Consider the following 56003-nt stretch of genomic DNA (forward strand, 5'->3'; position numbering starts at 1 on the left):
TTGCCTGGCGGCTTTAGCGCGGTGGTCCCACCTGACCCCATGCCGAACTCAGAAGTGAAACGCCGTAGCGCCGATGGTAGTGTGGGGTCTCCCCATGCGAGAGTAGGGAACTGCCAGGCATCAAATTCGTTCCTTTTCCCCTGACAAGGAAATTAGCAGGAACAGACGGCTATCAGCCAGTTGCTGACAGCTGTGAAAGAATCGGTGGAGCGGTAGTTCAGTTGGTTAGAATACCTGCCTGTCACGCAGGGGGTCGCGGGTTCGAGCCCCGTCCGTTCCGCCACCCTATTAGGGGCGTAGTTCAATTGGTAGAGCACCGGTCTCCAAAACCGGGTGTTGGGGGTTCGAGTCCCTCCGCCCCTGCCAGAAAACGATCCTTTGCTTCGGCAAAGGATTTTTTTTGCTTTTAAAAAGGCAAAAAAGAAAAACCAGCTAAATCTAACTGGCCTCTGATCTTCCCTGCTTACTTCTCTGCTTTCAAGTTCAGCTGTTTTGCCTGACCAGAATCGGGAATTTAAGCAACTGACGGATATGTGCCTGCTGATCGCTATTTTGCAACCAGACAGCATAGAGCGGACGAACGGCGATGGGCGTATCCGGAATCATCATCAACTCACTGTAAACACTCTGCCAGAAGTCCGGCAGGAATGCGCACGCTCCGGTGGTATGCAGCAGTTCACGGGTGACATGCGCCGACGTAGTCGTCAGTACGGGCACATCATCAGCCCCGGAGAGGTAGCTCTGATGCTGATGAAAATCTGCCCCCCATTCCAGCTTAATATAATCATACTTTTCGCGCTTCTCGCTCTGCCGGGCGCAGAACAGCGCCAGTGAAATATGACCAATCTGCTGACTGGTTAATTCATCCATCTTAGGCGCTTCAGTGGTGATCAGCAGATCCAGCTGGCGCTCATGAAGCTGCTTAACCAGCAGGTGTCGCTGTGCCACGCGGGCTTCTAAATGCAGGCTCTCCCGATTCTCATAGAGCGTCTGTAGCCATGGCGTCAGATAAGCTTCCCATAGGGATGCACTGGCACCTATCGAAAGCTCATGGTGCTGCTGAGTGTGAGAAACCTCCTTCTTCGCCATCATCCAGGTGCTCATCAGGCTTTCAGCATAGGGGAGCAGTCGCTCTCCGGCCGCCGTCAGACGTATGTTATTGCGATGCCGTGTAAAAAGGTTAACGCCCAGCTGATTTTCTAACTGACGGATGCGAAAACTGACAGCAGATTGCGTGAGGTAAAGTGCTTCTGCAGCACGTCCGAAATGGCGTGTTCTGCTCACTTCCAGGAAAGTTTTCAGTAATTCCGTATCCACAGCCTTCTCCCAAAAAATGTTTGTCGTATAGATTTAAATGTTTTGTTTTACACTCTGTCAAGCCTATCTAATACTCCGCGCCATTAACAGCACGGCATTAGAAAATCAGGAGCGTGTAACATGGCGGAAAGCTTCTCAACAGAGAATCGTTTCTTTGATAACAAACATTACCCGCGTGGTTTCTCACGCCACGGTGACTTTACTATTAAAGAAGCTCAGCTTCTTGAACGCCACGGTTTTGCCTTTAATGAGCTGGATTTATCAAAGCGTGAGCCTGCAACCGAAGAAGAACGTTTGTTTATTGAAGTGTGTCGTGGCGTGCGTGAGCCGCAAACGGAAGCTGAACGTGTATGGTCTAAGTATATGACCCGCATTAAGCGTCCTAAACGTTTTCATACGCTGTCTGGCGGAAAACCGCAGATGGACACCGTTGAAGACTTCACCGACAGCGACGATTAACAGAGAAGGGGCGAAAGCCCCTTTTTTATTGCAGGCTGTTATGCAGATGAATCATTAATCGATCAATCGTGCGATAGCTGACCGCTTCCTGCAAATGATGCCTGGTGATGTCTGCTTCCCCTGCCAGATCGGCCACCGTGCGCGCCACTTTCAAAATCCGCTGCCATGCCCGTACAGATAACCCCAGTTTATCCAGCACGGACTCCAGCCACTCCGCATCTTTTTTAGCCGGCTGACACCAGCGCATAATCTCTGCATTGTTTAAATGCGCATTAATTTTGCCTGCACGGGCCAGTTGAATGTGTCGCGCGTCGACCACCCGACTACGGACCTGCTCAGACGCTTCTGCCTGGGGGCGTTGACCACTGAGCATGCCACTGGGGAGTAGCGGCACCTCCAGCGAAAGATCAAAACGATCAAGAAAAGGGCCGGATAGCTTACTGAGATAACGCAGCACCTGCTGCGGTGAGCAGCGGTTATGCTGTCCCTGATAATGTCCGGTTGGACTTGGATTCATCGCAGCAATCAGCTGAAACCGTGCGGGGTAGGTGACTTTTGCCCGGGCACGTGAAATAGCGATGACGCCCGACTCCAATGGCTCGCGCAGGGAGTCCAGCACCTTGCGATCAAATTCCGGTAATTCATCCAGAAACAGTACGCCGTTATGCGCCAGTGAGATCTCACCAGGCCGTGGCAGTGATCCGCCACCAATCAAAGCATAGAGAGAGGCACTGTGGTGAGGTGATCTGAAAGGCCGGGTGCGCCACTGTCGGGACAGGGTATTGCTGTTCACCAGACTGGCGATTGCCGCACACTCCAGTGCTTCCTGATCGCTTAAGGAGGGCATGATGCCGGGCAGTCGGGTTGCAAGCATGGTTTTACCGGTGCCAGGTGGCCCGATCAGCAACAGGTTGTGTCCGCCAGCTGCAGTAATCTCCAGTGCTCTGCGCCCCTGTTCCTGACCAATGATATCTGCGAGATCGTCAGCAGGCGCGTCGCCCTGTTGCTCAGGGTATTGTGCTGTCGGTAATGTGAGTTCATTGCGCAGAAAGGCACACACTTCGCTGAGGTGAGAGGCGACCAGCGACGTACCCTGACGGATGAGTCCGGCATCACACTGATTCTCAGCAGAGAGAACCAGCTGCCGTCCAGCCTGCATGGCTACCATGGCCGCTGGAATCGCGCCCTGTACACCGCACAGTGCGCCGTCGAGTGCCAGCTCACCCAGAAACTCATAGTGCGTCAGCTTGTCGGCAGGAAGCTGCTCAGAGGCGACCAGAATGGCGATGGCCATAGGTAAGTCATACCGCCCACCCTCTTTAGGTAAATCCGCGGGTGCCAGATTGATGGTGAGGCGCTTTGCCGGAAAGGTAAAACCGCTGTTGATAATGGCGCTGCGTACGCGCTCACGTGCCTCTTTCACCGTAGTTTCAGGCAGACCCACCAGTGATAATGCAGGCAACCCGTTACTGATGTGTGCCTCAATGGTCACCAGCGGGGCTTCCACTCCCAGTGCTGCCCGGGTCAGAACTTTTGACAATGACATACTCGCTCCTTGTTGCCGCCAGTCTGGTGATAGCGTCAAAGGAAAGCGAGGAGATGATCAGTACTGTTCGGGCCATCGCACAATCCATCACTGGTTTTTTCATGACGTCTTAAAATGTTGTACGACTGCGCGCAAATTCACCAAAACATTATTACGTCAGTAAAGTGATGAATAATTATCATCATGTAATTATTTCTTTTATTACAAATTGATAGGTCGCGATTTAGCGCAGCGCGCTAAAAAAACTCTGTAAAAAAAGTTGTGTCATGCCCCCTGACTATGATAACTCTGTAGGTATTACTTCGAACAAGCGAAAGAATTGAACAACACATGAAAGCCCTTCTACAAGTGATTAGCCTGGTCGTGATTAGCGTGGTGGTGGTTATTAACCTACCGTGCGGGGCAACGCTTGGAGAAAGAAAGGCTTAAAAATCAAGCCTCGAATCCGAAAAAACCCCCGCACCGAAAGGTCCGGGGGTTTTTTTTCGACCAGAGGAAATATCAGTAAATCCACAAGGAACAAACAATGAACAGTAGCATAAAATTCTGTTGTTCCGGTCAGGACACAGGAGAATAGCGATGACAGGTGCACAGTGGGTAGTTCAGGCTTTACGCGCGCAGGGTGTGGATACCGTATTCGGTTACCCAGGCGGCGCAATCATGCCGGTATACGACGCGCTCTACGATGGCGGCGTGGAACACCTACTGTGTCGTCACGAGCAGGGCGCTGTAATGGCGGCGATCGGTTATGCGCGCTCAACCGGCAAAACCGGCGTCTGTATCGCCACCTCTGGCCCTGGCGCAACTAACCTGATCACCGGTCTGGCAGATGCCATGATGGATTCGGTTCCGGTGGTTGCCGTAACGGGTCAGGTCTCTTCCGCTTTTATTGGTACCGACGCCTTTCAGGAAATCGACGTGCTGGGCTTATCGCTGGCCTGCACTAAACACAGCTTCCTGGTCGAATCGCTGGATGAGCTGCCCGCCATCATGGCAGAAGCCTTTGCGCTGGCGCAGTCGGGCCGTCCGGGTCCGGTATTGGTTGATATCCCGAAGGATATTCAGATTGCGCAGGGAGAACCCGCCCCACATCTGGTTCCGGTAGAAGAGGGAAATGCGCTGCCGCACCAGGCGATTCAGGAAGCACGCGCACTGATGGCGCAGGCCAGAAAACCAATGCTCTATGTTGGTGGAGGCGTTGGCCTGGCACAGGCTGTTCCGGCACTGCGCGCGCTGGCAGAAGAGACCGGCATCCCGGCAGTGGCCACCTTAAAGGGGCTGGGCAGTGTAGACCCCCACAGCGAGGTTTATCTCGGCATGCTGGGGATGCACGGTACTAAAGCCGCCAACCTGGCGGTGCAGAGTTGTGACTTACTGATTGCGGTCGGTGCCCGTTTCGATGACCGCGTGACCGGCAAGCTGGACACCTTTGCTCCCCATGCCAGCGTAATTCATCTCGATATCGATCCCGCTGAGTTAAACAAATTACGTCGTGCACACGTCTCTCTGCAGGGTGATCTCAACGAACTGCTGCCCGCCCTGAGTCAGCCTCTGCATATCAACGCCTGGCGTGATGAGATGAAAGCGCTTAAGGCCAGTCACCCATGGCGCTACGACCATCCGGGCGAAGCGATCTATGCACCGCTGTTGCTCAAGCAGCTTTCCGATCGCAAACCGGCCAATACCGTAGTGACCACCGACGTCGGTCAGCATCAGATGTGGACGGCGCAGCACATGGCATTCAGCGCGCCGGAGAACTTCATCACCTCCAGCGGCTTAGGCACCATGGGCTTTGGTTTACCCGCCGCCATCGGTGCGCAGGTTGCACGCCCGGAAGATACGGTTATCTGTGTCTCGGGCGATGGCTCCATCATGATGAACATCCAGGAGCTGGGCACCATCAAGCGCGGCAAGCTGCCGGTCAAAATCGTGCTGCTGGATAACCAGCGTCTGGGCATGGTGCGTCAGTGGCAGCAGCTGTTTTTCGATGGCCGCTACAGTGAAACCAATCTGTCCGACAACCCCGACTTCCTCACGCTGGCCAGCGCTTTCAATATTCCCGGCCAGCGCATTACCCGTAAAGATCAGGTCGACGCCGCCCTTGATGCTCTGCTGAACAGCGAAGGTCCTTACTTCCTGCATGTTGCAATTGATGAGCATGAAAACGTCTGGCCACTGGTACCGCCGGGTGCCAGCAATGCAAACATGATGGAGAAAACTGTATGAACCAGCATCAATTGTCTATCGAAGCCCGTTTCCGCCCTGAAATATTGGAGCGCATTTTACGCGTAGTGCGTCACCGCGGTTTTCAGGTCTGTTCGATGAACATGGCCTCAGTCGCCAACGCAGAAAACATTAATATTGAAATGACCGTTGCCAGTCAGCGCTCCGTCGATTTACTGTCTTCGCAGTTAAGCAAATTGATCGACGTTGCATGCGTTCAGATTCAACAACAGACAACACAACAAATCCGCGCTTAGCCGCGAGAGGGAATAACAATGAGCACGAAGAAAGCAGACTTTATTTGGTTCAATGGCGAGATGGTTAAGTGGGAAGAGGCGAAGGTCAGCGTCATGTCCCACGCGTTGCACTACGGTACGTCGGTATTTGAAGGCGTGCGCTGCTACGACTCTCACAAAGGACCGGTTGTGTTCCGCCATCGCGAACACATGCAACGTCTGCACGACTCCGCCAAAATCTACCGTTTCCCGATTAAAAGCAGCGTTGATGAGCTGATGGAAGCGTGCCGCGAAGTCATCCGCGTGAACAAACTGAAAAGTGCTTATATCCGTCCGCTGGCCTTTGTCGGCGATGTGGGCCTGGGCGTGAACCCGCCAGATGGCTTCACTACCGACGTGATCATTGCGGCGTTCCCGTGGGGCGCATACCTGGGCGCTGAAGCCCTGGAGAACGGCATCGATGCCATGGTCTCCTCATGGAACCGCGTAGCACCGAATACCCTGCCAACCGCCGCTAAAGCGGGCGGTAACTACCTCTCCTCACTGCTGGTGGGCAGCGAAGCCCGTCGTCACGGCTATCAGGAAGGGATTGCGCTGGATACCAATGGCCTGATCTCAGAAGGTGCAGGCGAAAACCTGTTTGAAGTCAAAGATGGCGTGCTCTTTACCCCGCCATTTACCTCTTCAGCACTGCCGGGCATCACCCGCGATGCCATCATCACGCTGGCGCGTGATATGGGCATTGAAGTGCGTGAACAGACCCTGTCGCGTGAATCTCTCTATCTGGCTGACGAAGTCTTTATGTCTGGCACTGCGGCAGAAATTACACCGGTGCGCAGCGTTGACCGCATTCAGGTTGGCGAAGGCAAACGTGGCCCGGTAACCAAACGCATTCAGGAGGCCTTCTTTGGCCTGTTCACCGGCGAAACCGAAGACAAATGGGGCTGGTTAGATCCGGTTAACCCATAATCAGATACAGCGCGGGCGTCATCTGACGTCCGCGAGCTTATTCTTACTGGAGTAAATAGAGTATGCCTAAGTACCGTTCCGCCACTACCACCCACGGCCGCAATATGGCTGGTGCCCGTGCCTTATGGCGCGCGACTGGAATGACCGACGACGATTTCGGCAAGCCGATTATCGCTGTGGTTAACTCATTCACCCAATTTGTGCCGGGCCACGTTCACCTGCGTGATCTGGGTAAACTTGTCGCCGAGCAGATCGAAGCGGCAGGCGGTGTGGCCAAAGAGTTCAACACCATTGCGGTGGATGACGGTATTGCCATGGGTCATGGCGGCATGCTGTATTCACTGCCGTCGCGTGAGCTGATTGCTGACTCGGTCGAGTACATGGTTAACGCCCACTGTGCCGATGCCATGGTCTGCATCTCTAACTGCGACAAAATCACCCCGGGTATGCTGATGGCGTCATTGCGCCTCAATATTCCGGTGATCTTCGTTTCAGGCGGACCGATGGAAGCGGGTAAAACCAAGCTTTCTGACCAGATCATCAAGCTGGATCTGGTAGATGCGATGATTCAGGGTGCCAACCCAAACGTCAGCGATGCCGACAGCGAGCAGATCGAACGCTCTGCCTGTCCGACCTGCGGCTCCTGCTCCGGTATGTTCACCGCCAACTCGATGAACTGCCTGACTGAAGCACTCGGTCTGTCGCAGCCAGGCAACGGTTCACTGCTGGCTACGCACGCCGATCGCAAAGAGCTGTTCATCAATGCCGGTAAGCGCATCGTAAGCCTGACTAAGCGCTATTACGAGCAGGATGATGTCAACATGCTGCCGCGTAACATCGCGAACAAGGCCGCTTTTGAGAACGCCATGATGCTGGATATCGCCATGGGTGGGTCCACCAACACCGTGCTCCACCTGCTGGCGGCGGCACAGGAAGGCGATATCGACTTTAATATCTCCGACATCGATCGCCTGTCACGCAAAGTGCCTCAGCTGTGTAAAGTGGCGCCAAGTACCCCGAAATACCACATGGAAGATGTGCATCGCGCGGGTGGCGTCTTCGCTATTCTCGGCGAGCTGGATCGTGCCGGCCTGTTCGACAGCAGCGCCCGTAATATCCTGCAGCAAACCATGCGGGAAACGCTGGATCAGTACGACATCATGCTGACCAAAGATCAGGCGGTAAAAGATATGTTCCGCGCGGGCCCGGCGGGTATTCGTACCACTCAGGCGTTCTCACAGAACTGCCGCTGGGACACGCTGGATGATGACCGTGCCGAAGGCTGTATCCGTACCCGTGAAAACGCTTACTCGCAGGATGGCGGTCTGGCCGTGCTCTACGGCAACATCGCGGAAGATGGCTGTATCGTAAAAACCGCAGGCGTAGACAAAGAGATCCTGACCTTCACCGGTCCGGCGAAAGTCTATGAAAGCCAGGATGACGCCGTTGAAGCGATTCTGGGCGGCAAAGTCGTCGCGGGCGATGTGGTCGTCATTCGTTACGAAGGACCAAAAGGCGGGCCGGGCATGCAGGAGATGCTCTATCCGACCACTTATCTGAAATCGATGGGGCTGGGCAAAAGCTGTGCGCTGATCACCGATGGTCGTTTCTCTGGCGGTACGTCGGGCCTCTCGATCGGTCACGCCTCACCTGAAGCAGCCAACGGCGGCACCATTGCGCTGGTCAAAGATGGCGACACCATCGAAATCGATATCCCTAACCGCGGTATCAAACTCGCCGTACCGGATAACGAACTGCACGCCCGCCGTGAAGAGCAGCAGGCACGTGGCGATGCGGCGTATACGCCGGTCAATCGTCAGCGTGAAGTCTCCTTTGCGCTGCGTGCCTACGCATTACTCGCGACCAGTGCTGACAAAGGCGCCGTCCGCGATAAGAGCAAGCTGGGAGGCTAACAATGGCCGAGTCTCAACCGCTACCCGAGGCGCCTTGTGGCGCCGAGTATTTGCGCGCAGTGTTGCGTTCACCGGTGTATGAAGTGGCACAGGTGACGCCGCTGCAGGTTATGGAAAAAATCTCATCGCGTCTCGGCAACACCATTCTGGTGAAGCGGGAAGATCGCCAGCCGGTGCACAGTTTCAAGGTGCGCGGTGCCTACGCGATGATTGCCGGTCTGAACGAAGAGCAGAAAGCGCGCGGCGTGGTGACGGCGTCAGCCGGCAACCATGCGCAGGGCGTGGCGCTCTCCGCCACTAAGCTGGGCATCAAATCACTGATTGTGATGCCGCTGGCGACGGCAGACATCAAGGTTGATGCGGTGCGCGCATTTGGCGGTGAGGCTTTCCTGTTCGGGGCCAACTTTGACGAGGCGAAAGCCAAAGCGATAGAACTCTCAGAACAGCGCGGCTACACCTTCGTGCCGCCGTTTGACCATCCGGCCGTCATTGCCGGACAGGGCACGCTGGCGATGGAGCTGTTGCAGCAGGATGCGCATCTCGACCGGGTCTTTGTCCCGGTTGGCGGTGGCGGTCTGGCAGCCGGCGTCGCGGTGCTGATCAAGCAGCTGATGCCGCAAATCAAAGTGATTGCGGTGGAGTCAGAAGATTCAGCCTGCCTGAAAGCAGCGCTGGAAGCGGGTCATCCGGTCGATCTGCCGCGCGTCGGGCTGTTTGCCGAAGGGGTGGCGGTGAAACGGATTGGCAGCGAAACCTTCCGGCTCTGTCAGGAATACATCGATGACATCATCACCGTCGACAGCGATGCGATTTGTGCCGCGATGAAAGATCTGTTTGAAGATGTCCGTGCGGTGGCGGAGCCCTCTGGCGCGCTGGCGCTGGCGGGCATGAAAAAGTATATCCAGCAGCACGGGATCAAAGGCGAGCGGCTGGCGCATGTGTTGTCCGGGGCCAACGTCAATTTTCACGGCCTGCGCTATGTTTCTGAGCGCTGCGAGCTGGGCGAACAGCGTGAAGCGCTGCTGGCCGTAACGATCCCGGAACAGCAGGGCAGTTTCCTGCGTTTCTGCCAGACCCTGGGTGGACGGTCGATTACCGAGTTCAACTACCGCTACGCCGATGCGGACAAAGCCTGCATCTTTGTTGGCGTACGACTGACGCGTGGCGTGGAAGAGCGCAGCGAGATCATCAGCGAGCTCACTAGTGGCGGTTATCAGGTGGTCGATCTCTCGGATGATGAGATGGCGAAACTGCACGTGCGTTATATGGTGGGCGGACGTCCTTCCAAACCACTGCGTGAGCGCCTCTTCAGCTTTGAATTCCCGGAGGCACCTGGCGCGTTGCTGAAGTTCCTGCAAACGCTGGGCACCCACTGGAATATCTCGCTGTTTCATTACCGCAGCCATGGCACCGATTATGGCCGTGTGTTGGCGGCTTTTGAACTCGGCAGCGATGAGCCACGCTTCGAAGAGCATCTCACCGATCTGGGTTACGACTTTCATGACGAAAGCCAGAACCCTGCATTCCGCTTCTTCCTGTCAGGCAACTGATTACAGCTGGCTCCAGAAAGCACTGATCAGCGGCTCTCCGAGCCGCTTTTTTTGCACGCAGATGCCGAGTTCGAACGGTGCAACCGAGTCAATATTCTCCAGTAACAGCACGCGGTTACGCACCGGATCCGGGCTGTTTTCCAGCACCACATCCGGCAAAAGTGCAATACCGCAGCCCAGCGCCACCATCGAAACAATCGCCTCATGACCCGAGACCGTGGCGTAAATCACCGGGTTCGGGATGCGCTGGCGGCGGAACCAGAGATCGATACGCCGTCGTGCCGGTCCCTGCACCGGCAGGATAAACGGAATTTTTGACCAGTCGGGCTGCGGCTGCGTTGCCTGGGTACGAACGGCACAGGGCAATGCAGGCGCGATCAGCACCAGCGGGATCAGCCCCAGTGGCATAAAATCAATGCTGGCGGGCAGCGTTTCAGGACGGCCGGCAATGGCCAGATCGGCATCGCCGGAGTGCACTTTTTCCACCGCATCCGCGGCATCGCCGGTATCCAGTTTGATTTCGACCTGCGGATGTTCAGCGCGAAAGCGGTCGAGGATGGGCGGCAGATGACTGTAGGCCGCTGTCACTGAGCAGAACAGGCGCAGCTCGCCGCTGAGCGACGGGCCGTTAAGATCCATCACATGGCGCAGTTGCTGATACTGCAACAGTGTCTGCTGGGCAAACTGGCGCAGGCGTTCGCCCGCTTCTGTCAGCGTCACGGTGCGGTTATCGCGCAGAAACAGCGCATGGCCGACATCTTCTTCAAGCCGCTGGATCTGGCGTGACAGCGTGGAAGGGCTGACGTGCATAGCACGCGCAGTGCGCCCGAAGTGGCAGCTTTCTGCCAGATGAAGAAACAGTTTCAGATCCCGTAAATCCATGTGCGCGTCGCCTCTGGGTGGTGTTGCATTTATTGCAATGTGACGTTGTTAATATATCAATTTAAGCAACAGAATTCCTGTCATATGATGGGGTCATTCGCGGCGCTGCATGACACGCCGTTCCTGAACAAAAAAAGCAAACACAACCTTACCGGAGTACCCATGGCTAACTATTTCAACACATTGAACCTGCGCAACCAGCTGGCGCAATTAGGCAAGTGCCGTTTCATGGCGCGCGATGAATTTGCGGATGGTGCCAGTTTCCTGAAAGGCAAAAAAGTCGTTATCGTTGGCTGTGGTGCGCAGGGCCTGAATCAGGGTCTGAACATGCGTGATTCCGGTCTGGATGTGGCCTATGCACTGCGTGCTGAAGCAATTGCGGAAAAACGCCCTTCATGGCGTAAAGCGACCGATAACGGTTTCAAAGTGGGCACCTACGAAGAACTGATCCCGCAGGCTGACCTGGTGGTTAACCTGACGCCAGACAAGCAGCACTCCGCTGTAGTTCAGGCTGTTCAGCCGCTGATGAAAGATGGCGCTGCGCTGGGCTACTCGCACGGTTTCAACATCGTTGAAGTGGGCGAAAGCATCCGTAAAGACATCACCGTGGTGATGGTGGCACCGAAGTGTCCGGGTACAGAAGTCCGTGAAGAGTACAAACGTGGCTTTGGTGTACCGACGCTGATCGCGGTCCATCCGGAAAACGATCCAAAAGGCGAAGGCATGGCGATTGCCAAAGCCTGGGCAGCAGCAACTGGCGGCGATCGTGCTGGCGTGCTGGAGTCCTCTTTCGTTGCAGAAGTGAAATCGGACCTGATGGGTGAACAGACTATCCTGTGCGGCATGTTGCAGGCTGGTTCACTGCTCTGCTTCGACAAGCTGGTGGCTGAAGGCACTGACCCGGCTTACGCAGAAAAACTGATCCAGTTCGGCTGGGAAACCATCACCGAATCACTGAAGTTTGGCGGCATCACACTGATGATGGATCGCCTCTCTAATCCAGCCAAACTGCGCGCTTATGCGCTGTCAGAGCAGCTGAAAACCATCATGGCACCGCTGTTCCAGAAACACATGGATGACATCATCTCCGGCGAATTCTCTTCCGGCATGATGGCGGACTGGGCCAACGATGATAAAAACCTGCTGACCTGGCGTGAAGAGACCGGCCAGACCGCGTTCGAAACCGCTTCACAGTATGAAGGCAAAATCGAAGAGCAGGAGTACTACGACAAAGGTGTGGTGATGGTTGCGATGGTTAAAGCGGGCGTTGAGCTGGCGTTTGAAACCATGGTGGACGCCGGCATCATTGAAGAGTCTGCCTACTACGAATCACTGCATGAGCTGCCGCTGATCGCGAACACCATCGCCCGTAAGCGCCTGTATGAAATGAACGTGGTGATCTCCGATACCGCCGAATATGGTAACTACCTGTTCTCCTTCGCCGCGGTGCCGCTGCTGAAAGAGTTCATGACCACGCTGCAGCCAGGCGATCTGGGTAAAGCGGTTGAAGGCACGCAGGTTGATAACGCGCAGCTGCGTGACGTTAACGAAGCGGTTCGCCAGCACCCGATTGAAACCGTTGGCCGCAAGCTGCGTGGCTACATGACCGACATGAAGCGTATCGCTGTCGCGGGCTAATTACCGTCATCACAGTTTTCAGCAAAACAAACCCCGGCTTGCCGGGGTTTTTTGTGGGTGAACAACGGCTGGACGGTTCTCTGTATAACTCTGCCTTCACTGCTATCTGACCGTGCATGCCCAGGGAGCACGGTCAGATCGGAAAGACGCAAAACCCGCCATCCATGGCATGCTCGGCCCGCGCCGTCCATGGCGCGGGACGCTTTCCTCTTCTGACCGTGTTCCCTGTGCCCTTAAGCTTCTTCATTGCTGCCAATATCACTACGCCTTTAAACGCCATTGAGCATTTACGAACAGACAACTAATCCACTTAAAGTGATGGGAGCATACGCCTGTAGCAAAGCATCGCGTGCCATGGACAAAAACGCCGGGAGCCTTTTTGAACAACGCAAAGCGTTGGCCCGTTTACGGGCGCACCTCAGGAATGAGGTGCGCAATCGCACGCGCTGAGCCCGCCATGGATGGCATCTTTTGCGTCTTTGCGAAAGGCGTATGCTCCCTGAGCCTGCCCTTATAACATCAAGGCGATGGTTTAGTCCTTAATGCCGATGTGCTTCCCTGAGCTGCCCTTTATTCACTAAACCCAACCCATAAAAAAAACCCGGCAGTCGCCGGGTTTTCACTGACCTTCATCCAGCCGGATTAAACGTCATACAGCGTCTGATGACGCGTCTCTTTACAGGCGAGCAATGCAATCAGCGTCAGTACGGCCATCGATGCCAGATAAAGCCCTACCGCCTGCAAACCATAATGCGCATTCAGCCAGGTCGCGATATAAGGCGCAACAGAGGCACCCAGAATCGATGAGAGGTTATAAGAGAACGATGCGCCGGTATAACGCACTTCCGTCGGAAACAGCTCCGGCAGCAGGGCGCCCATCGGACCAAAGGTCAGGCCCATAATGCTCAGACCCAGCAACAGAAACGCCATCACCAGCGCCTGCGATCCGGAACCAAGCATCGCCGGGAACAGGAACGAAAACGCGATAATCATCAGCGTAATGGTAATCATCGTTTTGCGGCGACCAAAACGGTCAGCCAGCAAACCGGCAATCGGCACCATCACTCCAAAGCCAATCACCGCCAGCATCAGCATCCACAGCATACTGTTACGCGGAATACCCAGACCGGCCGGTGCTGCCGTGGTGCCGTAGCTCATCGAATAGACGGTCATGATATAGAACAGCGTATAGGTCGCCAGCATGATAAAGGTGCCGAGAATGGTGGCGGTCAGATGTTTGCTCAGCAGCGCCGCAATGGGCACCCGAACCTGCTTCTTCTCTTTCTGAACTTTGGCAAACACCGGACTCTCATGCAGCGAAACGCGCACATACAGGCCAATCAGCACCAGCACGGCGGAGAGAATAAACGGCACGCGCCAGCCCCACTGCATAAACTGCTCGTCGGTCAACAGCCACGAAAGCAGCAGAAAAGTGCCGTTAGCGAAGAAAAAGCCAATCGGTGCACCCAACTGAGGGAAGGAGCCGTAAAGCGCACGTTTCTTCGCCGGGGCATTTTCCGTCGCCAGCAGCGCCGCGCCACCCCATTCACCACCCAGTCCCAGTCCCTGACCAAAACGCGCCAGCGCCAGCAGCAGCGGAGCCATCACGCCGATGGTTTCATAGCCGGGCAGCAGACCAATCACCACGGTAGAGATCCCCATGGTCAGCAGCGAGGCAACCAGCGTGGCTTTGCGACCCACGCGATCGCCAAAGTGACCAAACACGGCGGAGCCAATCGGACGCGCGATAAAGGCGATAGCAAAGGTGGCCAGCGACTGTAGCGTCGCGACCGTGGCATCACCCTGCGGGAAGAAAATGTGCGGGAAAACAATCACCGCAGCAGTGGCATAAATATAAAAGTCGAAGAACTCGATGGCCGTTCCGACCAGCGAGGCAATCACCACTTTACTGCGTGAGTTAACCGGCGTGGGATCCTGCTGTTTGTCGAGCGTGTCTGTGAGGGAGGCTTGCATAACTGTTTCTTATTTGTAAATACAGACAAAGAATCTTACGCATCTGCCAGAGCGCATTCAATGAAGAAAACCCTCGCCGCGTCTGGCTTCAGCGGGCAAAAAGAGGATAATTTTTGAGGTGCGACGAATGTCGGGTGATACCGGGGTAATCCGGACGATATCTGGCGGGATACTCTACGAAAGGGCTAAATAAAAGTGACCTCTCAGCTATTCATCCTGTTATCTGGTTAAAAAATAGCCGAGAGGTAATATTTTCCGCTGTTGTTAACGGATTACGATGATTTGTGTCGTGACGCGCTGCCCGCTTCAGGCATTTGTGGGTCGTCTTTATATTTGGCAGTGGCGATCCATGCCGCACAGAACAGCGTCAGACGGGCGAAGAAGTAGAAAAACGCCATCAGGCCGAGCACGGAACCAAAGGCCGCACCGGAAGGCGAGGTCGCCAGCTTCGGCAGCGTCAGCGTCATCACAAACTTGATCACCTCAAAACCGATTGCCGCCAGCAGAGTGCCGCGGAACAGCGCTTTCTTACGCGGCTTATGACGCGGCAGGATCCAGAAAATCCACAGGAACAGCAGATAGTTAGCCATAACGGAAATCGAGGTGGCGATAATGGTCAGGGCAGGTCGTAACCAGTCGATGCCATCCAGCCCCAGTGCGCTGACGATCATGGCCTGCGCCGAACCGGCTACCGAGGTCAGCGACAGCGTAATCACCAGCGCCAGCATCAGACCGGTCAGCGACAGGAAATCGCGGATATAACGCTTCCAGAACTTCTCTTTGTCATCCGGTTTGCGTTCCCACACGTCGCGCGACTGGGCACGAATCGCTTCGCGCAGGTTACCCATCCAGTTAAGACCGGAGTAGAGCGCCAGCAGTAAACCGGTAATACCCACGGTGGCACGCTGCTGAATGGCGGTATTTACCGTATTCTTCAGCGTGGTGGCCAGCGTCGGGTCGCTGATGCTGCTGACAATTTTGTTGATGATATCGGTCAGCAGATCCGGGTTCGATGCCAGCACAAAACCCACGGCGGCAAACGACACCATCAGAATGGGGATCAGCGATAAAAACGAGAAATAGGTAATGGCCGCGCCAAACTGGCTGCCGAGCCGATCATTAAAGCGGTCAAGGGCGCGAATAAAATGCGCCACTGCCGGGATCGCCTGAAACCAGGCGGCAAAACGCGACACGCGCACTATCGAATGATCAACCGTCTCGTTGCCGGTTTTAATATCGATAAGTGGTTTTTGCGGCTGCGTATCCTGCGGGTTTTCCTGCTTGTCTGTCATAGACCTTCACTGTCCTGTTTATCATTAAAATCAAAGTATAGCCGCTCAGGTGACGTACTCCTGTAACACCTGACTCAGCCACTCCATAAAAACCCGCACGCGACGCGCCACATTGCGCCGGTGCGGATAGAGCAGGTGGATCGGCATCGGTCTGGCGGGAAAGCGATGCAGCACTTCTACCAGCTCGCCTCTTTCCAGTAATGTCTGAATCCCGGCGGCAGGCACCTGAATAATGCCTAACCCCGCCAGACAGGCGGCGCGATAGGTTTCGGTGCTGTTCACGGTGACCACACCGCCGGTGTGAACATAGTGACACTGCCTGCCATCAAAATATTCAAAACCCGGTGAGGCCTGACCCAGTTGCTGGCTGTAATGCACCATCGCATGCTGCGACAGCTCTTCCAGCCGGATCGGCATGCCGAAACGCGAAAGGTAGCCAGGGCTGGCGCAGTTGATCAAGGTATGGGTACCAATTTTTCGCGCAATCAGGCCAGAATCTTTGAGCTCGCCGACGCGGATTACGCAGTCAAACCCTTCCCGAATCACATCCACCTGACGGTCGCTGCTGCTCAGTTCAATCTCTACGCCGGGGTAGTGCTGCAAAAATTCCGGCAGCCGTGGCAGGATAAAACTGGTGGCCATTGCCACAGACATATCAATCCGGAGTTTACCGCTGAGTGAGGCAGGCTCGTGCTGGAACAGGCTGTCCATATCGTCAATCATCGACAATAAATCAAGACAGCGATCGTAATAGACCAACCCGTCCTGGGTTAGTTGCACCCGGCGTGTGGTGCGATGCAGTAAACGTGTTGCCATTTGATTCTCCAGCGCCTGTATCTGCCGTGAAACGCTGCCTTTGGGAACACCTAAACTCTCTGCCGCGCGGGTAAAACTGCCCATTTCGGCCACCCGCACAAACACCTGCATTGCGTGAATTTTGTCCATGTTGTTCACCGATTGTTGTTTTTATTGAAACAGTGATGCGCATTTAACACTGTTTATAGATCAATAATTCGCGAATATCCTTAACCTGTGTTCAATTTTTCAACAGGTGAGAGAGATGAATCAGAAAGTGGCGTTAATTACCGGTGCAAACCGCGGTTTAGGCCGAAATGGCGCGTTAAAACTGGCGGCCAGGGGGACAGACATTATCCTGACTTACCGCAGCCATGCCGATGAGGCGCAGACGGTGGTGAAGGAGATCGAGGCGCTGGGACGACGTGCAGTGGCGCTGGCGCTGGACGTCGGCGAAACCGGTCAGTTCGATCGCTTTGTCGGCCAGGTGAAAGAGGCACTGCAACAGCAGTGGCAGCGTGATCGCTTTGACTATTTAGTGAACAACGCCGGACACGGACACTACAAGCCCTTTACCGACACCACCGAGGCGGAATTTGATGCGCTGGTTAATGTGCATTTCAAAGGGCCTTACTTCCTGACCCAGAAGCTGCTGCCGCTGATCAACGACGGTGGCCGCATCCTGAATATCTCCAGCGGTCTGACCCGGCTGATCTATCCTGGCTCCTCGACCTATGCGTCGATGAAAGGGGCGATGGAAGTACTGACGCGCTACCAGGCGAAGGAGCTGGGAGAACGACGCATTCGCGTCAATATCCTGGCACCTGGCGCGATAGAGACCGACTTTGGCGGTGGCCGGGTACGCGATACCGCCGAGATTAACAATCAGATTGCCGGGCTGACGGCGCTGGGCCGGGTCGGACTGCCGGATGACATCGGCGACGCCATCAGCGCGATCCTCAGTGACGAAACCGGCTGGATCACCGCTCAGCGTATTGAAGCCTCAGGCGGGCAGGGAATTTAACCGCTGGCGGCATCGCGCAAAACACCCCGCGACGCCGCCGCCTTTTACAGCGTAATGGTGCCATCGATGACGGTAACGGTATTACCGCCAATCCAGATGGTCTCACCATTAAAGGTTACGTTCACCCGACCGGCACGTTGCAGGGCCGTACCCTGACGCACGCGATAGGAAGTCGTTTGTCCCGCCATGGCAAAATAACGCGCCAGACAGGCGTTGGCGCTGCCGGTCACCGGATCTTCGGTCAGGCTGCCATTTTCCACCAGCAGGCCACGCACTTCATACTGTTCATGCTCGCCCGAGGGCAAACGGCCAAAGGGCATCACGCCCGAGACACCGGCATGTTTAATCAGACGCTGCAAATCGCTGACATTGGGCTGCAGCGCCAGCACGGCCTCGGCGCTGACCATCGGCACCAGCAGCCAGCGGATACCCATATCCACCACGGTCGGGCTTTGCGTGAGATCGAACGCATCGCTGTTTAAGGCGTTACCCATCAGCGCATCCTGCCATGGCATCAGGGTGGCAGCAGGTGCGGCAAAGGCCAGTTCGCCTGTCTCATTAATCTTCACCGTCACATTACCGACGCCGCACTCCTGCACGATTTCGCCCGGCGTACGGGTTGGCCAGCCCGCCTCCAGCAGCGCGTGTGCGGTGCCCAGCGTCGGATGACCGGCAAACGGCAGTTCACCTTCAACGGTAAAAATACGCACCCGGTAGTCCGCCTCTTCATGTTGTGGCGGCAGCACAAAGGTGGTTTCCGACAGGTTAGTCCAGCGGGCAATCGCCGCCAGCTGGCTGTCGCTTAACCCCTGCGCATCCATAATCACCGCCAGCGGATTGCCATTAAAGGCTGCTGAGGTAAACACATCGACTTGCTTAAACGCGACCTTCATGATGACTCCTTGCGATTGGGTTCAGTGCGGCCTTTTCTCTGCCGGATGATTGCTTATAACAGCTAACAGCGTTATCAATAAGTTAAAGATTTTACCGGAGACTGTGAATGCTAACGATCCTGGGACGCGCCTCCTCAATCAACGTGCGCAAAGTATTATGGCTGTGTGACGAGCTTGACCTTGATTACCAGCGCGAAGAGTGGGGCGACGGATTCCGCTCAACGCACCTGCCCGAATTCATGGCACTCAATCCCAATGCGATGGTGCCGGTACTTAAAGATGATGACTTTGTGATGTGGGAATCCAACGCCATCCTGCGCTATCTGGCGAACGCCTATGGCGGCGAGTGGCTCTATCCTCATCATCCGCAAACGCGCGCACCTGTCGATCAGTGGATGGACTGGCAGTCCACTGAACTCAACACCTCATGGCGCTACGCATTTATGTCGCTGGTGCGAAATTCACCGGCTCATCAGGATCCACGTCTGCTGGCCGCGGCCAGCAAAGGCTGGGCACACACCATGAGCATTCTCAATCAGCAGCTGGAAAAAACCGGTCGCTACGTTGCCGGACGTAATTTCACGCTGGCAGACATTCCGATTGGCCTGGCGGTGAACCGCTGGTTTGAAACGCCGCTCGAACATCCTGATTATCCGGCGGTACGCACCTATTACGAACGCCTGACTGAACGCCGCGGCTATACCGTCTGGGGCCGCAACGGCACACCCTGAGACTCGGCGCACGCGACTCCCGCCAGTTCACAGGCGATTTCGCCCGCGCGTCTGATCGCCCAGCTGTAGCGCGCATCAAACGGATAGCAGCAGGAGAGGCGCAGTGCATGGTTGTAGCGCTCGCTCAGCGAATAGAGCGCGCCGGGCGTGACGCAAATCTGCTCCTGCAACAGCCGATCAAACATCTCGGTGGTATTTACGCCGCCCGGTAACTCGACCCAGAAGACGAAGCCACCGCGCGGCAGCGTCGCGCGGGTACCCTCCGGAAAGTAGCGGGCGATCAGTCCCCGCGCCTCATCCAGATTGGCCGCGTAGCGACGGCGCAGTGTGCGCAGATGGTGGTCATAACCGCCGGAAGCAAGAAACTCCGCCAGCGTTTCAGAGAGCAGGGCAGATTCTGCCATCGACGACACCGCCTTCAGTCGGGCAATCGCATCATGAAAACGGCCAGCGGCGGTCCAGCCAATACGGAAATCGGGCGCCACAGTTTTGGTGAAGCTGGTGCAGTAGATCACCCAGCCGTCGCGATCAAAGGCTTTTACCGCGGGCGAGAGCGGCCAGTCGAACTGCAACTCGTCATACAGCCCATCTTCTATCAGCGGAACGTGGTAAGTATTCACTAACTTCGCCAGTCGCTTCTTGTTCTCCAGCGACATGCCGCAGCCCAGCGGGTTTTGCGCGCTCGGCATCGCAATCAGCGCCTTAATTCGCTGCTCCTGAAGCAGCATCTCCAGCGCATCCAGCGACAGCCCATGCTGCGGATCGGTGGGGATTTCCAGCGCCTTAAGGCCCAGTGAAGCCAGCAGCGGGAAGAGGAAAAAGTAGGTTGGCGATTCCAGCCCCACGCAGTCGCCGGGCTGCGTAACCGCCCGCAGCGCCAGCTGAAGCGCTTCCATACAGCCGTGGGTCAGGGTGATCTCATCGGCGGTGAGCGTCTGTCCGGCGTGCAGCGCCCGTCGCGCAATCTCCTCCCGTAAGCGCTCACTACCGGGCGGAAGCGCATAGCGCCCAATCATGTTCGGATGACGGCGCAGCAGTGAGGCGGTAATCCGGGCAATACGCGCCGCAGGAAACAGCTCACTATCCTGGGGGCAGGCCAGGGAAATATTGATGTAGTCGGGATGGTTCTGCGCCGCAAACACCTTATCGATCAGGTCGAGCTTGCCGCTGCTGGGGTCGCGTACCCGGGTTTTATGCTGACCATGACGGGTCACGGCGGGCAACACGCCGCGCACGTAATAGCCCGACTGGGGACGCGCCTCAATCAACCCGCGATCTTCCAGCAACTGCCAGGCATTGAGCACCGTATTGACACTGACCTGATGTGACTGGGCGACGCGGCGGATCGCCGGCAGACGTTTGCCGGGTTTCAGCGTGCCCTGATGGATAGCCTCAGCGAAGCTGTCTGCCAGCTGCTGATAGAGCGGCTGATCGGAAGTGGGAGCAAGGGACACAGTAGCCTCCGGATTGGATGGGTACAATTGCTATTAACGGGAACTGTAACCATAACAATAGTGATTTTGTGTCACTGTTACCATCCCTTTTCCCGCCGTAGCATAGCACTCTGTCTGTTTTCAGGAGAATCACCATGCTCGATCCCTCTTTCTTCAGTTACGTTACCGTCATGTCGATTACGCCAGGCCCGAACAATCTGCTGCTGGCGACCTCAGGCGTCAATTTCGGCATGCGCCGCACGCTGCCGATGGTGTTTGGCATACTGGTCGGTTGTGCGCTGCAAACGGTGATCGCCGGCGTCGCACTGGAGGTCTTACTGCACTGGATGGCGGCGATTCGTCTGCCGCTGACGCTGGCAGGCTGTGCCTATCTGTTGTGGCTGTCGTGGAAGATTTTCCGTGCAGCAGCACCTGAAGTGCGCAGCAAGCCGCAGCCCATGACGCTGCTGGGCGGTGCCTGTTTCCAGGCGATCAATCCCAAAGCCTGGCTGATGGCGACCAATGTGGCGCTGTTGTACAGCGCCAGCAGCGGCGTGCTGACGGTCATGATCGGCTTTATGCTGCTGAACCTGCCCTGCATTCTGATCTGGGCTGCGCTGGGCGATCGCCTGCGCAGCCATCTGCAGATTGCCTGGAAGCGTCAGTTATTTAACAGCCTGATGGCGCTGTCGCTGGTGGCGACCACCATCTGGATGCTGACCGACGCTTTGCTGGCCGCTTAGTCGGGTGCACCTGGTGCTGTGGCCGACGGCCATTTCCAGTTCTGCACCTCCGGCACATCTTCACCGTGTTCACGCACATAGCGATGATGTTCAGCGATGCGCTCCTGCAGATCGTCCAGCAGCTCAGGATGCGCATCGGCCAGGCCAGGCACGCGAAGAATCGCCTCCTGCGCCAGATGATAGCGGTCAAGCTCGTTCAGCACCGTCATATCAAATGGCGTGGTGGTGGTTCCCTCTTCATTGAAGCCGCGCACATGGAAGTTGCGGTGGTTGGTACGCGAATAGGTCAGGCGATGCACCAGCGTCGGATAGCCGTGGAAGGCGAAAATCACCGGTTTATCCTGGGTAAACAGCGCGTCGAATTCCGCATCAGATTTGCCATGTGGGTGCTGATCCTGCGGCTGCAGCGCCAGCAGATCGACCACGTTCACCACGCGGATACGCAGTTCGGGCAGCATATCGCGCAGCAGATCCACCGCCGCCATCGTCTCCATGGTCGGCACATCACCGGCACAGGCCATCACCACATCCGGCTCCTCATGCTCTGGGGTGGTGCCCGCCCAGAGCCACTCGCCCATGCCCGCTTCACAATGGGTTACCGCACTGGCCATATCCAGCCACTGCGGCGCAGGCTGCTTGCCCGCCACAATCACATTGATGCGGTCCCAGGTGCGCAGGCAGTGATCGCCAACCCACAGCAGCGTATTGGCATCGGGCGGCAGATAGATGCGCACAATGTCCGCTTTTTTATTGGCAACGTGATCGATAAAGCCCGGATCCTGATGACTGTAGCCGTTGTGATCCTGTCGCCAGACATGTGAAGAGAGCAGGTAGTTCAGCGATGAGATCGGCTTACGCCAGCCCAGTTTACGCGAGACTTTCAGCCACTTGGCGTGCTGGTTAAACATTGAATCGACGATGTGGATAAAAGCTTCATAACAGTTAAACAGCCCGTGGCGGCCGGTCAGCAGATAGCCTTCAAGCCAGCCCTGACACTGATGCTCACTGAGAATTTCCATCACCCGGCCATCACGCGCCAGCTGCTCATCGTAAGGCTCTGTTCGTTCCAGCCAGGTACGGCTGGTCACGTCGAAGACCGGCGTCAGGCGGTTAGAGGCGGTTTCATCCGGGCCAAACAGGCGGAAATTATCGCGGTTGCGCTGGAACAGCACGCTGAGATAACGGCCCAGATGCTCAGTGGCCTGCGCCGTCTGTGCGCCTGGCTCGCTGACATCACAGGCAAACTCCGCGAGTTCAGGCGCATCCAGTTCACGGCGCAACAGGCCGCCATTGGCATAAGGCGAAGACCCCATGCGTTTATTGCCTTCCGGTGCCAGCGCCTGCAGTTCCGGTTTTAAGCGACCCTGTTCATCAAACAGGTCGTCTGGCTGGTAACTCCGCATCCACGTCTCAAGGATCTGACGATGACCTTCATCTTCACGACAGGCCGCGACCGGCACCTGATGCGCCCGCCAGAAATCCTCCACTTTCTTGCCGTCGACCGTTTTGGGGCCGGTCCAGCCTTTGGGGCTGCGCAGGATAATCATTGGCCAGCGCGGCACCCCGGTGGTGGCTTTGCCCTGACGCGCCTCGCGCTGATAAGCAGCGATTTTACTGAAAGCACTATCCAGCGCCTCCGCCATCAGCGGATGCATTTTTTCAGGCTCATGCCCGCAAACGAACAGCGGCTCGTAGCCGTAGCCACTAAACAACTGGTGCAAATCTTCATCGCTGCTGCGACCCAGCAACGTCGGATTGGCGATTTTGTAGCCATTGAGGTGCAGAATCGGCAGGACCGCGCCGTCACGTTCAGGATTCAGGAATTTAATGCCGTGCCAGCTGGAGGCCAGCGGGCCGGTCTCCGCTTCGCCGTCGCCAATTACGCAGGGTACAACCAGTTCGGGATGATCGAAGGCCGCGCCAAACGCATGGGAGAGCGAATAGCCCAGTTCTCCGCCTTCATTAATCGAGCCAGGCGTTTCCGGTGCCGCGTGGCTGGGAATGCCCCCCGGAAAGGAGAACTGTTTGAACAGACGCTGCATGCCTGCCGCATCCTGAGTGATATGCGGATAAACTTCGCTGTAGCTACCCTCAAGCCAGGTATTCGCCACCATGCCGGGGCCGCCATGTCCGGGTCCGCAGATGTAGATCATATCCAGGTTTTGCTTCCGGATAACGCGGTTGAGGTGGGCATAGATAAAATTCAGGCCTGGCGTAGTACCCCAGTGACCCAGCAGACGCGGTTTAATGTGTTCCGGCCTGAGTGGCTCACGCAACAGCGGATTATCCATCAGGTAAATTTGTCCGACGGAGAGGTAGTTTGCTGCCCGCCAGTAGCGGTCGAGCAGCGTGAATTCCGGTGAAGCAGGGGAGTAAGACATGCAGTTTCCTCCTGATCGTGCAGCTAAAAGATGTCTTAACCCTAATAGAGAATGCCAGGATCGACCAGGTAACCGGCCAATAAAAAAGGCCCCGCAGTGCGGAGCCTTTTTATCAATGGCGCTGAATTATTTGCCGACGACGAACGCGGTTTCCCGTCCTTCATCGTTTGCTGCCATCGGGGTAACCGGCGAATAGTCGAGCTGCAGAATCCGGCTGGTTTCGGCTAACACTTTCTCTGTCAGCGCCACGTCGCCGTTCAGCTTACGTCCCCAGGATGGGATCACCGCACGGATTTTGTTCTGCCATTCCGGCGAAGCCATCTGCTCAGGACAGACCTTGTGCAGCAGCTCCAGCATGATCGGTGCTGCCGTAGAGGCGCCAGGCGATGCACCCAGCAGTGCTGAAATCGAGCCATCCTGTGAGGCGACCACTTCGGTGCCCAGGCGTAACACGGCGCCCTCTTTCTCATCTTTCTTGATGATCTGCACACGCTGACCGGCCGTCACTAAGCGCCAGTCCTCCTGCTTCGCCTGCGGCACATAGGCGCGCAGGGCGTCCATCCGGTCGCGATCGCTTTGCAGCACCTGATCCATCAGGTATTTCACCAGATCAAAACTTTTCAGTCCCACTTTCACCATCGGCAGCATATTGCTGCTGTTCAGTGAGGTGAACATATCCATCAGCGAACCCTGCTTCAGGAACTTAGTCGAGAAGGTGGCGAACGGGCCAAACAGCAGCACCTGCTTGCCATCCAGCACGCGGGTATCGACGTGCGGCACGGACATCGGCGGCGCACCAACGCTGGCTTTGCCATAGACCTTGGCCATGTGCTGCGCGACGACCTGCGGATTTTCCGTGACCAGGAATGAACCGCCCACCGGGAAACCAGCGTAACCGTTGGCTTCCGGGATGCCAGCCTTCTGCAACAGCGGTAACGCTGCGCCGCCAGCACCGATAAATATTCTACCCGCCGTCAGTGTGCGACGCGTGCCGCTGTTCAGACACTGCAATGTCACCTGCCAGCGACCATCGGCGAGCTGCTTCAGCTCACGCACTTCCTGACGCAGACGCAGCTGGAAATTCGCTTTCTTCTCTAACGAGGCGATCAGCTGACGGGTGATTTCACCGAAGTTCACGTCGGTGCCCATCTCCGTCCAGGTCGCGGCCACTTTCTGGCTGCGGTCACGGCCATTCATCACCAGCGGGATCCAGCGGGCAATCTGCTGCGGATCTTCGGAGTAGGCCATGCCACGGAACAGGGTGCTTTTCTGCAGCGCCTTAAAGCGCTTGCGCAGGAAGTCGACATTGTCGTCACCCCAGACAAAGCTCATGTGCGGCGTGCTGTGAATAAAGCTTTTAGGGTTGCGCAGGTTGCCTTTCTGGACCTGATAAGCCCAGAACTGGCGGGAAATCTGGAACGATTCGTTGATCGTTACCGCTTTAGTGATGTCGATGCTGCCATCCGCCTGCTGAGGCGTATAGTTCAGCTCCGCCAGCGCCGCATGACCGGTGCCCGCATTATTCCAGCCGTTGGACGACTCTTCGGCCACGCTATCCAGCCGCTCCACCATTTCGATGGACCAGTCCGGCTCTAAATCCTGCAGCCATGCACCGAGGGTAGCGCTCATCACACCTGCGCCAATCAGCAGCACGTCAACGTCTTTGCGCTCCTGCGCGGTAGTAGTGGTGTCCTTTGCCATGGCACTCATCGCGAGCGCAAGGTTTACAGCTGAATTGCACATGAGGCGACATCTCCTCTTCTGTTGACCTGAAGCCCAACAGTTTCGCAGGCGAAATAGTCACGCTTCTGACGAGCGCGTTGCGCTATTTCTCAAAGGTTAAGTCTCAGGTATAGGGTTAAAGCGGTGATAACGCGTTAACTGCACGTTATGCTTTGTCATCCGAATATAACATTCTCGCATCTGAATTAAACATTTGTTTATTTTTTAAATGCAGAAATGATTCAGCATAAGAATTAATCATCAGGACCAGCGGCGTATTAGGGATTTTTTATTGTGAAGTCAGTGAGTTAATCAAAATAGCATGTTGCTGAAAAGCCCCATGCTGGTGCAACGCCGCAAGGGATGCGATCAATACGGAATTATTTAATACGCTGAAATTTAGCGATTTATTATGCAGTAAGGAATAACGGGAATCGGGGGAAGAGCGCCTGAAAGGCTGCTTGTGTAAAAATAATGTTACATTTTTGTGAGTCTGAAAATGCGTGAACACCGGCGCACGCATCGGATTCACTTATGACTGACTGGCGCTGGCGGGCAACTTTTTCAGACTTATCGCCATGCGGTTATAGGTGTTCATCAGACCAATCGCGATGTTCAGATCGACAATCTCTTTTTCACTGAAGTGCGCTTTCAGGGCGGTATAGCGGTCGTCTGGCGCACCCTGCTGAGCAATCAGGGTCAGGCATTCAGCCCAGTGCAGGGCAACCTTCTCTTTATCACTGAACAGCGTACCGGATTCCTGCCAGACTGAGGTCAGTACGATCTTATCCCAGCTCATGCCCGCTTTATTCAGCGCTTTGGTATGTAAATCAATGCAGTAGGCACAGCCATTAATCTGCGATATGCGCATGAACAGCAGTTCCAGTAAAGTGAGCGGCAGATCGGTTTGTGCCAGATAGCTGTATACGCCGCCCAGCGCTTTCATGCCCGCCGGTGCTGCACTGTGAAAATCGATACGTTCGCTCATCTTATTGCCTCATTCAGGGTTGATAAGGTGATTTTCGGCCTTTCAATGGAGCAGATAAAGTGCCAAAAAATGAGAGTCTGACTGGCCCATCGCCGCTTTCCACGTTGACACTGCAGCGCGGCGCGTCACGTGGCCTCAGTGAACAACTGCGCCAATTGATTGAACAGGCGATTAGTGAAGGACGTTTACAACCTGGGGCGCGTCTGCCTTCCTGCCGCGATCTGGCGGCTCAGCTCGGCGTGGCGCGCGGCACCGTTCGCACAAGTTATGACATGCTGGTTGATGGTCAGTTTCTGCAGGCCAGAGGCGCGGCGGGTACCTTCGTCAGCCCATTACCGCTGTTAAAGCCGGTCAGTGACGATGCTGAAGACCAGCGGCTGGAGGGCGCTGAGGAGTATGAAGCGCCACCGCTAACCTTCCAGATGGGCATTCCTGCGAGCGATGCATTCCCGGCCAAAGTCTGGCTGCGCATTCTGCAGCGTCAGACGCGCCTGCAGGTCAGCAGACCGGCCAGCTATCCCGATCCCCGCGGCAGCTTAGCGTTGCGGCAGGCGCTGGTGGCCTACCTGGCGGTGGCACGCGGCCTGCGCTGTCAGGCGGACCAGATTATTATTACCAGCGGCTATGCTGGCGCAATGGGACTGATTGGGCTGGCGATGAATTTTCAGGGTAAAATAGCATGGCTGGAAGATCCCGGATTCTGGGTGGCGCGTCGCGCGGTTGAAGTGCTGCGCGTCACGCCGGTTGATGCCGAAGGGTTGCAGGTTGAGGCCGGGATTGCCCGCGCGCCGGATGCCGCTTTTGCGCTGGTCACGCCGGGACAGCAGGCGCCGCTTGGTATGACGATGAGCCTGGCTCGCCGCCATGCCCTGCTTAACTGGGCCAGCCGCACGCAGCGCTGGATTATCGAAGATGACTATCTCGGCGAGCTTCAGCCCGGCAATCGCGCCGCGCCGGCACTGGCCGCGCTCGATAGCCAGGGGCGGGTGTTGCACATCGGCACGTTCAGCAAGACGCTGACGCCGCAACTGCGGCTCGGTTTTATGGTGGTGCCACCCGCGCTGACGGCCCGGTTCGGTGAGGTCTGCGCGTTGCTTTCGCCTGCCTCCTCCGGATTGCTGCACAACGCGGTGGCGGAATTTCTGCGGGATGGCCACTTTATGCGGCATCTGCGGCGCATGAAGCGCGTCTATCATGAGCGGCTGGAGCAGATGTTCGCGGTGCTGCATCCTCACTTTCATGACCTGCAACGCGCCGGGCTGGGGGTGATTGTCCGTTTACCCGCCGGTTCACCGGATCAGGTGATTGCGCAGCAGGCAGTGGAGTGGGGCATGGCACCGTCGCCACTGTCGATCTGGTATCAGCAGACGGATCAGGGCGGTGCGGGCCTGCTGCTGGGGGCGGCACATCTGCCACGTGAAGGTTATGCGCGCAGTGCCGAACGGCTAAAGGCGCTGGTCGATGCGTATCCTGCTGTCAGCCCCTGAACCAGCGACGCCAGATAAAACGGATAACAAAAAACTCCAGTGCGCCCAGCAGCAAAAACCAGACGCAAAACACCACCGTGTAGAGCTGATTCAGGTCCTGCAAATGGAACATCTGCAACAGATGCTGCGCCACCGTCACGCTAAAGGCGGGCGCGGGCAGCAGCAGCGCCGAGAGAAAGCCCAGCAGCAAAATGCCACCAGGCACGATCAACGTTTCAAAAGGGTTATTCATAACCGGTATCCCATATTTATCAGCCCGGCATTTTCCGGTAAACGGCGACACGGTTCAATGGTGGCGCGCAGCTTCGCGCGCATCCGGCATGCTGCATGGCCAGAGAAATGGTCAGAAAACGCTTTGCCACCATCGACTTAGCGCGATTCATAGCGGGTGATAAGAGTTATAGCCTTTGCTATACTTAAATCCCTGATTTTACTGTCTTTTTATCTTTGAGTTTGCATGGTAGACTGCGCCCACTTTTTCATAACTGAACACTTTGTGTGGTGAATTCAGCGTGAATTGCCGCTTTTTCGCCCCAGGTGAATAAATCATGACCTTTATTGCCACTTTAATTCTTGCGCTAGGCATGTCGATGGACGCGTTTGCTGCTGCTCTGGGCAAAGGTGCCACATTGTATCGTCCCGGTTTTAAAGAAGCGCTGCGTACCGGTCTGATTTTCGGCTCAATTGAAGCGCTGACGCCGCTGATTGGCTGGGCGCTTGGCCTGGCCGCCAGCCGTTATATCATGGCGTGGGATCACTGGGTTGCCTTCATTCTGCTGGCGTTTCTGGGCGGCCGTATGATGATGGAAGGCTTCCGTCAGACTGCCGTCGCAGAACCCTGTGAAGCCCCGCAAAGCCATGGCTTTATGGTTCTGGCGACTACCGCAGTAGCAACCAGCCTCGATGCGCTGGCTGTCGGTGTGGGCCTGGCTTTCCTGCAGGTGAATATCATAACGACCGCGTTGACTATTGGTGCAGCCACTACGGTGATGGCGACAACTGGCGTATTAGTCGGGCGCTTTATTGGTCCGATCCTGGGCAAATGGGCGGAAGTGCTGGGTGGAGTAGTGCTGATAGCCGTCGGCTCCACCATTCTGTTGCAGCATCTCGGCTACACAGCGTAGGGCGCTTGCACATAAAACCGCCATTTTTGTGATCTGGTTCAAATTTATTTGCTGTTAAAACGCACAGGAGCTATACTTTTTCGGTATATGTTCAACTAAATTTGAATCAGGTGTTCCATGAAACGTATTTTTAAACACGTGTTCCGCGCTTACGTTGAGACGTTCAAACACGTACCGCCGGGTGCCATGTACTAAGCACCCCGCAAGAAACCCTCGATAATCGCGGTCAGGGATCGACCTGTGATTATCACCTTTTCTGCTTCTGCTGATTTAAACCCGCGCTTTCGCACTTCTGGTGCATCCTGTTTGTTGCTACCCCTCTCCTTCTGATTGCCGTTATGCGCCACTTTGAGCCAGAAACGGACGTTGCTGCAGTGATCTAATCTGCCCGGGAGATTTCCGGATGCCAGACAAAATGGCGGCATACCTTAAACAGGAAACACGCACTTTTCATGGGGCACGGGAGTGCCTGTGCCGAAGCTAAGATTCACGTTTAACACTGATGATTCTTCCTGAATACTTCAGTAAACCATTCGATAAAGACCCGGACCTTAGGCGGAAGATAGCGTCTGTCAGGGTAGAGTATTGAAACCGGTTTCGTCACTGTCGCATAACCCGATAATACTTCCTTCAGCTGGCCTGTTTCGAGGCAGGGCTTTAATGCCGTATATAATGCGTGAAGCATGCCGAGGCCCGCCACGCCACAGGAAAGAAGTACGTCAGAATTGTTAACTCGTACGCTGCTTCCCGGATGCCGTGAAACAATTTCGCCGTTCATAACGAATTTCCATTCCTGAATGTCCCGACTGTGTTCATTAAAAAAATAAATGGCTTTATGGTCTTTAAGGTCATCAGGCGTTAAAGGAGTGCCATATTTATCCAGATAAGAGGGTGCTGCACAGGTGACCATCTGCAGGCTGCCCATTCTGCGCGAAATAAAATTCGAATCAGCAAGCTCACCGAGACGAATAACACAGTCGACACCCTCTGTAATTAAATTGGTCAGGCGATCTGAAGCGGTTAAGACTATTTCAATTTCAGGATATAAAGCCTGAAACTCGCTTAATTGTGGGATCAGGATACTGTGTGCCAGCGCCAGTGGAACATCAATGCGCAGCTGGCCACGAGGTCGCTGATTTGAAGAGTAAGAAGCCATTATATCGCTGGCATCACTCAGCAGCGTTTTAGCCCGCTGATAAATTTCTTCCCCTTCAACGGTCACACTCAGACTGCGCGTGGTGCGGTGCAATAGCTTAACGCCAAGCTTGTCTTCCAGCTGTTGTACGGACTTACTGACCGCAGGGCGATGCAGCTGCAAGGCGTCAGCGGCCCGGGTGAAACTACGGAATTCAACGACGTGAACAAAAATATCCATCAATTCCAGCATGTTCGAGCGCATCATTTAACTCCGCAAAAAATATTCCTGCCGAAATAGTGTATTGCGGATTATATCTCATTCCGATTGTTTCTCCTGCAGTAACACTGAAGTCCTTTTACGTGGCTTTTTACGCCCGCCTGCTTTTTTTATCATCACCCTATTCGATGCATACACATGGGAAATGACAAAATGAAAGCATGGTTACTGAAAGATTTTGGCCTTGAAAACTTAAAGCTTGAAGAGGTGGAAACGCCTGTACCCGGTCCGGGTGAACTTCTGGTTAAAGTTGGCGCGGTGTCTCTGAACTTCAGGGATAAGGCAATAGTAGAGGGCTTCTATGAGCCTCATCTGGTTCCAAAGCCACTGATTCCTGTCTCGGATGCCACGGGCACCGTTGTTGCCACGGGACAGGGTGTATCCCGTTTTAGCACGGGTGATCGCGTTAACTCGCATCTCTATTCACGCTGGTTAGAGGGTGAACCTGCAGCCGATGAGCCAGCATGGTGTATTGGAATGCCGTTACCCGGCGGGCTGGCTGAGTACATGATCATTCATGAGGACAGCGCAGTTAAAGCGCCTGACAGCATGACAGATGAAGAAGCCTCTACACTTCCCATCGCTGCACTTACGGCATGGTACTCGCTAATGGATATCGGCAATCTGCAACCCGGTCAGACCGTGCTCGTACAGGGAACCGGTGGTGTATCGGTCTTCGCTGCTCAGATAGCGCATGCCTATGGTGCACGTGTCATTGCCACCTCCAGTAACGATGCAAACCTTGAGCGCATTAAATCACTGGGAGCCGATGAAGGGATTAACTATAAAAAATACCCTGAGTGGGAAAGAAAAGTGCTTGAAATGACTGATGGTAAAGGCGCTGACGTAACGATAGATGTCGCCGGGGGCAATGGCATCAATCAGTCAATTGCTGCGACAAAAGTTGCCGGTACGATTGCTCAGGTAGGATTTCTGACCGGCCAGACAGCACAACTTGATTTGATGCCGTTAATTTTCCGTCAGACAAAGATCCGGGGTATTGCGGTTGCACCACGCTCCTCGTTTGATCGGATGAATCCGTTCCTCAATAAACATAATATTAAACCCGTCATTGAACAGGTTTACAGTTTTAATGAGGCGGTTGAAGCCTTCCGGCACCTCTCCCGTGGTGCATTTGGCAAAATCGTCATCCGAATTAGTGACTGATAACGACATTTTATTCCTCAATTCTGGCAGTTTTTACTGACTGCCAGATACTTTTTAATCCCACTCTCACCGCGTTAAACCCCTTCTCAAAGCGTGCTTATATTCCTTCTGCACATCGTCAAAAGGGCCGCTTTTCGTATCACCACGACCGGCAGCGGTGAGTTACTTTTGCGGGTGGATAAGCCGAAAAGTACAGACAATTTTTGCCCGGCATAAACGCTCCTGTCTTAAAGCGCATCGGCCACAAATTCAATAAATGCCCGGACTTTTGAATTCAGTGCCGAACGTTCGGTGACACAGGCATAGATATGCATTGGCAGGGACTCAATGGTGCTCTCGCCACTGTGACCTGACCAGGACAAAGACCTTAACAGACCGCTGTCTATCAGTGGCTGAGCTACAAAGCTTGCCAGACGGGCAATGCCGCCGCCGTTTACGGCTATTCTGGCGATGATATCAATATCATCGCTGATAAAACTGGGGTTGAGTTTTGCATTAACAGGCTGTCCGTTGACCATAAACGTCCATGGCAGAAACCGTCTGTCGGTGGGATAGCGGAAAACCAGACAGGCGTGCTGGCTAAGTTCTCCAGGCGTCTGAGGCGTGCCAGCGCGATCAAGGTAAGCCGGAGCCGCACAGAATATAAAGGGTAGCGATGCAATTTTTCTGGCGATCAGTTGATCATTCAGCTGTGCTTCGATGCGGATACTGACATCGACGCCTTCCAGGCGATGATCGACGTTGCGATCGGTACTGATCAGTTCAATATCTATATCGGGGAAAGACGCTTTGAAAGCGGGCATAAGAGGAGCCAGAACGTACCGACCAAACGCGGCTGTCGTAGCGATACAAAGTGGCCCCTGCGGTTTGGTTTCATTCGCAGCAGCCTGCGAGGCGAGTTCGATATCATGTGGGATGTGACGGACTTTCTCGAAATAGCGTTTACCGTTTTCCGTTAAGGTCATGCTGCGGGTGGTGCGCGATAGCAGTCGCACGCCCAGATGCGCTTCAAGACGGGAAAGACTCTGGCTGACTGCTGCCGGACTCATACCTTTAGCGCGTGCCGCCGCTGCAATACTGCCGTTTTCCACCACGCGGATAAAAGTGCTAATCAGCCCTAAAATGTCCATCGTATCCTCAATCGTCAATTCGTCACATTTACTTAATAATGATTAAAGCATAACCGCTCTACACCCCCCTGCATAAGCTTGTTAAGTTAGCCGCAGTTTCGTCTTCTTTTGTTAAACAGGATATTCAGATGACTGATGCTGCAACCAAAAAAACCTTACGAACCCGCCTGCCGGTTCGCATGGCACCTTACATATTCGCGCTTTATATGGCGATCATCATGGCGTTCCTGATGAGTCTGGTCATCACGTTAGCCGAATTCGGAATGGGGCCTCATTACATGACAAATGTGATGAATGCTTACCAGGTCGCCATGCCAGCAGCTTTCTTTTGTATACTGGTTGTTCGCCCTGTTGTTATCCGGCTCGTAGGATTGACCGTTCATACTCACTGAGACAGTCAGCATGCCCTTTACGGGCGCCCGGGTATGGTTTTAGCCCGCTTCTCGCTCATCGCGGCAGGTTGCTGCTACGCCAGAATGGTGGCGGGTGGCAAACCTCCAGCATTTCAGATGCAGGGTGAGGGCGGACAGGTTGTCCGGATACTAATCTGTATCAGGATGAAAGATACCGAAGAGCCGGGCGTACGACATGCATCAGGTTGAGCTCATCGATGAGGAGGGCGAGGAAATCCCTTCATTGACCGTGAGGAGAGTTTCACGCGATGTGACATTACTGGCTCTGTTTAATGTTAAGCATCAACGGTAAATCGGCACCCTTGTTATGACGGGATGAGCCTGCTCCACTTCGCACACAGCGGAGGGGAAGCACTTTCTGAGCAGTCAAAATAAAACAGCCATTCAGCCATCTGAGCGTTTAAATGGTTAAAATAAATAAACATATACATTGCTAAATTATTATCGCTATGTCTTAATGCGTCATCGGTTTGGAACACAGACCTTATGAAAGCAGTTTTAGTAAAGTAGTCCTCAGTTCAAGTGTTATCCACAGATATCCTTCTTCGAGAGCCTCCTCCTAAGTGCCCAATAAGTAAATCTCTAACTACAGGCCATCTTCGCCGCTCTTAGTGGCTAATCGATTAAGGAAATTTCTATGTCTGACAAAATGACTGGTTTAGTAAAATGGTTTAATTCAGATAAAGGTTTTGGCTTTATCACTCCCGATGACGGCAGCAAAGATGTATTCGTGCATTTCTCTGCTATCCAGGGTGATAACTACAAAACGCTTGATGAAGGACAGAAAGTCTCCTTCACCATTGAAAATGGCGCCAAAGGCCCTGCAGCTGGCAACGTCACAGCGCAGTAAGCCGCGCTCATTATCAGCGACGCCTACAATAGCGATGAAGACATAAGTCTGAGCAGATAAGCTCTGCTGATAATAAAATAAACCCGCCCAGTGCGGGTTTTTTATTGCCTGAAATTCGTATTATCTCTGCTCCGTTAACCTGCTCCGTGTTTATTCGTCCACCCCGAAGTTAATCCTCTCTTCATAAGCCCTGCCCGTGATGAAATGTGACGTTAAGCCATCGGGCAAAAGCCATAACGCGCCTTTTGAAATCAGCGATATTCCCCTGAGGCGTATTACTGATTGCCAGCAAATCATCCATTTCTTTTGCTAACGCTGGATATCGGGCATTGAATGTAAAGCGATACTCCTCGGGTGTTTCAGTCATTGCCTTCCCGCTTACAGCAGACACATCCCCCCCAGAATTCATCACCCGCAATGCCAGCGTCTTCTTAGGCAAAACCCCATACTTTTTCACACCATCACGCGGATAACCCGCCTGCTGCCTGATCCCGACCTACACTGAATTATTCTCCCCAAACCAGGAGCAGCGGATGATCCAGAAGCATCGACGAAAACAGGCAGCGATTGTGGCAGGTGTTGGATTGGGTGTGGCGGCCACGTTATGGGGCATGAAACGCTGGCGGCAGCTTAAAGAGACGCCGCCAGTGTCGCCGCACAGTCATCACGCCGGTCTGGCCGGTTATTATCAGCAGATTGGTGACTGGCGCATGTTTACCCGCGTTACGCCCAATGAGGATCAGGGATTGCCGGTGGTGTTGATCCACGGTCTGGTGATGTCTGGCCGGGCGATGGAGCCACTGGCGCTGGCGCTGGGGCGCGACTATCACGTGCTGGTGCCGGATCTGCCCGGTTTTGGCGCCAGCACACTGCCACCTTCTGCGCCGATCATGTCGGTGGATCAGCTGGCGGATGCGCTGTGGCTGTGGTTACAGCATAACGGTTTCCAGCGCGCTATCTGGGTCGGCAATTCGTTTGGCTGCCAGATTCTGGCCGCGCTGGCGGTGAAACATCCACAGGCGGTGGCGGGACTGGTGCTGCAGGGGCCAACGGTCGATCGTCATGCCCGCAGCCTGCCGCGTCAGCTCTGGCGCGACTGGCGTAATGGCCGGCTGGAATCACGTCGTCCGCCGGGGCCACTGGCCCGAATCGATTACGCCAAAGCGGGCCTGCGGCGCGCCTTCGGTACCATGCGCGCCATGATGCGCGACCGCATTGAGCATCGCCTGACTTACATCAACGCACCCACGTTGCTGCTGCGCGGCTCACGCGATCCCGTCTGTCCGGCCCGCTGGCTGGATGAACTCGCCGCCCTGATGCCGCGCAGTGAACGACTGACATTACGCGATGGGACGCACACGCTGCACTACGTCTATCCGTGGAGTTTCTGTCACGCCATCCGCCCGTTCCTGGCGCGTATCCAGCAGGAGGATCAACATGAGTAAACCACCAAAAGGGATTGCCCGCTTTGACTCTGCCGCGGCGATGCTGCTGGCGCTGGCCAATGCGCTGCACGATCGCCCCTTTGCCAGCCCCAGCCAGTCGCCGACGCTGGATCGCCTGTTGCCATCGCTTAACCGGCTACCGACCGGGCTGCGTGAATGGGGCTATGCGCTGGGCGGCATGGCAGAAGGCATCAGCCTGCGCCAGGCGGGTGAACTGGATGTGGAAGGGATCGCCGAATGGATGGTGAGTGAATACCCGCAACAGGATTATCCGGCGGCCTTCATCGGTTCATCGAACGGTGCACTGATTCACCTGGCGGCGGCGATGGGTGTGCCCTGGTTGCCCCAGACTTTTCTTTGCCCGGTGCGGGCGGCGAATAACGATCCCGATGACGCCCAGACCAGCTTTGAGCAGGGCAAAGAAATTGCTGCCGCGCTGCTGGCTGCCTGGCCACGGCTGGCGGTGCACCATATGCAGGATCCGAATCAGGATCGGCTGATGCTCGATCAGATGCGCTATTTCCGGCTGAAACTGCGCGAACTGCCGCTGGCCTTCAACGAATTTCTGATGGGAAGTCTGCCCGCCGGATCAACGCTGTTTATCAATCACTGTACCCGACAGTGGCCGGTAACCCGCACCAGCGATCGCTCGTTTTTCCAGTTTGGTGCGCTCGGCGGCGCAACCGAAAAAGAGTACTTACAGGGCGGCCCGCGGGTGGCGGAATATCTGGCGCGCTATGGCGTGGATCGTGAGCGCTGGACGCCGCCCGACATTACGGATCACGTACCGGAAGCGGAATGGGGACTGGATGGTTATCTGATTTCGCCGCTGAAAAAACTGGCGGAGGCTCAGGGGCTGAAGCTGATGGAGATTCGCTATGAAGATCCAGAGGCGATGAGCTATGTGGTGGCCGAGATCTACCGCGACTGGTATCTGGCGGCGGGAATTTTGCCGACCCGGCTGACGGTGGACAGCTTCCTGCTGATGGACCCGTGGTGCAGCATGCATCAGCACGCCATCCCGTTCTGGCTGGTGTTTTGCACCGAGCCTTCGGCCGCGGCACTGCAACGCTTCCTGGAAAAACAGCCGCCGTTCCGTAACATCGACATGATGCTCTTTTCACACGGCACCGACAGTATCGGGCTGGCGGAGATTGATCGCTGGCGGGCGCTGCTCTCCCATGCGCGTGATGAAGGCGCATTGATTGGCGTGGATGAAGAGCGGTTCCCGCGTGATTTCGCGACGTTTGCCCGCTTCGACTCGGCGCTGCGTGAACGGGCACCGCTGTTACCAACGCCACCGGCGCTGAGCGCGGAGAAGGTGATGACGGGTATTCAGCGTTATGGTGCGAAACATGGGGTCACCCTGACGGCGCTGACGTAGCCGCCGCGCCGTCAGCCGTGATTATTCGCCGTCGGTGATCGGCTGGCGCACCAGCAGCAGGTAGGCGAGTGCGCCAACCAGCGTCACGCAGGCACAAATCATCAGCGCCAGGCTGAACGATTTGGTGGTGTCGAGCACCCAGCCAGTGATGACCGGCGCGAAGGAGGCGAAGATAAAGCTGGCGAAGTTCTGGATGCTGCCAACCGAGGCTGTCATGCGGGCGGTGACGTTGGCGTGGATCAATCCCCAGCACGACGTTCCGGCGAAGTGGATACAGAACAGCGCCATCCCAATCAGCGTTACGGCGCTGGTGGTGTCGGTCGCGCGGGTCACCACGGCGGTAAAGCCGGCGGACAGCAGCATGCCGCTGACAATACAGACTTTACGGGTCTTCACCGCGTTAAAGCCGCGACGCACCAGCGAGTCGACCACATAGCCATTCAGCAGCATACCCGCCGCACCGAACAGGAACGGAATCGCTGCCAGCAGGCCGGTACTTTTAAGATCGAGATGATAGGTCGACTGCAGGTAGCCCGGCAGCCAGGCGATATAGAGCCAGGCGGTGTAATTGATACCGCTGAAGCCAATCATCATGCCCCACATGGTGCGCTGCTTAAACAGGCCGCGCCACTCCTTGAAGCTGATCGGCTCTTTACGCGATGCGACGCTGCCCGCCTGTAAATAGTGGATCTCTTCAGCGCTCAGGGTGTTGTTGTCGCGGTCGCGGTAGATCATATACCAGCCGATAGCGAGGAACATGCCGAGGATACCGATCGTGACAAACATGCCACGCCAGCCCATCACCAGCATCATCGCCGCCAGAATCGGCGGAGCCACCGACAGTCCAATCATCGAAGCCGCATTGAACATCCCCATCGGCATGCCGCGATCTTTAATGTTGAACCAGTCATTGATCACTTTCACGCCGCACGGGTTCATCGGCGCTTCGCCAATGCCGAGGCCGATGCGCACCAGGATGAACTGGGTAAAGTTATGCACCAGGCCAGAGGCGGCCTGGAACAGCGACCAGATAAACATGCCGATGCCGAGCATAATGCGCGGCCCTTTACGATCCAGCAGTGCGCCGCACGGCAGTTGCGCCAGGCCATAAGCCAGCGAAAAGGCGGAGAGCAGGAAGCCGATTTCGGTGGCGCTCAGCCCCATCTCCTCGCGGATGGTCATGTTCGCAACCGACAGCGAGCTGCGATCCAGATAGTTGATGATGGCGGCGAACAGCAACAGCAGCATTGCCGTGATCTGGATCTTGCGGATACGCGGTGAACGCACCACGTCGCTACGCATCGGTACGAAATCCTGGTCTGGTGGCGTGGCGCCAGCTGCGCTGTCGCGGCCGGTTACTGAAGTCTTTTCCATTGCACTCTCCCGAAACTGGGTACTTATCGTTATGGTGAGAAGGGGTCTGCGCGCAGCGGCAAAAGGCCGCCGTGACGTTGCAGTCGAGACTAAGAGCAAAGGGGTAAGGATGTTGCAAAGATGTTTCTGAATCGTGCGGGAGCTAATGCTTTGTGGTTTTTAATCGGTTTTTAATTGTACTGACCGATTGAGCGCACCATCGAGGTTTTAGCGGTCGCCAGATGGTTATGTAATGCACAGAGGGCGTCGATATCCTGACGGCCAATCAGCGCGGTCAGAATCGCCATATGCTCCTCCAGCGCCACAATATTTCGCTGCTTGAGGTCGCTCTCATCCCACTGATAATGCGAGTGAAAGATCACAGAGATAATCTCCAGCGACTGATTGAAAAACGGGTTGTTGGCGGCGGATAAAATCAGCGAATGCATCTGACGATCCAGCGCGGCAAAGTGGCGATAGTTACTGGCGATGGTATCGCGCATCGATCGGTGACGATCCAACAGATCCCGCGCCTGAACCCATCGTTCGTCGCCTGCGGGCAGGTTCAGAAAGCGGCTCAGGGCGTGGGTTTCCAGCATCTCGCGCAGTTCAAATAACTTCTCGGCGTAATCCTGGGTGAATTTTTTCATCCGCCACTGGCCGCGCCTGACCGGCTCCAGCAGGTCATAGCGCATAAAGCGCAGCAGGAATTCGCGCACTACCACCGGACTGACTTTCACCTGCTGCGCCAGTTGCAGCTCGCTGAAGGTATCGCCGGGCACCAGCTGCCGCTGATTAATCATATTAAAAAACATCTGCTCAAAGTGGCTGGCCTGCTGCTCAATCGGCGGCGTTAACGCGCTAAAACTGTCATCTTCGCGCGGATCGCGCACGATAACCCAGGTTTCATCCACCTTATCCAGCACGCCGCACTGATGCAGATAGTGCAGGGTGTGGCGCACCGTGGTCCGGCTGATATTGAACATTTCCGCCAGTGCCGCCTGGGGCGGCAGCGGGGAACGAATATGACGCTGAGCGATGCTTTCCAGCATCTGGTTGATGACGTTCTGGCGCAAATTCTGGCTGCGGCTCATCTCACTCTCCGGTTTTTTATGCATTAAAAACCATTCAAAGCCCAAAAAAATCGCGGTGCTTCACACTTCCCGCAAACGAACACCGCAGCGCGTGCAGGATTCGCCATAACTGCCTGCAGGACAACCGGAGAATCACCATGACAACAACAATGAAAGCACTGGTCATCGCTGAACCACGTAAGATGGTATGGGCCACCCGCGACATTCCCGTGCCTGCCGCGGGCGAGGCACTGATTAAAATCCTCACTGCCGGAATCTGCGGCACTGACATCCACGCCTGGTCCGGCAATCAGCCGTTCTTCAGCTATCCGCGGGTGCTGGGCCATGAAATCTGTGCCGAAGTGGTGGCGCTGGGAAGTGGTTCAGAGGGCTTTCAGCCGGGCCAGCGTGTGGCGTTAATGCCCTACATCTCCTGCCTGCGCTGTGACGCCTGCCAGAGCGGCAAGACCAACTGCTGTGAGCAGATCTCAGTGATTGGTGTGCATCAGGATGGCGGGTTCTGCGACTACCTGAGCGTGCCAGTCAGCACGCTGCTGGCGGTGGATGATGTCGCGCCGGAAGCGGCTGCGCTGATTGAGCCGTTTGCCATCAGCGCTCATGCGGTGCGTCGTGCCGCAATTGTGGCGGATGAGCAGGTGCTGGTGGTGGGTGCCGGACCGATTGGGCTGGGTGTTGCCGCTATCGCCGCCGCCAGCGGCGCGCAAGTGGTGGTCGCCGATACCAGCGAATTTCGTCGCCAGCATGTTGCTGGTAAGCTCGGCCTGGCGGCACTGAATCCGGCTGATGAAGCGTTTTACAGCGCGCTGCGCGAGCAGTTTGGTGGCCGTCTGGCGCTGAAGGTGATCGACGCTACCGGCAGCCCGGCGGCGATGAACAATGCGGTCAACCTGATGCGACACGGCGGCACTATCGTCTATGTCGGCCTGCACAAAGGCGATCTGGTGATCCCGGACAGTGAATTCCATAAAAAAGAGACCACCCTGATGGGCAGCCGCAACGCCACCCGCGAAGATTTTGACCGGGTGCGTGCGCTGATGGCCAGCGGCCAGCTGCGCGCCGAAATGATGCTGAATCACCATCTGGCTTTCTCTACGCTGGATGAAAACTTCGAGGCGCAAATCATCAACAACCGCGAGCTGATCAAAGGTGTGATTCATTTTGACCGGTAACGCGGTCAGTCGGTTCGCCTGGTTCAGGGCGCGATGAGAGTCTGAAAGAAGTGCGCGCGCACCGCATCAGCATCCACGCCAAGTGCGATGCGCTGCGCGGGCAGACCGGCAAACGGATCCTGGCGGGAGGCCAGCGTGCTCAGCTTACGCACCGTCTGACCACAGGCGATGCCCTCCGTGATCACCCGTAGCGGGCTTTCGGTCAGGGTAAACGCCTGTGGCAGAGTGAGCCACGCCACCGCCAGGGTGTCATGCAGCGCCATCCCATTGAATCCCTCTTTCTCCAGGCTGTAAGCCAGGTAAGGGCGACAGATCGCACTCAGTACCGGCTGATTCAGACGCTGAACCTCATCGCCGCTGATCAGCACCTTGTGCGTGACATCCAGCGGGATCACCACCACGTTCAGCGCCGAGGCGAGCACCTGATCGGCAGCATGCGGATCTTTCCAGATATTAAATTCGCTGAAGGGCGTCACGTTGCCGCTGTGCCCGTCGGTGCCAAATGCGCCGCCCATAATCACCAGCTCTTTCACCAGCGGAATAATATCCGGCGCCTGATTAATGGCCGTGGCGATATTGGTCAGCGGACCAATCGCCACCAGGGTGATCTGATGCGGCTGCGCCCGCACGCTGTCGATAATAAACTGCACCGCGCCTGGCGCCTGATCGCTGCAGGCATTATCAAACGCATCGCCCAGCCCATCTTCACCGTGCAGTCTGGCGGGCGCAGAGGGCGCCAGCGCCAGCGGTCGTGAACAGCCGCGATAGACCTCCGCGTTAATCGCCATTTTGCTGCAAAACAGTCGGGCGTTTTTCACCGCCTGACCCACCGGCACGTTGCCAAAGACCGTGGTAATCCCCAGCAGATGCTGCGTTCGTGCCGCATAGGCCAGTGCAAAGGCGTCATCCACGCCGATATCGGTATCAAGAATCAGGGTACGCATAGGGTCTCCGCAACAGGCTCTGAACCATCAGCATTACCCCGTCTGTGGCGTGCACGTCAAGGTTTTCAGCCGCCGTGACCTCACTCTTGCCAGCCTGAAACGGGCGTCGTATTATCACCGGCTCAAGGTGATGGCGTGCCACCTTTCCCAACCGCCGGTGGGCTTAACACCGGCTGATGACGCCTGACACTCAATCCTTTCGCGGGAGCTGAGGTGTCAGGCGCAGTTTATCTCTGCCTTTCCCCCCTCAGCCCGGCGTCAATCTGCAATCAGGAGCAATAAATGTTGAAACCGTTATTGGCTGTGATGATCGGCGGCTCTGCCGGCTGTGTACTGCGCTGGCTTTTTGCGATGCGCTTTAATGCGCTCTTTCCCAATCTGCCGCCGGGCACGCTGCTGGTGAATCTGATCGGCGGTCTGGTGATCGGCGGCGCGATGGCCTGGTTTGTTCGCCATCCCGACATCGACCCGATCTGGAAACTGCTGATCGTCACCGGACTCTGCGGCGGGCTGACCACTTTCTCCTCTTTCACAGCGGAATTAATGGGGTTGCTACAATCAGGGAACTATCTCTGGGCGATGACCAGCGCGCTGGTGCATGTGATCGGTTCGCTGCTGATGGCGTTTGCCGGTTTCGCACTGGTCACGATGCTGGGCTGATCCGGCTGACCGGCGCTTGTCATACTGCTTAAGAGGTAGATACTGTTTCAGGTTTTACGCCCGTCCATCCCGCATGAACGGGCGCAGAAGCTGAACGTCACCGATTATTCCGGACGATTAAGGAGCCGAGCAATGCGAACTAACCCCACATTCCTTAACCTGGTGTTGTTAAACGGTGAGCCCGGCCAGAAACTGCAGGCGGCGCGTGACGCCGGTTTCGATCAGGTGGAGATCTGGCGCGAGGATGTCGAGGCGTGCGAGGGTGGCGCGGCGGCACTGGCTGAGATCGCTGCCCGGCTGGGACCTGGCTTTACCAATCTCCAGGTGCTGCGCGATTTCACTGGCGCACCCAGCGCGTTGCGTGGACAGAAGCGCGAAGAGCTGCGTCAGTTTATTCAGATTGCCCGGACGCTGGGCTGCGACACCCTTCAGGCACCGGCCAGTACCCGTGAGGATTGCTGCGCCGACCAGATTGATGATGACCTGCGCTGGATGGCCTCTGAAGCTGCGCGCTACAACATGCGCATTATGTATGAGCCGATGGCCTGGTGCAGCGTGGATAACACGCTGCCGCTGGCGTGGCAGCGATTACAGCGGCTCGACCAGCCCAATATCGGGCTGGTGGTTGATCTGTTTCACATCTGCGCGCTGGGTGGCGACGCCTCCCAGCTGGACGGTATCCCTGCCGAGCGCATTTATGAAGTGCAGCTGTGTGACATGGCCGCCATGCCTGCGCAGGATAAGCAGAGTCTGATGGCGATGGCAAAGCATCAGCGTCTGCTGCCCGGCGATGGCATTATCGACATTGAACGCTTTGTCGATAAGCTTAAAAGCGCGGGCTATCAGGGACCGGTGGGCATTGAAGTCTTCAATGATGCGCTGAAACGCCTGCCGCCTGAGGTCGCTGCCCGTCATGCCTGGCAGGCATTAAAACGCTGCTGGGGTTAATCCTGTAAACACTGCCCGATAAACGCGGCGGCGTGCATGGCACCCTGGGCGGAGATGGTGTGGCCGGTGGCGGGTTCAAATCGCGCTTCTACCGGCACCAGGACGGCTCTGAGTCGTGCTGCGGCAGATTCGCTCTCCTGCCACGGGATCACCTCATCGGCCTGGCCGTGGATCAGCAGCGCGGGCAGATGAGGCTGTGGCGTCAGTTCACCGTCAACCGCCAGACGACCCGAAAAGGCGACCACGCCCGCCAGCGGATAACGGCCAGATGCCAGCGCATCCAGCGCCATGATCGACCCCTGTGAAAAGCCGACCAGCACCACATCCTGCCAGCGGTCGGCGAAGCCGTGCTGTGCGATTACGTCGCTGAGGATCGCGTCAAACGCCGCCCGCGCGGCCCGTACCCGACCTGGCCGGTTCTCTGGCGTCACCTCCTCCAGGCTGAACCACTGCCAGCCAAAACCGGCGGCAAAACGTTCGGGGGCATTGGGTGAGGCAAAAATCACATCCGGCAACAGCGTCGCCCAGTGACGGCCAATCGGTGCCAGATCGTCGCCGTTACTGCCTACGCCATGCAGAAAAATCACCAGTGCTTTTGCCATTATTGCTCCTTTATAGGCTGTACTCACTCAGATCCGGGCCTGCCGGAACGATCCCGTTCGGGTTCAGTGCCTTGATCGAGTAGTAACCCTGTTTGATATGATCGATGTTGACCGTCTCACGCACGCCGGAGACGGACAGCATGCTCTTAAGATAGCGATTCAGCAGCGTATAGTCGCGTATCCGGCGCAGGTTGCATTTGAACAGGCCATGATAGGCGACGTCAAAGCGAATCAGGGTGACGAACAGGCGAATATCGGCTTCAGTCAGCCGTTCACCCAGCAGGAAGGTACGACCATCGCTGAGCAGGGCGTCCAGTTCGTCGAGCTGGCTGAAGACGTCATTAAAGGCCTGCTGGTAGCTGATCGCTGTGGTGGCGAACCCGGCGCGGTAAACGCCATTATTCAGACGCGGATAGAGACTCTCATTCAGCGCATCAATCTCAGGGCGCAGCGCGGCGGGATAGAGGTCGATGCGATTGTCGGCCAGATCGCCAAAGCCGCTGTTGAACATACGCACAATGTCAGCGGACTCGTTGCTGACGATGGTGCCGGTTTTCTTGTCCCACAAGACCGGCACGGTGGCCCGGCCTGTGTAATCGGGCGCGATGCGGGTATAGATTTCATGCAGGTACTGCGCGTTATTCAGCGTGTCCTGTTGTGCGCCGGGGAAACGGCCAAAGCGCCAGCCCTGGGCACCGAGCTGCGGTTCAGCCACCGTCACGCTAATCAGCGACTCCAGCCCTTTGAGCTTGCGGGCAATTAACGCGCGTGACGCCCACGGACAGATCAGCGCCACATAGAGATGGTAGCGATCCGCTTCTGCCGCAAATTCAGTGGAGCCATCGCTGCTGATAAAATGCCGGAAACCGGATGTCTGACGGACAAATCCACCCTGTTTATCGGTCGACTGCACCGGGTGCCAGTCACTACTCCATTTGCCTTCTACTAACATCGCGCGACTCCTCTGTAATGGGAGAAGCAGCTTAACGGATGACTAAACGGTTGATAATCGGGCCATAAAGACAATCATTTCTTCCATTCTGGAAGAAATTACGCGGGCGGAAAACGGGTAAAGTGACTCACCAGGAAGTCGATAAGCAGGCGCGCCCGGTGTGCCAGATGACGGGCGGGCGGATAAACCGCAAACAGGCCAAGCGGTGGCGTGTCGAAATTCTCCAGCAGCCGGACAATCTCACGGCGTTGCAGCGCGGAAGCCGCGATAAAACCGGGCAACCGCGCAATGCCTAGTCCGGCCATCGCGGCCTGCAGGCAGGCTTCGGTGTTGGCGAAGCGCAGACGCCCGCGGACCGGTACGGTGACAATCTCGCTGCTGCCGTCGCCGCCGGCAAACGGCCAGTGCCAGGGATCGCGAAAATTGGTGTCGATGATGCACTGATGCTGGGGCAATTCGCGCCAGTGCTGCGGCGTGCCAGACTGCTCAAGATAGACCGGCGAGGCGGCGATACGCACATGCACTTCACCCAGCTTGCGCGCGACGAGGCTGCTGTCGCTGAGGGTGCCAATACGGATCGCCATATCAAAGCCTTCATCGACGATGTTGACGGACCGGTCTGAAAAGCTGACATCCAGTTCAATCAGCGGATAGCGACGGGCAAACGCCACCAGCACCTCAGACAACACCACAGTACCAAAGGAGCCGGGGGCGCTGATTTTCAGCCTGCCGGTCGGCGTGGTGGCGCTTTCACGCACGCTGGCATCCAGCGTCTCAAACGCATCGAGCAGGTTTTTGACCCGCTCATAATAGCTGCGCCCGACATCGGTGGGCGACAGGGCGCGCGTGCTGCGCTTAAACAGCTGGACGCCGAGCCGCTGCTCCAGCTTTGAAACCAGCTTGGAAGCCTGACTGCTGCTGGTGCCGAGACGTAACGCCGCCGCAGAAAAGCTGCCGGTTTCCAGCACCGTGACAAACATCCGGTCACAATCGAGTCGATCCATGGCGGTGTCCCGTGAAGATAAAGTCGCAGTATAGAAGCTGTGCTCCGCTGATGCAGCCTTCACTTTGCGTGCCTTAACCCTTTCGCTGGCGCGGAAAACCTGCTTGACTGACTCTCTGCCCGACGTTCTCTGGAGTAATTCATGTCGCTGATTCACCTGACGTCACTGGCGGAGATCCCGGCCGCCGAGTGGGATGCGCTGTTGCCTGATGACCAGCCCTTTTTGCGTCACGCCTTTCTGCTCACGTTAGAACAGAGCGGCAGCGTGCGGCCCGAAGCGGGCTGGCAGCCCGATCATCTGCTGTGGCGGGAGGAGGGGGTGACCCGCGCCGCGCTGCCAGGCTACCGCAAACGCCATTCACAGGGCGAGTACGTCTTTGATCACGCCTGGGCGGATGCCAGCCAGCGCGCCGGGATCCGCTACTACCCGAAATGGCTGGGCGCGATACCCTTCAGCCCGGTCAGCGGCGCGCGCCTGCTGGGTGAAACCGCTGCCGCTGCGCAACTGCTGTCGGCCCTGCCTGAGAGCCTGTTACAGCAGGGTTTAAGCGGGGCACATATCAACTTTACCGATGCGCAGGCTAATCAGCTGCTGGCCGATCAGCCCGACTGGCTCTCCCGGCTCGGTTGTCAGTATCACTGGCATAATCGTGGCTACCGCGATTTTCAGGATTTCCTGGACTCGCTGATGTCGCGCAAGCGCAAACAGCTGCGTAAAGAGCGTGAGCAGGTGATGCAGAGCGGCTTTGAGTTTGACCGCTTCCTGGGCTGTCAACTGCGTGAAGATCAGTGGGATTTTGTCTACACCTGTTACGCCAACACCTATGCGGTGCGCGGTCAGCGTCCCTATCTGACGCGTGACTTCTTCAGCCTGCTGGCGGAACGCATGCCGCAGAATATTGTGGTGGTGATCGCCCGTTTACAGCAGCAACCGGCCGCGATGGCGTTTTATCTGCGGGACAGCAACGCGCTCTATGGCCGCTACTGGGGCTGTCTGGCGGAGTTTGACCGGCTGCACTTCGAAACCTGTTTCTATCAGGGAATGGATTTGGCCCTTGATGAGGGGCTGGCGCGGTTTGATGCAGGCGCACAGGGCGAGCACAAGCTGGTGCGCGGCTTCGAGCCGCAGATTACCCACTCCTGGCACTATCTGCTGCATCCCGGCCTGCGCGATGCGGTGGCTGATTTTCTGGTGCAGGAGCGGGAAGGCGTGCGCGGCTGGGCGGAAGAAGCACGCGACGCCTTACCCTATCGACGCGGCGATTAATCGATGCCGACAAAACCGCCGGTCTGATGCTGCCACAGCCGGGCATAAAGTCCGTTCTGCGCCAGCAGCTCGTGATGGCTGCCCATCTCGGCAATGCCGCCTTTATCCAGCACCACCAGCCGATCCATCTTCGCGATGGTCGACAGGCGGTGCGCGATGGCGATAACGGTTTTACCCTGCATCAGTGACTCCAGGCTCTCCTGAATCGCCGCTTCTACCTCAGAGTCGAGCGCCGAGGTGGCCTCATCCATGATCAGAACCGGCGCATCCTTCAGCAGCACGCGGGCTATCGCCACACGCTGACGCTGACCGCCCGACAGTTTCACGCCGCGCTCGCCCACGTGGGCATCCAGCCCGGTGCGGCCGAGTGAGTCAGAGAGCAGCGGGATAAACTCATCGGCGCGGGCGCGGTGAATCGCCAGCTGCAGCTCCTCTTCGCTGGCGTCGGGACGACCATACAGCAGGTTTTCACGGATTGAGCGGTGCAGCAGCGAGGTGTCCTGGGTGATCATGCCAATCTGGCTGCGCAGGCTCTCCTGCGTCACGGCGGCGATATCCTGATCGTCAATCACAATCCGCCCCGCGTTCAGGTCATAGAGGCGCAGCAGCAGGTTCACCAGCGTCGATTTACCGGCGCCCGAGGGGCCAATCAGCCCAATCTTCTCGCCAGGTTTGATATCGAGGTTAAAGCCGTTAATCACCTGACGGCCACCGCCATAATCGAAGCGTACATCTTCAAAACGGATGTTGCCGCGCGTCACGTTAAGCTGCTTCGCCTGCGGCGCATCCTGCACGCTCAGCGGCTGCGCGATGGTTTTCAGGCCATCCTGTACCGTACCAATATTTTCGAAAATGCCGTTGACCACCCACATGATCCAGCCGGACATGTTCACCAGGCGGATGACCAGACCGGTCGCCAGCGCAATTGCCCCGACGCTAATCAGCGACTGGCTCCATAACCACAGCGCCAGCCCGGAGGTCGAGACAATCAGCAGGCCGTTCAGCGCTGACAGCGTCAGATCCATGCTGGTGACCATGCGGCCGGCGTTCTGGGTTTTTTCGGTCTGCTCCTGAATCGCCTCACGCGCATACTGCCGTTCCAGATCGCTGTGGGCGAACAGTTTGATGGTGGCGATGTTGGTATAACCATCGACAATGGTGCCCATCAGCTTAGATCGCGATTCTGAGGAGACCACCGAGCGTGCTTTGACGCGCGGCACAAAGAAACGCAGGGAGGCGCTGTAGGCCACCATCCACAGAATCAACGGGATCATCAGCCGCCAGTCGGCACCGGCAAACAGCACCAGCGAGGTTACCGCGTAGATCAGCACGTGCCAGATGGCGTCCACCAGCTGCACCGCGGAATCGCGCAGTGAACTGCCGGTCAGCATGATGCGCTGGGCGATGCGACCCGCGAAATCGTTCTGGAAGAAATTGAGGCTCTGGCGCAGCACGTAGTTGTGATTCTGCCAGCGGATCATGCTGGTCATGCTCGGGCTGATGCTCTGATGCACCAGCATGTCGTGCAGGGCGATAAAAATCGGCCGCAGAATCAGCGCCACCGCCCCCATCCACAGCAGTATCGGCCAGTTTTCCCGAAACAGGGTGGCGGGCGTGGAGTGATTGACCATGTCGATAATGCGGCTCAGATAGCTGAACAGCGACACTTCAATCAGGGCTGACGCCAGCCCCACTACCAGCAGTGCCGCGAAACTCGGCCAGACCTGCCTCAGATAGTAGAGGTAAAACGACCAGACCGTTGAGGGGGGCGAGTCGGTGGGCGCGTCATGAAATATATTGATAAAACGCTCAAAACGGCGATACAACATAGCGATACTCTTTCCGTCCGGTAAAGAGCTACAGCTTAGTGCATGAACCCCGTTCGGCTAAAAGGAGAAAATATGGAAATCATTATTCGGGCACGGGAACCGCAGGATGCTGCCGCCTATCAGCGACTCTACAGTCATCCCGATGTTTATCCCTGGACGCTGCAGCTGCCGTTTCCCAGCGTTGCCACCTGGGAGAAAAAAATCGCCAGAATGGATGCCGAAGGGTTTATCGCCTTTGTCGCGGAGATCGAGGGCGTGCTGGCCGGTGAGCTGACGCTGTTTGTGGATAATAAGCCGCGCACCCGCCACTGCATCAGCTTTGGGCTGGGTGTGCATCCCGATTACGCCGGTCGCGGCGTCGGTGAGCGCCTGATCCGCACCGCGCTCGACTATTCCCGTAACTGGCTGGGGATTACGCGTATGGAGCTGGAGGTGTTCCACGACAACGAACGGGCGCTGCGGCTCTATGAGCGGCTGGGCTTTGAGCGTGAAGGGGTGATGCGGCAGGCCGCCCTGCGCGACGGTCAGCTGCGCGATGTGGTGATGATGGCGAAACTGCTGCACGGAAAGTCATAACCGGAGCTGCAGCGCTGCCGCTCCGTTTTTCATTACGGATTTTTATTGCTGTATTGCTGCATGTTCTGCTGCGTCACCAGTTCAAACGGGATCCACTGGTGGGAATCGACTTTTTCCCCTTTGATCATCTGCTGCGCCACCTCGACCGATTTTTTGCCCTGGCCTACGGCATCCTGGAACACGGTGACGGCCAGTTTGCCGCTTGCCAGGGCTTTCAGGCCATCCGGCGTGGCATCAATGCCGCCCACCAGAATGGTTTTCTTCGGTTTCGCCTGGGCAATCGCCATGGTTGCGCCAATCGCCATTTCGTCGTTGTTGGCGGCGACAATATCGATCTCTTCCCCGTTCGACAGCCAGTTGAGCATTAAATCCATGCCCTCATTACGCGAATAGTTGGCGGTCTGCTTCAGTACCACTTTCATGTCGGGATACTTTGCCACCACCTGCTCGACATCTTTGGTGCGCTGAAGCGCACCCGCATCGCTGAGGTTACCGATGATAATGGCGACCTTGCCACGATAACCCGCCTGCTTCGCCAGCGCTTCCATCTGCAACGTGCCCGATTCGCGTTCGTCAGAGCCGACAAACACCACGCCTGGCGGCAGGGTTTTATCGCCCGGTGTGCGGTTAACGTAGACCAGCGGAATGTGAGCCTGCTGCGCCAGCCTGGTCAGGGCAGGGGTGCTGGCGGAGTCGACCGGATCGACGATAATCGCGTCCACCCCGGAACTGATAAAGCTCTGCACCTGATCGGTCTGACGGCCCACGTCGCCGCGTGCATCTTCGAACTGCGCATCCAGCTGACGCGCTTTGGCCTCTTTCTCGATCGACTGGCGGATAATGGTCAGAAAGTTCTGGTCGAAATAAGCCATTGAGACGCCAATTTTCTCTGCCAGCGCCGACGTGGAAAGAGAGAGCAGACAGAGTATTGCCCATGCACGTTTTTTCATTGCAGACTCCCGAGGTTAACTGAGTGGAATAGATTTTTCATTTATTATAAAAATGGACAAAGATTATCATTTGCAGCTTATGAACAGTCGCCGGGTTTGACAACCGGCCCTTTTCACTCTTGCTAGCGCCGCCACACTTTGCCGTAAAATCGCCGCGTCATAGCTGGCCGCGCGGGTTAAAACCCCGACATGGCGCACACTCTGTGGCAGAGAGCTGCGGCTTTTTGCGCTTTTGTGCAGCGTCGCACGGGCAGTTGTGGCGATTGTCAGAAAACCGTTCAATCGGGCCTGACGATCTCAACATCCGCACAATGATCCATAGTTAGCCTCCTATCTATATTTCCTTAAGCGGGAAATCTCAGCGTTATTCCTGAAAAAAACCTCGTGGCGCAACCTGCCGCTTTTTAAGGAATTCAGCTCATGCTTAAAGACCAAACGACTCACCAGACGTCTCATGTGCGCATCTGGATCCTCTGCCTGATCCTCTTTCTGTCGGTCGTGGCTTACGCCGACCGTTCGATCCTCTCGATCTCCGGATCGGCGATCAAAGAGGAGTTCGGCCTGTCAGCGATCCAGCTGGGATTGATCCTCTCTGCCTTCAGCTGGGCCTATGTCATCGGTCAGATCCCCGGCGGGCTGTTTCTTGACCGCTTCGGGGCTAAAAAAGTGTATGGCGTCACGCTGGCGCTCTGGTCAGTCTCGACACTGGCGATGGGATTTGTTGGTGAGTTCTCCAGCGGCATGACCGGCGCGCTGATGCTGATGTTTGGTCTGCGCTTTATGCTGGGATTGATAGAGGCACCCAGTTTTCCCGCTAATGCGCGCGTGGTGATTATGTGGTTCCCTGGCGCAGAGCGGGGACGGGCTTCATCGCTGTTCAGCTCGGCGCAATACTTTGCCGTCGCCATTTTCTCGCCACTGTCAGGCTGGCTGGTGTCGCGCTTTGGCTGGGAGTGGCCGTTCTTTGTGCTGGGCGGCATCGGCCTGCTGGCGGTGTTTATCTGGGCTGCCTGGATGCGGGAGCCGCGCAATCACCCTGGCGTGTCCGACAGTGAACTGCGCCACATCGTCGACGGTGGTGCGCTGGTGGATATCGACTCGGCGCAGACGCTGAAAGCGCGGCCACCGGTCAGTAAAGCGATGTTCAGAAAACTGCTCACTAATCGCATGCTCTGGTGCGCCTATCTCGGTCAGTACTGCATCATCGCGCTCAGTTACTTCTTTATTACCTGGTTTCCGATCTATCTGGTGCAGGCGCGTGGCATGAACATCATGGAGGCGGGTTTCGCCACCGTTGCACCGGCGCTGTTTGGTTTTCTGGGCGGGATCAGCGGCGGCTACCTGTCAGACAAGTTAATCGCCCGGGGCTGGAGCGTCTCCTGGGCGCGTAAAACGCCCTATATCGTCGGCATGCTGATGGCGTCCAGCCTGGTGCTGGCGGCGGTCATTCCGGGCAATAGCGGCATTATCGCCATTATGTCCTTCGCCTTTTTCGGTAAAGGCATAGCGGCCGGTGCAGGCACCTGGACGGTGATCAGCGACACCGCACCCAAAGAGGCGGTGGGCCTGGCCGGCTCCATTTTTAACGGCATCGGCAATATTGCCGGTTTCACCACGCCGCTGCTATTCGGCATCATCGTCGGTCTGACCGGCAGCTACAGCATCGGGCTGGCGTTTGTGGCGGCACACTGCGTGGTCGCAGCCCTGCTGTTCCTGCTGGTGATGGGACCGATTGAACGCGTTGGTGAAGAGAGCGATCGCCCGGCATCCTATAAAAATCAGGAGAAAGAAGATGGCATTAAAGCAATGTAATGTGCTGATCAAAGGGAAGTTCCTGCCGCCGCAGCTGATAGAGAACATTGAAAAGACGTTCACTGTGTTCCGGCTGTGGGAGGCGGGATCCAAAGAAAGACCCTTAGTTGAGCTATTGATTGTTAGGGTAAAAGCAGTCCAAATACAGCAAATAAGATATAACATGCGGTAGCCGCAAACCAAAAAAAAGAATAAATCTTCATCCAGGGATATATCTTCTGTTTATTATTTTCAAAGAAATCATATCCGGGGTCATTGATGGCAAGGTAGCTTATTTTCTGCCTGCGACTTAATTTTATGAAAAACCGTAAAACCGGAAATACTCCGAAGAAGCCAGTCATATAATAAAATGAACAGGGGCCGGGGAACGTATATTTCTCTCTGTAAGAAGAGACCAGATTATAATAATCCTGTCGTTTAATTAAATATATTATAAGCGACAGAATCAGAAGGCCGCATCCCAGCCCACCAAAAAATAATGAAGTACCAGCCAGCAATTTATTAGTTATCATAATATTCTGCAATTTTATTAATTATAGTTTCGACGCCTGAACTACCTGCAACACCACCGGCGACCGACCCTACAACTGCACATGCAACACCACCCGCGCCCGCTGTTGCTATTCCAATAGCCGCACAGCCAGCTAATGCGGCAGAGCTACCCCATACGCCACCCAACATCCCACCACCTGTAGTGAGAGCAAATTTTGAGTAGTCTTTAACGGCAATCTTTCCACATTCATCCTCACGCGCTTTGCTGCATGCATCAACCACATCATTAGTCGTGCCTGCAAAAGCGAATCCAATCCCGATGAGTCCGCCAGTCTTTAAAAAACGCGCAGCTCTGGCTGCGTTACCGACATAGTATGAATACCCTGGAATGCCACTTATCCCAACGGTAGACCATTCATGCACTATCGAGCGGCTGGAGAGATTTAATGCGCGCTTCATATTGTCATACTGCTGGAATTTTACAGTATAACGTGCAAGGGATTTTAACAGCGGCTTATTGACCAGCTCTTTAAGCTGCTGTAGTAGCTGATTACGCTCAACAAAGAATTGCTGGCCTATCAGAGAACCCTGTGTGCGGAACTGATTCTGGTAGCTGACTTCGATTTTTTTCAGAGTTTGTTCAATAGCACTAAAATATTTTTCACCCGCATCTCCTGCAGTGCTAAAAATCTTGTCTCCGGCACCTGTCAGTGCGGCAATCGTTCCATAATGTTTTTGCATAAAACTGGCGTCATCGTCGTTCACACCAATCAATGCCGCATTAGTTTTATTCTTAGCCTGACGGAGCGTTGTCAGCATCTGCATTGTAAGCTGATTGGGTGTATCGGAGTCAGCCACAATCAGGATTTGCCCTGGCTTAAGATACGGAGTATCTGCATTAAGTTTCATAAACAGGCTGGTAGCGGGTGAACGTGTATCTCTGAATAGTTCCCGCGCCTGATATTCAAGTGTACCGGGACGTTCCACTACACAATATCCGGGGGCTAAGTTCTTCGCCATGCATCCATTCTCCGTCATTTAAAACAGGGTTATTATCCTATTGTTAGTACCACTGCTAAGCAAAAAATATGCGTCATAAATATAAATAATTCTATTGAGTTACGCAAAAACTATTGTTTAGGGTTAGGAGTGCTTTCGTCACACTGACAGAGAATGTTCGAATCTTTGCTCTTGCAGTCAGGACGATCCATTAAGTCATAAATAATCCGTTTAACGATCTGGCTGTTAAGGGAAAATCCATAATCTTCCATGGATGATTATGGATTTGTTGTCCTGCTCAGTCTGGACCTGGACACCGATTTATTGTTCTGTCTGAAGAGTTGGCCTCTCCTCTGACCACTCACCAGACCCTCACCTTCGCACAAAACAGCCTGAAGAAAATTTGTCCAGCTGCCGATATCACCTTACCACCCGCCAATCTTAAGGAGTGATAGCGTGATAAAGCTGATTACCATTGATGAATTGCGTCCAGGGATGTTTATCCACAAGCTGGAGGTCTGGTGGATAAAAGACCAGCGCATTCATAATGAGATGCTGATCACCGATCCCCGACAAATCGCCATGCTTCGCACTGAAGGGATCCGCCAGCTCTGGATCGACCTCGATCGATCGGTGCAGGCGCCGATCGCCTCCCCGGTCGCGAAGAGAACCATTGGCCGCACCCCGTTTTTCCAGGAACTGGATCAGGCACAGCAAATCTTTTTGCAGGGCAAACCCAAAGTGCTGGCGATGTTCAACGAAGCGCGGCTGGGTAACGGCCTGAAGCTCGATTATATGATGGATCTGGTGGATGAAATCGCCGGATCGATCACGCGTGAACCCTCCGCCATGCTGAGCGTGGCGCGCCTGAAAAACCATGATGATTACACCTATCTGCACTCCATGGCGGTCTGCGGGCTGATGATTGCGCTGGGTAAAAAACTCGGGCTGGATGAGCAGGAACTGCGTCGGGTGGGCATGGGCGGTTTACTGCATGATGTCGGCAAAGCGGCCGTGCCGCTGGCGATCCTGAACAAAGCGGGCAAGCTGACTGAAGAGGAGTTCAGGGTGATGCGTGAGCATCCGGTGGTCGGTGCGCAGATGCTGATAGAAGCGGACGCCGATGACGATCTGCTCGATATCACCCTGCACCATCATGAAAAATATGATGGCAGCGGCTATCCGCATCGCCTGAAAGGCGAGGCGATTTCGTTCTACGCCCGCATGGCGGCAGTGTGTGATGTCTATGATGCCGTGACCTCGACCCGCTCCTATCGCAACGGCTGGACACCCGCCGAGGCGATGCACCAGATGCTGAGCTGGCGCGGCCATTTCGACCCTGCCTTGCTGCACACCTTCGTGCGGACCATCGGCATCTATCCGGTGGGATCGCTGGTGCGTCTGGCTTCCGGCCGGGTGGCGCTGGTGGTGAAAGCGGGTGAAAAATCGCTGATGCGTCCCTGCGTACATGTCTTCTGGTCGCTGCACGCCCAGCGTGAAGTGAAACCGGAAGAGCTCGACCTCGGCGACAGCTTCTGCACCGACAGCATTGTGGGCGCAGAGGACAGCACGCTGTGGGGTAACGTCGATCTCAATCGTATCTGGGCACTGGAAGTCGCCTGATTTTTCGCCATTTTTACACTATTTTTACGCCCGCCCGCTGCATTTTAACCCCTTCTTTATACGCCTCCGCGCAAGCTAAGCCATAAATCCAATCCTCTGGAGGTTCCTGTGAGCGTGGGCGTAATAACCGGCATTGTGCTGGTGGTGTTGTTACTGGGCTATCTGATCTATGCCCTGTTAAATGCGGAGGCCTTCTGATGGCGGCCAATGCTTTTTTACTCATCGCATTTTATCTGCTGCTGCTGATGGTGCTGGCGCAGCCGCTCGGACGGGGTCTGGCCTCGTTAGTGGCTGACAAGCCGGTGTTTGCCCGCCTTGAAGCGCCGCTGTGGCGACTGCTGGGCGCGCAACAGTCGGACATGCGCTGGCCGCACTACCTGCTGGCGATTCTGCTGTTCAATGCGCTGGGTTTCATGGTGCTGCTGGCAATATTGCTGATGCAGGGCGCGCTGCCGCTGAATCCGCAGCAGCTGCCTGGCCTGAGCTGGCATCTGGCGCTGAACACCGCCGTGAGCTTCGTCACCAACACCAACTGGCAATCCTACAGCGGCGAAAGCACCCTGAGCTATTTCAGTCAGATGGTGGGCCTGACGGTGCAGAATTTCCT

The 56003-nt window shown here is 56.0% G+C and carries 52 protein-coding genes, 2 tRNA genes, 1 rRNA gene and 1 riboswitch (1 of these 56 running past the window's edge); of the genes, 31 read left to right on the forward strand and 24 right to left on the reverse strand.

Annotated elements, in window-relative coordinates:
* The first annotated feature begins 3 nt into the window (after positions 1-3).
* From rrf to AC0T7J_RS15335, 3 genes are all read left to right on the forward strand, one after another.
* Positions 4-119 (forward strand): 5S ribosomal RNA (rrf, locus tag AC0T7J_RS15325).
* Between the two features lie 87 nt (positions 120-206).
* A tRNA-Asp gene (locus tag AC0T7J_RS15330) sits at positions 207-283 on the forward strand.
* Positions 284-290: 7 nt separating this feature from the next.
* Positions 291-366, forward strand: a tRNA-Trp gene (locus AC0T7J_RS15335).
* 117 nt (positions 367-483) lie between these two features.
* On the opposite strand, the gene hdfR is transcribed toward AC0T7J_RS15335, so the two are convergent.
* Positions 484-1317 (reverse strand): HTH-type transcriptional regulator HdfR, encoded by an 834-nt coding sequence (hdfR, locus tag AC0T7J_RS15340; protein WP_473795244.1) that lies wholly within the window; start codon positions 1315-1317, stop codon positions 484-486.
* Between the two features lie 120 nt (positions 1318-1437).
* On the opposite strand from hdfR, the gene AC0T7J_RS15345 reads away from it, so the two are divergent.
* Positions 1438-1776, forward strand: coding sequence for a MaoP family protein (locus AC0T7J_RS15345; RefSeq protein ID WP_010253568.1), 339 nt, complete (start codon positions 1438-1440; stop codon positions 1774-1776).
* Between the two features lie 25 nt (positions 1777-1801).
* On the opposite strand, the gene AC0T7J_RS15350 is transcribed toward AC0T7J_RS15345, so the two are convergent.
* Positions 1802-3322, reverse strand: a complete 1521-nt coding sequence (locus AC0T7J_RS15350; RefSeq protein ID WP_473795245.1) for a YifB family Mg chelatase-like AAA ATPase — start codon at positions 3320-3322, stop codon at positions 1802-1804.
* A 330-nt stretch (positions 3323-3652) separates the two neighbouring features.
* Here AC0T7J_RS15350 and ilvL point away from each other — a divergent pair, with 330 nt between their 5' ends.
* From ilvL to ilvA, 6 genes are all read left to right on the forward strand, one after another.
* Positions 3653-3751, forward strand: a complete 99-nt coding sequence (gene ilvL / locus AC0T7J_RS15355; protein ID WP_072101316.1) for an ilv operon leader peptide — start codon at positions 3653-3655, stop codon at positions 3749-3751.
* A gap of 150 nt (positions 3752-3901) precedes the next feature.
* The gene (ilvG, locus tag AC0T7J_RS15360) at positions 3902-5548 is read left to right on the forward strand and encodes an acetolactate synthase 2 catalytic subunit (protein ID WP_039389700.1); all 1647 of its coding nucleotides are present in this window, start codon (positions 3902-3904) and stop codon (positions 5546-5548) included.
* Entirely contained in the window at positions 5545-5802 is a 258-nt protein-coding gene (ilvM, locus tag AC0T7J_RS15365; protein WP_008926359.1) for an acetolactate synthase 2 small subunit, read from the forward strand. Before ilvG ends, ilvM begins: the two co-directional genes overlap by 4 nt.
* Positions 5803-5820: 18 nt before the next feature.
* Entirely contained in the window at positions 5821-6750 is a 930-nt protein-coding gene (locus tag AC0T7J_RS15370; protein WP_010253558.1) for a branched-chain amino acid transaminase, read from the forward strand.
* A 62-nt stretch (positions 6751-6812) separates the two neighbouring features.
* Positions 6813-8663, forward strand: coding sequence for a dihydroxy-acid dehydratase (gene ilvD / locus AC0T7J_RS15375; protein WP_010253556.1), 1851 nt, complete (start codon positions 6813-6815; stop codon positions 8661-8663).
* Between the two features lie 2 nt (positions 8664-8665).
* Positions 8666-10213 carry a threonine ammonia-lyase, biosynthetic gene (gene ilvA, locus AC0T7J_RS15380; RefSeq protein WP_010253553.1) on the forward strand — a complete coding sequence of 516 codons (1548 nt, stop codon included), beginning with the start codon at positions 8666-8668 and terminating at the stop codon, positions 10211-10213.
* On the opposite strand, the gene ilvY is transcribed toward ilvA, so the two are convergent.
* A complete protein-coding gene (ilvY, locus tag AC0T7J_RS15385) occupies positions 10214-11095 on the reverse strand; it encodes an HTH-type transcriptional activator IlvY (protein WP_008926355.1) in 882 nt (293 codons plus the stop codon).
* 162 nt (positions 11096-11257) lie between these two features.
* On the opposite strand from ilvY, the gene ilvC reads away from it, so the two are divergent.
* Positions 11258-12733 (forward strand): ketol-acid reductoisomerase, encoded by a 1476-nt coding sequence (gene ilvC, locus AC0T7J_RS15390; RefSeq protein WP_010253551.1) that lies wholly within the window; start codon positions 11258-11260, stop codon positions 12731-12733.
* A gap of 642 nt (positions 12734-13375) precedes the next feature.
* On the opposite strand, the gene AC0T7J_RS15395 is transcribed toward ilvC, so the two are convergent.
* The 3 genes from AC0T7J_RS15395 to AC0T7J_RS15405 form a co-directional block, all read right to left on the reverse strand.
* A complete protein-coding gene (locus AC0T7J_RS15395; RefSeq protein WP_083070528.1) occupies positions 13376-14707 on the reverse strand; it encodes an MFS transporter in 1332 nt (443 codons plus the stop codon).
* Between the two features lie 272 nt (positions 14708-14979).
* Positions 14980-15999, reverse strand: a complete 1020-nt coding sequence (gene yhjD / locus AC0T7J_RS15400) for an inner membrane protein YhjD (RefSeq protein WP_473795246.1) — start codon at positions 15997-15999, stop codon at positions 14980-14982.
* Positions 16000-16044: 45 nt separating this feature from the next.
* Positions 16045-16944, reverse strand: coding sequence for a LysR family transcriptional regulator (locus AC0T7J_RS15405; protein ID WP_010253546.1), 900 nt, complete (start codon positions 16942-16944; stop codon positions 16045-16047).
* A 115-nt stretch (positions 16945-17059) separates the two neighbouring features.
* On the opposite strand from AC0T7J_RS15405, the gene AC0T7J_RS15410 reads away from it, so the two are divergent.
* Positions 17060-17818 carry an SDR family NAD(P)-dependent oxidoreductase gene (locus tag AC0T7J_RS15410; protein WP_473795247.1) on the forward strand — a complete coding sequence of 253 codons (759 nt, stop codon included), beginning with the start codon at positions 17060-17062 and terminating at the stop codon, positions 17816-17818.
* Between the two features lie 44 nt (positions 17819-17862).
* Here the strand turns inward: AC0T7J_RS15410 and AC0T7J_RS15415 are convergent, their stop codons facing one another.
* A complete protein-coding gene (locus AC0T7J_RS15415; RefSeq protein WP_473795248.1) occupies positions 17863-18711 on the reverse strand; it encodes a PhzF family phenazine biosynthesis protein in 849 nt (282 codons plus the stop codon).
* Positions 18712-18818: 107 nt separating this feature from the next.
* On the opposite strand from AC0T7J_RS15415, the gene AC0T7J_RS15420 reads away from it, so the two are divergent.
* Positions 18819-19442, forward strand: a complete 624-nt coding sequence (locus AC0T7J_RS15420; RefSeq protein ID WP_064704078.1) for a glutathione S-transferase family protein — start codon at positions 18819-18821, stop codon at positions 19440-19442.
* Here the strand turns inward: AC0T7J_RS15420 and AC0T7J_RS15425 are convergent.
* Positions 19409-20896, reverse strand: coding sequence for an aminotransferase-like domain-containing protein (locus tag AC0T7J_RS15425; protein ID WP_473795249.1), 1488 nt, complete (start codon positions 20894-20896; stop codon positions 19409-19411). The two genes, AC0T7J_RS15420 and AC0T7J_RS15425, sit on opposite strands and share 34 nt — an antisense overlap.
* 134 nt (positions 20897-21030) lie before the next feature.
* On the opposite strand from AC0T7J_RS15425, the gene AC0T7J_RS15430 reads away from it, so the two are divergent.
* Positions 21031-21618 carry a LysE family translocator gene (locus AC0T7J_RS15430; RefSeq protein WP_031593770.1) on the forward strand — a complete coding sequence of 196 codons (588 nt, stop codon included), beginning with the start codon at positions 21031-21033 and terminating at the stop codon, positions 21616-21618.
* Here AC0T7J_RS15430 and AC0T7J_RS15435 read toward each other — a convergent pair.
* From AC0T7J_RS15435 to AC0T7J_RS15445, 3 genes are all read right to left on the reverse strand, one after another.
* A complete protein-coding gene (locus tag AC0T7J_RS15435; protein ID WP_473795250.1) occupies positions 21615-23999 on the reverse strand; it encodes a phosphoketolase family protein in 2385 nt (794 codons plus the stop codon). The two genes, AC0T7J_RS15430 and AC0T7J_RS15435, sit on opposite strands and share 4 nt — an antisense overlap.
* Before the next feature lie 126 nt (positions 24000-24125).
* On the reverse strand, positions 24126-25742 hold the full coding sequence (mqo, locus tag AC0T7J_RS15440; protein WP_031593772.1) for a malate dehydrogenase (quinone): 1617 nt from the start codon (positions 25740-25742) through the stop codon (positions 24126-24128).
* A 511-nt stretch (positions 25743-26253) separates the two neighbouring features.
* Positions 26254-26709 (reverse strand): carboxymuconolactone decarboxylase family protein, encoded by a 456-nt coding sequence (locus tag AC0T7J_RS15445; protein WP_473795251.1) that lies wholly within the window; start codon positions 26707-26709, stop codon positions 26254-26256.
* A 59-nt stretch (positions 26710-26768) separates the two neighbouring features.
* Here AC0T7J_RS15445 and pdxR point away from each other — a divergent pair, with 59 nt between their 5' ends.
* A complete protein-coding gene (gene pdxR / locus AC0T7J_RS15450) occupies positions 26769-28196 on the forward strand; it encodes a MocR-like pyridoxine biosynthesis transcription factor PdxR (protein ID WP_473795252.1) in 1428 nt (475 codons plus the stop codon).
* Here the strand turns inward: pdxR and AC0T7J_RS15455 are convergent.
* On the reverse strand, positions 28186-28428 hold the full coding sequence (locus AC0T7J_RS15455; protein ID WP_033773119.1) for a DUF1158 domain-containing protein: 243 nt from the start codon (positions 28426-28428) through the stop codon (positions 28186-28188). The two genes, pdxR and AC0T7J_RS15455, sit on opposite strands and share 11 nt — an antisense overlap.
* A gap of 316 nt (positions 28429-28744) precedes the next feature.
* Here AC0T7J_RS15455 and mntP point away from each other — a divergent pair, with 316 nt between their 5' ends.
* Both mntP and azuC read left to right on the forward strand, forming a co-directional pair.
* Positions 28745-29320 (forward strand): manganese efflux pump MntP, encoded by a 576-nt coding sequence (gene mntP / locus AC0T7J_RS15460; RefSeq protein WP_473795253.1) that lies wholly within the window; start codon positions 28745-28747, stop codon positions 29318-29320.
* A 117-nt stretch (positions 29321-29437) separates the two neighbouring features.
* The gene (azuC, locus tag AC0T7J_RS15465; RefSeq protein ID WP_111534772.1) at positions 29438-29515 is read left to right on the forward strand and encodes a stress response protein AzuC; all 78 of its coding nucleotides are present in this window, start codon (positions 29438-29440) and stop codon (positions 29513-29515) included.
* A 298-nt stretch (positions 29516-29813) separates the two neighbouring features.
* On the opposite strand, the gene AC0T7J_RS15470 is transcribed toward azuC, so the two are convergent.
* A complete protein-coding gene (locus AC0T7J_RS15470; protein ID WP_064704175.1) occupies positions 29814-30719 on the reverse strand; it encodes a LysR family transcriptional regulator in 906 nt (301 codons plus the stop codon).
* A gap of 168 nt (positions 30720-30887) precedes the next feature.
* On the opposite strand from AC0T7J_RS15470, the gene AC0T7J_RS15475 reads away from it, so the two are divergent.
* Complete coding sequence (locus tag AC0T7J_RS15475) at positions 30888-31901, forward strand: zinc-dependent alcohol dehydrogenase family protein (RefSeq protein WP_022623962.1); 1014 nt, start codon at positions 30888-30890, stop codon at positions 31899-31901.
* A gap of 227 nt (positions 31902-32128) precedes the next feature.
* Here the strand turns inward: AC0T7J_RS15475 and AC0T7J_RS15480 are convergent, their stop codons facing one another.
* Complete coding sequence (locus AC0T7J_RS15480; protein ID WP_473795254.1) at positions 32129-33031, reverse strand: LysR family transcriptional regulator; 903 nt, start codon at positions 33029-33031, stop codon at positions 32129-32131.
* A gap of 128 nt (positions 33032-33159) precedes the next feature.
* Between AC0T7J_RS15480 and AC0T7J_RS15485 the strand changes: the two genes are divergently transcribed.
* Positions 33160-33423: a DUF2798 domain-containing protein gene (locus tag AC0T7J_RS15485; RefSeq protein WP_473795255.1), complete on the forward strand. Its 264-nt coding sequence runs from the start codon at positions 33160-33162 to the stop codon at positions 33421-33423.
* A 658-nt stretch (positions 33424-34081) separates the two neighbouring features.
* Positions 34082-34294, forward strand: coding sequence for a transcription antiterminator/RNA stability regulator CspE (gene cspE / locus AC0T7J_RS15490; RefSeq protein WP_161734054.1), 213 nt, complete (start codon positions 34082-34084; stop codon positions 34292-34294).
* Between the two features lie 181 nt (positions 34295-34475).
* Here the strand turns inward: cspE and AC0T7J_RS15495 are convergent, their stop codons facing one another.
* Positions 34476-34661: a hypothetical protein gene (locus AC0T7J_RS15495; protein ID WP_050680569.1), complete on the reverse strand. Its 186-nt coding sequence runs from the start codon at positions 34659-34661 to the stop codon at positions 34476-34478.
* A gap of 166 nt (positions 34662-34827) precedes the next feature.
* On the opposite strand from AC0T7J_RS15495, the gene AC0T7J_RS15500 reads away from it, so the two are divergent.
* Together AC0T7J_RS15500 and AC0T7J_RS15505 are read left to right on the forward strand one after the other, a co-directional pair.
* Positions 34828-35739 carry an alpha/beta fold hydrolase gene (locus AC0T7J_RS15500; RefSeq protein WP_137241483.1) on the forward strand — a complete coding sequence of 304 codons (912 nt, stop codon included), beginning with the start codon at positions 34828-34830 and terminating at the stop codon, positions 35737-35739.
* Positions 35732-37123, forward strand: a complete 1392-nt coding sequence (locus tag AC0T7J_RS15505; protein ID WP_473795256.1) for a hypothetical protein — start codon at positions 35732-35734, stop codon at positions 37121-37123. The genes AC0T7J_RS15500 and AC0T7J_RS15505 overlap by 8 nt, the downstream gene beginning before the upstream one ends.
* A 21-nt stretch (positions 37124-37144) precedes the next feature.
* On the opposite strand, the gene AC0T7J_RS15510 is transcribed toward AC0T7J_RS15505, so the two are convergent.
* Positions 37145-38497 (reverse strand): MFS transporter, encoded by a 1353-nt coding sequence (locus AC0T7J_RS15510; RefSeq protein ID WP_473795257.1) that lies wholly within the window; start codon positions 38495-38497, stop codon positions 37145-37147.
* Between the two features lie 170 nt (positions 38498-38667).
* Positions 38668-39570 carry a GntR family transcriptional regulator gene (locus AC0T7J_RS15515; protein ID WP_039388057.1) on the reverse strand — a complete coding sequence of 301 codons (903 nt, stop codon included), beginning with the start codon at positions 39568-39570 and terminating at the stop codon, positions 38668-38670.
* 137 nt (positions 39571-39707) lie between these two features.
* Between AC0T7J_RS15515 and AC0T7J_RS15520 the strand changes: the two genes are divergently transcribed.
* On the forward strand, positions 39708-40739 hold the full coding sequence (locus AC0T7J_RS15520; RefSeq protein ID WP_473795258.1) for a zinc-binding alcohol dehydrogenase family protein: 1032 nt from the start codon (positions 39708-39710) through the stop codon (positions 40737-40739).
* Between the two features lie 23 nt (positions 40740-40762).
* Here the strand turns inward: AC0T7J_RS15520 and AC0T7J_RS15525 are convergent, their stop codons facing one another.
* Complete coding sequence (locus AC0T7J_RS15525; protein ID WP_473795259.1) at positions 40763-41683, reverse strand: nucleoside hydrolase; 921 nt, start codon at positions 41681-41683, stop codon at positions 40763-40765.
* A gap of 117 nt (positions 41684-41800) precedes the next feature.
* Positions 41801-41876: riboswitch (Fluoride riboswitch) on the forward strand.
* Positions 41877-41965: 89 nt separating this feature from the next.
* Between AC0T7J_RS15525 and crcB the strand changes: the two genes are divergently transcribed.
* Positions 41966-42343, forward strand: a complete 378-nt coding sequence (crcB, locus tag AC0T7J_RS15530; RefSeq protein WP_031593044.1) for a fluoride efflux transporter CrcB — start codon at positions 41966-41968, stop codon at positions 42341-42343.
* A 132-nt stretch (positions 42344-42475) separates the two neighbouring features.
* Positions 42476-43291 (forward strand): sugar phosphate isomerase/epimerase family protein, encoded by an 816-nt coding sequence (locus AC0T7J_RS15535; protein ID WP_473795260.1) that lies wholly within the window; start codon positions 42476-42478, stop codon positions 43289-43291.
* Here the strand turns inward: AC0T7J_RS15535 and AC0T7J_RS15540 are convergent.
* From AC0T7J_RS15540 to AC0T7J_RS15550, 3 genes are all read right to left on the reverse strand, one after another.
* Positions 43288-43893 carry an alpha/beta hydrolase gene (locus AC0T7J_RS15540; protein WP_473795261.1) on the reverse strand — a complete coding sequence of 202 codons (606 nt, stop codon included), beginning with the start codon at positions 43891-43893 and terminating at the stop codon, positions 43288-43290. The two genes, AC0T7J_RS15535 and AC0T7J_RS15540, sit on opposite strands and share 4 nt — an antisense overlap.
* Before the next feature lie 10 nt (positions 43894-43903).
* Positions 43904-44845, reverse strand: coding sequence for a glutathione S-transferase family protein (locus tag AC0T7J_RS15545; RefSeq protein WP_473795262.1), 942 nt, complete (start codon positions 44843-44845; stop codon positions 43904-43906).
* Between the two features lie 98 nt (positions 44846-44943).
* Positions 44944-45849 (reverse strand): LysR family transcriptional regulator, encoded by a 906-nt coding sequence (locus tag AC0T7J_RS15550; protein ID WP_473795263.1) that lies wholly within the window; start codon positions 45847-45849, stop codon positions 44944-44946.
* Between the two features lie 141 nt (positions 45850-45990).
* Between AC0T7J_RS15550 and AC0T7J_RS15555 the strand changes: the two genes are divergently transcribed.
* Positions 45991-47115, forward strand: coding sequence for a GNAT family N-acetyltransferase (locus AC0T7J_RS15555; RefSeq protein WP_473795264.1), 1125 nt, complete (start codon positions 45991-45993; stop codon positions 47113-47115).
* Here AC0T7J_RS15555 and AC0T7J_RS15560 read toward each other — a convergent pair.
* On the reverse strand, positions 47112-48944 hold the full coding sequence (locus AC0T7J_RS15560) for an ABC transporter ATP-binding protein (RefSeq protein ID WP_473795265.1): 1833 nt from the start codon (positions 48942-48944) through the stop codon (positions 47112-47114). The two genes, AC0T7J_RS15555 and AC0T7J_RS15560, sit on opposite strands and share 4 nt — an antisense overlap.
* A 72-nt stretch (positions 48945-49016) precedes the next feature.
* Here AC0T7J_RS15560 and AC0T7J_RS15565 point away from each other — a divergent pair, with 72 nt between their 5' ends.
* On the forward strand, positions 49017-49520 hold the full coding sequence (locus tag AC0T7J_RS15565; protein WP_064704098.1) for a GNAT family N-acetyltransferase: 504 nt from the start codon (positions 49017-49019) through the stop codon (positions 49518-49520).
* Positions 49521-49552: 32 nt separating this feature from the next.
* On the opposite strand, the gene AC0T7J_RS15570 is transcribed toward AC0T7J_RS15565, so the two are convergent.
* Positions 49553-50470 carry a sugar ABC transporter substrate-binding protein gene (locus AC0T7J_RS15570; RefSeq protein WP_061704377.1) on the reverse strand — a complete coding sequence of 306 codons (918 nt, stop codon included), beginning with the start codon at positions 50468-50470 and terminating at the stop codon, positions 49553-49555.
* Between the two features lie 420 nt (positions 50471-50890).
* On the opposite strand from AC0T7J_RS15570, the gene AC0T7J_RS15575 reads away from it, so the two are divergent.
* Positions 50891-52282: an MFS transporter gene (locus AC0T7J_RS15575; RefSeq protein WP_473795266.1), complete on the forward strand. Its 1392-nt coding sequence runs from the start codon at positions 50891-50893 to the stop codon at positions 52280-52282.
* Positions 52283-52783: 501 nt separating this feature from the next.
* On the opposite strand, the gene AC0T7J_RS15580 is transcribed toward AC0T7J_RS15575, so the two are convergent.
* A complete protein-coding gene (locus tag AC0T7J_RS15580) occupies positions 52784-53794 on the reverse strand; it encodes a hypothetical protein (RefSeq protein WP_473795267.1) in 1011 nt (336 codons plus the stop codon).
* 435 nt (positions 53795-54229) lie between these two features.
* Between AC0T7J_RS15580 and AC0T7J_RS15585 the strand changes: the two genes are divergently transcribed.
* From AC0T7J_RS15585 to kdpA, 3 genes are all read left to right on the forward strand, one after another.
* Entirely contained in the window at positions 54230-55396 is a 1167-nt protein-coding gene (locus AC0T7J_RS15585; protein WP_473795268.1) for an HD-GYP domain-containing protein, read from the forward strand.
* A gap of 108 nt (positions 55397-55504) precedes the next feature.
* A complete protein-coding gene (gene kdpF, locus AC0T7J_RS15590; protein WP_010253443.1) occupies positions 55505-55594 on the forward strand; it encodes a K(+)-transporting ATPase subunit F in 90 nt (29 codons plus the stop codon).
* On the forward strand, positions 55594-56003 hold the 5' end (the start) of the coding sequence (gene kdpA, locus AC0T7J_RS15595) for a potassium-transporting ATPase subunit KdpA (protein WP_473795269.1). 1279 nt of this gene lie beyond the right edge of the window; only the first 410 of its 1689 coding nucleotides appear in the window; the start codon lies at positions 55594-55596; its stop codon lies off the right edge, out of view. Before kdpF ends, kdpA begins: the two co-directional genes overlap by 1 nt.

This window comes from Pantoea sp. E956-1 (genome assembly GCF_982223955.1).

Excerpts from the sequence above, each read along its gene's own strand:
- AC0T7J_RS15345 (WP_010253568.1), top strand. The coding sequence starts at position 1,438 with ATGGCGGAAAGCTTCTCAACAGAGAATCGTTTCTTTGATAACAAACAT.
- AC0T7J_RS15350 (WP_473795245.1), bottom strand. The coding sequence starts at position 3,322 with ATGTCATTGTCAAAAGTTCTGACCCGGGCAGCACTGGGAGTGGAAGCC.
- ilvL (WP_072101316.1), top strand. The coding sequence starts at position 3,653 with ATGAAAGCCCTTCTACAAGTGATTAGCCTGGTCGTGATTAGCGTGGTG.
- ilvG (WP_039389700.1), top strand. The coding sequence starts at position 3,902 with ATGACAGGTGCACAGTGGGTAGTTCAGGCTTTACGCGCGCAGGGTGTG.
- ilvM (WP_008926359.1), top strand. The coding sequence starts at position 5,545 with ATGAACCAGCATCAATTGTCTATCGAAGCCCGTTTCCGCCCTGAAATA.
- AC0T7J_RS15370 (WP_010253558.1), top strand. The coding sequence starts at position 5,821 with ATGAGCACGAAGAAAGCAGACTTTATTTGGTTCAATGGCGAGATGGTT.
- ilvD (WP_010253556.1), top strand. The coding sequence starts at position 6,813 with ATGCCTAAGTACCGTTCCGCCACTACCACCCACGGCCGCAATATGGCT.
- ilvA (WP_010253553.1), top strand. The coding sequence starts at position 8,666 with ATGGCCGAGTCTCAACCGCTACCCGAGGCGCCTTGTGGCGCCGAGTAT.
- ilvY (WP_008926355.1), bottom strand. The coding sequence starts at position 11,095 with ATGGATTTACGGGATCTGAAACTGTTTCTTCATCTGGCAGAAAGCTGC.
- ilvC (WP_010253551.1), top strand. The coding sequence starts at position 11,258 with ATGGCTAACTATTTCAACACATTGAACCTGCGCAACCAGCTGGCGCAA.
- AC0T7J_RS15395 (WP_083070528.1), bottom strand. The coding sequence starts at position 14,707 with ATGCAAGCCTCCCTCACAGACACGCTCGACAAACAGCAGGATCCCACG.
- yhjD (WP_473795246.1), bottom strand. The coding sequence starts at position 15,999 with ATGACAGACAAGCAGGAAAACCCGCAGGATACGCAGCCGCAAAAACCA.
- AC0T7J_RS15405 (WP_010253546.1), bottom strand. The coding sequence starts at position 16,944 with ATGGACAAAATTCACGCAATGCAGGTGTTTGTGCGGGTGGCCGAAATG.
- AC0T7J_RS15410 (WP_473795247.1), top strand. The coding sequence starts at position 17,060 with ATGAATCAGAAAGTGGCGTTAATTACCGGTGCAAACCGCGGTTTAGGC.
- AC0T7J_RS15415 (WP_473795248.1), bottom strand. The coding sequence starts at position 18,711 with ATGAAGGTCGCGTTTAAGCAAGTCGATGTGTTTACCTCAGCAGCCTTT.
- AC0T7J_RS15420 (WP_064704078.1), top strand. The coding sequence starts at position 18,819 with ATGCTAACGATCCTGGGACGCGCCTCCTCAATCAACGTGCGCAAAGTA.
- AC0T7J_RS15430 (WP_031593770.1), top strand. The coding sequence starts at position 21,031 with ATGCTCGATCCCTCTTTCTTCAGTTACGTTACCGTCATGTCGATTACG.
- AC0T7J_RS15435 (WP_473795250.1), bottom strand. The coding sequence starts at position 23,999 with ATGTCTTACTCCCCTGCTTCACCGGAATTCACGCTGCTCGACCGCTAC.
- mqo (WP_031593772.1), bottom strand. The coding sequence starts at position 25,742 with ATGTGCAATTCAGCTGTAAACCTTGCGCTCGCGATGAGTGCCATGGCA.
- AC0T7J_RS15445 (WP_473795251.1), bottom strand. The coding sequence starts at position 26,709 with ATGAGCGAACGTATCGATTTTCACAGTGCAGCACCGGCGGGCATGAAA.
- AC0T7J_RS15455 (WP_033773119.1), bottom strand. The coding sequence starts at position 28,428 with ATGAATAACCCTTTTGAAACGTTGATCGTGCCTGGTGGCATTTTGCTG.
- mntP (WP_473795253.1), top strand. The coding sequence starts at position 28,745 with ATGACCTTTATTGCCACTTTAATTCTTGCGCTAGGCATGTCGATGGAC.
- azuC (WP_111534772.1), top strand. The coding sequence starts at position 29,438 with ATGAAACGTATTTTTAAACACGTGTTCCGCGCTTACGTTGAGACGTTC.
- AC0T7J_RS15470 (WP_064704175.1), bottom strand. The coding sequence starts at position 30,719 with ATGCGCTCGAACATGCTGGAATTGATGGATATTTTTGTTCACGTCGTT.
- AC0T7J_RS15475 (WP_022623962.1), top strand. The coding sequence starts at position 30,888 with ATGAAAGCATGGTTACTGAAAGATTTTGGCCTTGAAAACTTAAAGCTT.
- AC0T7J_RS15480 (WP_473795254.1), bottom strand. The coding sequence starts at position 33,031 with ATGGACATTTTAGGGCTGATTAGCACTTTTATCCGCGTGGTGGAAAAC.
- AC0T7J_RS15485 (WP_473795255.1), top strand. The coding sequence starts at position 33,160 with ATGACTGATGCTGCAACCAAAAAAACCTTACGAACCCGCCTGCCGGTT.
- cspE (WP_161734054.1), top strand. The coding sequence starts at position 34,082 with ATGTCTGACAAAATGACTGGTTTAGTAAAATGGTTTAATTCAGATAAA.
- AC0T7J_RS15495 (WP_050680569.1), bottom strand. The coding sequence starts at position 34,661 with ATGACTGAAACACCCGAGGAGTATCGCTTTACATTCAATGCCCGATAT.
- AC0T7J_RS15500 (WP_137241483.1), top strand. The coding sequence starts at position 34,828 with ATGATCCAGAAGCATCGACGAAAACAGGCAGCGATTGTGGCAGGTGTT.
- AC0T7J_RS15505 (WP_473795256.1), top strand. The coding sequence starts at position 35,732 with ATGAGTAAACCACCAAAAGGGATTGCCCGCTTTGACTCTGCCGCGGCG.
- AC0T7J_RS15510 (WP_473795257.1), bottom strand. The coding sequence starts at position 38,497 with ATGGAAAAGACTTCAGTAACCGGCCGCGACAGCGCAGCTGGCGCCACG.
- AC0T7J_RS15515 (WP_039388057.1), bottom strand. The coding sequence starts at position 39,570 with ATGAGCCGCAGCCAGAATTTGCGCCAGAACGTCATCAACCAGATGCTG.
- AC0T7J_RS15520 (WP_473795258.1), top strand. The coding sequence starts at position 39,708 with ATGACAACAACAATGAAAGCACTGGTCATCGCTGAACCACGTAAGATG.
- AC0T7J_RS15525 (WP_473795259.1), bottom strand. The coding sequence starts at position 41,683 with ATGCGTACCCTGATTCTTGATACCGATATCGGCGTGGATGACGCCTTT.
- crcB (WP_031593044.1), top strand. The coding sequence starts at position 41,966 with ATGTTGAAACCGTTATTGGCTGTGATGATCGGCGGCTCTGCCGGCTGT.
- AC0T7J_RS15535 (WP_473795260.1), top strand. The coding sequence starts at position 42,476 with ATGCGAACTAACCCCACATTCCTTAACCTGGTGTTGTTAAACGGTGAG.
- AC0T7J_RS15540 (WP_473795261.1), bottom strand. The coding sequence starts at position 43,893 with ATGGCAAAAGCACTGGTGATTTTTCTGCATGGCGTAGGCAGTAACGGC.
- AC0T7J_RS15545 (WP_473795262.1), bottom strand. The coding sequence starts at position 44,845 with ATGTTAGTAGAAGGCAAATGGAGTAGTGACTGGCACCCGGTGCAGTCG.
- AC0T7J_RS15550 (WP_473795263.1), bottom strand. The coding sequence starts at position 45,849 with ATGGATCGACTCGATTGTGACCGGATGTTTGTCACGGTGCTGGAAACC.
- AC0T7J_RS15555 (WP_473795264.1), top strand. The coding sequence starts at position 45,991 with ATGTCGCTGATTCACCTGACGTCACTGGCGGAGATCCCGGCCGCCGAG.
- AC0T7J_RS15560 (WP_473795265.1), bottom strand. The coding sequence starts at position 48,944 with ATGTTGTATCGCCGTTTTGAGCGTTTTATCAATATATTTCATGACGCG.
- AC0T7J_RS15565 (WP_064704098.1), top strand. The coding sequence starts at position 49,017 with ATGGAAATCATTATTCGGGCACGGGAACCGCAGGATGCTGCCGCCTAT.
- AC0T7J_RS15570 (WP_061704377.1), bottom strand. The coding sequence starts at position 50,470 with ATGAAAAAACGTGCATGGGCAATACTCTGTCTGCTCTCTCTTTCCACG.
- AC0T7J_RS15575 (WP_473795266.1), top strand. The coding sequence starts at position 50,891 with ATGCTTAAAGACCAAACGACTCACCAGACGTCTCATGTGCGCATCTGG.
- AC0T7J_RS15580 (WP_473795267.1), bottom strand. The coding sequence starts at position 53,794 with ATGGCGAAGAACTTAGCCCCCGGATATTGTGTAGTGGAACGTCCCGGT.